This window comes from Pseudomonas sp. CCOS 191, from assembly GCF_001007005.1.
GTDB classification, from domain to species: domain Bacteria; phylum Pseudomonadota; class Gammaproteobacteria; order Pseudomonadales; family Pseudomonadaceae; genus Aquipseudomonas; species Aquipseudomonas soli.
In genome coordinates, this window is record NZ_LN847264.1 from 277,362 (window position 1) to 331,309 (window position 53,948).

Genomic DNA, 53,948 nt, shown 5'->3' on the forward strand with positions numbered 1-53,948 from the left:
CTGCTGGAGTTCGAAGCCAGTACCGAAGAGGTGGCCAACGAGGCGCTCGCCACCTTCGAGCACTGCGTCGAGCAGGGCTGGGTGCTGGACGGGGTGATGAGCCAGAGCGATACCCAGCTGAAGAACCTGTGGAAGCTGCGCGAGTACCTGTCCGAGACCATCTCCCACTGGACGCCGTACAAGAACGACATCTCTGTCACTGTCTCGAAAGTGCCGGCGTTCCTGCGCGACATCGACGCCATCGTCGGCGAGCATTATCCCGACTACGAGGTGGTCTGGTACGGCCATATCGGCGACGGCAACCTGCACCTGAACATCCTCAAGCCCGACCATATGAGCAAGGACGACTTCTTCGCCTCCTGCGCCAAGGTCAACAAGTGGGTGTTCGAGATCGTCGAGTGTTACAACGGCTCGATCTCCGCCGAGCACGGCGTGGGCATGACCAAGCGCGATTACCTGGGCTACAGCCGCTCAGCGGAAGAAATCGCCTGCATGAAGGCAATCAAGGCGGTGTTCGACCCGAACGGCATCATGAATCCGGGTAAGATCTTCGCTCCCGAATAAAAAGCAGTGTTCACAGGAGTCGGCCATGAGTTACCAGCACCAGTACGTAGACGGCACGCGCATCCACTTCCCGCTGGGCAAGGTGGTGTGCATCGGCCGCAACTACGCCGAGCATGCCAAGGAACTGGACAACCCCATCCCCAGCGAGCCGCTGCTGTTCATCAAGCCCGGCAGTTGCGTGGTGCCCCTGGAAGGTGGTTTCAAGATTCCGACCGAACGTGGCTCGGTACACTACGAGGCGGAAATCGCGGTGTTGCTGGGCAAGCCGTTGTCGACCAAGCCGACCGAGGAAGAAGTGCTCGACGCCATTTCCGGCTATGCCCCGGCTTTGGACCTCACCCTGCGCGACCTGCAGAGCAAGCTGAAGGAAAAGGGCCTGCCGTGGGAACTGTGCAAAAGCTTCGATGGTGCTTGCGTGCTGCCGCCTTTTGTCTCGGCAGGCGCCTTCGAGGACGTGAAGGACATTGGTATACGCCTGACCATCAACGGTGAGGTACGTCAGGACGGCAACAGCGCGATGATGCTCAACCCCATCGTGCCGATGATCCAGCATATGGCCGCGTGCTTCTCGTTGCAGGCGGGTGATGTGATTCTAACCGGCACCCCGGCGGGCGTGGGGCCGTTCGAGGTTGGCGACGAGCTGGTGCTGGAGCTTCCAGGCGTCAGCCGGTTCGAGAGCCGGGTGCTCTGACCCGAAGGTTCGCGCCTTTCCTACAAAAAGTGCAGAGACGTTTACCGTTTTTTCACACCCTTTGCGGATAATGCGCGAACCTACGCCTACTCTCAGGACCCTTGCATGCCCTCTCCCTCCCGCGCCTCCGTGTCCCCCAAGCGCCCTTTCTACCGGCGCTGGCCGTTCGGCCTGGCAGCAGCAGCGGTTATCGGCTATGGCGTCATCTCGGCCATGCACTGGGACGACCGCGGCCTGCTGTGGATAAAGGAAGGTTTCGAAAGCCAGGCTGAACGCCAGGAAAGCATCTGGCTGCCCAACTATGTGGTCGACATCGACGCCAAGCCGTTGCCCGGTATGGAGCGTGACGAGGCGTCGGACCTGGCGTTCAACCCGCACACCCGGTCGTTGTTCGCAGTCATGGGCAAGCACCCGTTCCTGGTCGAGCTCACCCTCGATGGCGATGTACTGCGCAAGATCCCCCTGGTGGGTTGGTCCAATCCGGAAGGCGTGGCAGTACTCGAGGATGGCCAGATCGCTATCGTCGACGAGCGCAACCATGACCTGACACTGGTCAAGGTGGATGCCGCCACAACCTCGCTGAACCGTGCCGACTACCAGTCCCATGACCTGGGTGAAGCAGATGAGGGCAACAAGGGCTTCGAAGCCATTGCCTGGGACCTGATGCGCCAGCGCCTGGTCATTGGCGCCGAGCGGCCGCCCAAAATGTTCACTTGGGGCACTGATGGCCGTAGCCCGCTCAAGGGCGAGAAACAGCCTCTGGCCAGCGACGAACTGGACCTGCGCAACTTGTCCGCGCTGGGTATCGACCCGCGCACAGGGCATCTGCTGGCATTGTCGGCAGACTCCAACATGCTGCTCGAGCTTGACGAAAAGGGTGAGCAGGTCAGCTTCATGACCCTGCTGGGCGGGTTCAATGGCCTGGCTGACACCATTCCCCGGGCCGAGGGAGTGGCAATGGACGACCAGGGCAACCTGTACATGGTCAGCGAGCCGAATCTGTTCTATCGCTTCAAAAAGAACTGACCGATCAGACATTTCTGATGGTGGCATTAAGCTTTGCTTCAGTTGATAGTGGTTAGCTACGCGCTCCTATTGCCGAGTCCGCCCGCATGCGCCGCCACGTTCGCCTGATCTTCGTCTTCTTCGTGTTTGTCTGCCTGCTCGTGCTGGGGGCTGCCGGGCATGAGTTCCGTTTGTTCGAGCGGGGCTGGTTCAACCTCAAGACCTGGTGGCAGCCGGCCGAGCAGAGCATCGGCCTGGACCGTTACCAGGTGGTGCTCGAGGCCAGGCCTATCGAGGGCCTGGACGACGACATCTCGGCGTTGACCTACGATCCTGACCGCAAGAGCCTGTTCACCGTCACCAATGCCCGGTCGGAGTTGATCGAGTTGTCGCTGGATGGCCGTATCCTGCGCCGTGTCCCGCTGACCGGCTTCGGCGACCCCGAGGCGGTGGAGTACGTCGGGCCCAACAGCTACGTGATCACCGATGAGCGCCAGCAGCGGCTGATCCGCGTGCGCCTGGACGATAGCACCCTGTTCCTCGATGCCGCCGACGCCGAGCAGCTGTCCCTGGGCATCGGCCTGAACGGCAACAAGGGGTTCGAAGGTCTGGCCTACGACTCGGCAGGCAAGCGCCTGTTTGTGGCCAAGGAGCGGGACCCGATGATGATCTATGAGGTGCACGGTTTTCCCCACGACAATCCCGACAAACCCTATGCCGTGCATGTGGTGCAGGATCGCAAGCGTGACCGGCGGTTGTTCGTGAGGGATCTGTCGAGCCTGCAGTTCGACGAACGCAGCGGGCACCTGCTGGCGCTGTCCGACGAATCACGGCTGGTGCTGGAGCTTGATGTGAAGGGGCGGCCGCTGAGTACCTTGTCATTGCGCAAGGGGTTCCAGGGGTTGAAGCAGACCGTGCCACAGGCTGAGGGGATTGCGATGGACGACGCCGGGACCATCTACCTGGTCAGTGAGCCGAACCTGTTCTATGTGTTCAAGCAGCCTTGATGGGATGAGGATGGCACCGGTTTCGCCGGTGTTCGCTGGAAAGCCAGCTCCCACAGGGTAGCGCGGACCCTGTGGGAGCTGGCTTGCCAGCGATTCGAGGGCGCGGCCCTCGCTGGCGATTACTCGGCCTTCAGGCTCTTCACGCCTTCAGCGGTACCCAACAACAGCACATCCGCCGGGCGCGCCGCGAACAGACCATTGGTAACCACGCCGACGATCGCGTTGATCTGGCTTTCCAGCTCCACTGGGTTGGTGATCTGCAGGTTGTGCACGTCGAGGATGACGTTGCCGTTGTCGGTCACCACGCCTTCGCGGTAGACCGGGTCGCCGCCCAGTTTGACCAGCTGGCGCGCCACGTGGCTGCGAGCCATCGGAATGACCTCGACCGGCAGCGGGAAGGCACCCAGCACCGGCACCAGCTTGCTGGCGTCGGCGATGCAGATGAAGGTCTTGGCCACTGCCGCGACGATCTTCTCGCGGGTCAGGGCCGCGCCGCCGCCCTTGATGAGGTTGAGGTGGGCATCGCTCTCGTCGGCGCCGTCCACGTAGAACTCCAGCTCGCTGACGCTGTTCAGCTCGTACACCGGGATGCCATGGCCCTTCAGGCGCTGGGCGGTGGCCTCGGAGCTGGCGACGGCGCCGTCGAAGGCGGTCTTGTGCTGGGCCAGGGCGTCGATGAAGAAGTTGGCGGTCGAGCCTGTGCCGACGCCGACGACGCTTTTTTCATCCAGCTTTGGCAGGATGAGGTCGACGGCGGCCTGGGCGACGGCCTGTTTGAGTTGGTCCTGGGTCATGCGGGCTCCGGGAGGGGCAGGGCGGATATCGAAAGTTGCCTAGTATAACGGCTCCGGCGGCTTTGCTGTGGTCGCCCGACGTGGCGCTGCGGTAGACTCCCAGCCCTTGTCCCGCGGCCCAGTGATGCTTTCCGATGCTCGAACAGTACGTCAAGAAGATCCTCACCTCGCGCGTCTACGACGTTGCTGTCGAAACCCCGCTGCACACTGCCGGGCAACTGAGCAAGCGCCTGGGCAACACGGTGCTGCTCAAGCGCGAGGACCTGCAGCCGGTGTTCTCGTTCAAGATCCGCGGGGCCTACAACAAGCTGGCGCAACTGAGCGCCGAGGAGCTGGCCCGTGGCGTGGTCACCGCCTCGGCCGGCAACCATGCCCAGGGCCTGGCACTGGCGGCGCGGGAGCTGGGTATCAAGGCGACCATCGTCATGCCCAAGACCACCCCGGAGATCAAGATCGAAGGCGTGCGCTCGCGTGGTGGCAAGGTGTTGTTGCATGGCGACAGCTTCCCCGAGGCGCTGGCCTACTCGCTGAAGCTGGTGGAGGAGAAAGGGTTCGTCTACATCCACCCCTACGACGACCCCCACACCATTGCCGGGCAAGGCACGGTGGCCATGGAGATCCTGCGCCAGCACCCGGGCCAGCTGGACGCGATCTTCGTGCCGGTCGGCGGCGGCGGTCTGATCGCCGGTATCGCCGCCTACGTGAAATACCTGCGCCCGGAAATCAAGGTCATCGGCGTCGAGCCGGACGATTCCAATTGCCTACAGGCCGCCATGGCCGCCGGTGAGCGCGTGGTGCTGCCGCAGGTCGGGCTGTTCGCCGACGGCGTGGCGGTGGCGCAGATCGGCCAGCACACCTTCGATATCTGTCGTCATCATGTGGATGAAGTGATCACCGTCAGCACCGACGAGATCTGCGCCGCAATCAAGGATATCTACGACGATACCCGCTCGATCACCGAACCTGCCGGGGCCCTCGGTGTTGCCGGGATCAAGAAGTACGTCGAGCTCAAGGGTGTGGCCGGGCAGACCCTGGTGGCCATCGACTCGGGCGCCAACGTCAACTTCGACCGCCTGCGGCATGTGGCCGAGCGCGCCGAGCTGGGCGAGAAGCGCGAGGCGATCATCGCCGTGACTATCCCCGAGCGTCCGGGCAGCTTCAAGGCCTTCTGCGAGGCCATCGGCAAGCGCCAGATCACCGAATTCAACTACCGCAAGCACACCTCGGACGAGGCGCACATCTTCGTCGGCGTGCAGACTCACCCGGAAACCGACCCGCGTGCGGCTTTGGTACAGCAGCTGACGGAGCAAGGTTTCCCAGTCACCGACCTGACCGACAACGAACTGGCCAAGCTGCATATCCGTCACATGGTGGGTGGCCACTCGGCCGGGGCCAGCGATGAGATGGTGCTGCGTTTCGAGTTCCCGGAGCGGCCTGGTGCCCTGTTCAACTTCCTCAACAAGCTGGGCGGGCGTTGGAACATCTCGATGTTCCACTACCGCAACCACGGCGCCGCCGACGGGCGCGTGGTCGCGGGCCTGCAGGTGCCGGAGGAGGAGCGTCACCTGGTGCCGGCGGCCCTGGCCAAGATCGGCTATCCATACTGGGACGAGACCGAGAACCCGGCTTACCGGCTATTCTTGGGCTGAACGCGCTTCACCTCGCGGGAGCGGGCCTGCCCCGCGATGAGGCCGATAGCGAAAAAGCCTGCTGAAGGATGATTTTCACATGGAACACCTGACCACCCTCAAGACCCTGCACATCCTCGCCACGGCCCTGTTGCTGCTTGGCGCCCTGGGCCTGGCGGTCTGGACCTGGCATGCCCGGCGCAAGGGCGACGCCGAGGCCTATGGCAAGTTGTTGCGCCGCCCGCTGGTGTTCGTCTGGCTGCTGATGGGACTGTGCCTGCTGAGCATGCCGTTCACCGGCTGGTGGCTGGTGCACCTGGTCGGCTGGCCGCTGGGGCAGACCTGGGTGCTGGCCTCCAGCGTCATCTATACCCTTGGCGCGTTCGCCGTGTGGTGGCTGGTGGCGCGCCTGAACCGGCTGCGCAAGGCCGAGGCCGTAGGCTTGAAGTTCACCCTGGCGTTGGCGGTGTTCAGCGGTGTGTGCTTCCTGTCCATCGCCGGCCTGATGGGCGCCAAGCCGGTCTGATGACACTCGTCAGCCCGCTCCCATTGGCAAACTCTGGGAGCGGGCTGCTCCCGCGAGAGGCTGACGCAGTCGCGTCACCTTGCCTTCATGCAAACCCGGTATACCAGTGCCACGCCCGGTGTGGCGACGCTCGCTCAATACGCAGTCTTCACCTCGCCGCAGATAAGCGTGGCGGGCGCGTTGCTGCGCGCTCAGGCTTTGTGGAACAATGCGGCGACATGCGTTTGCGAGGTTGCTGCCGTGATCGACCCGGATGGTTTTCGCCCCAATGTCGGGATCATTCTCACGAATGATGCCGGGCAGGTGCTATGGGCTCGGCGGATCAACCAGGATGCCTGGCAGTTTCCACAGGGTGGCATCAACCCTGATGAAACGCCGGAAGATGCCCTGTACCGCGAGCTGAACGAAGAAGTAGGCCTGGAACGCCAGGATGTGGAAATACTTGCCTGCACCCGTGGCTGGTTGCGTTATCGTTTACCCCAGCGCCTGGTGCGCACCCACAGCCAGCCGCTGTGCATAGGCCAGAAACAGAAGTGGTTCCTGCTGCGCCTGGTGAGCAATGAGCAACGGGTGCGCATGGACCTGACCGGCAAGCCGGAATTCGATGGCTGGCGCTGGGTCAGCTACTGGTATCCGCTGGGCCAGGTGGTGACATTCAAGCGCGAGGTGTACCGCCGCGCCCTGAAAGAGCTAGCCCCGCGCCTGCTGACGCGCGACTGACGACGGAGTCCGACCCCGAGCCATGCTCAATACGCTGCGCAAGATCGTCCAGGAAGTGAACTCCGCCAAAGATCTCAAGACGGCGTTGGGTATCATTGTCTTGCGCGTCAAGGAGGCGATGGGCAGCCAGGTCTGCTCTGTCTACCTGCTCGACCCGGACACCAACCGCTTCGTGCTGATGGCCACCGAGGGCTTGAACAAGCGCTCCATCGGCAAGGTCAGCATGGCCCCTAATGAAGGCCTGGTCGGCCTGGTCGGTACCCGCGAGGAGCCACTGAACCTCGAGAATGCCGCCGACCACCCCCGTTACCGCTACTTCGCCGAAACCGGCGAAGAGAAATTCGCCTCCTTCCTCGGTGCACCGATCATCCACCATCGTCGCGTGGTCGGCGTGCTGGTCATCCAGCAGAAGGAGCGCCGCCAGTTCGACGAAGGCGAAGAGGCCTTCCTGGTCACCATGAGCGCGCAGCTCGCCGGGGTTATCGCTCACGCCGAGGCGACGGGTTCGATCCGTGGCCTGGGCCGTCAGGGCAAGGGCATCCAGGAGGCCCGTTTCGTCGGGGTGCCGGGTTCGCCGGGCGCCGCAGTCGGTCGATCGGTGGTGATGCTGCCGCCCGCCGACCTGGAGGTTGTGCCTGACCGCACCGTCGAGGACATCGACAACGAACTCAAGCTGTTCAACAACGCCCTCGAGGGCGTGCGCGAGGACATGCGCAAGCTGTCGGCCAAGCTTGCCACCCAGTTGCGCCCCGAAGAGCGTGCGCTGTTCGACGTGTACCTGATGATGCTCGAGGACGCCGCCCTCGGTGGCGAGGTGGTCGAAGTCATCAAGACTGGCCAATGGGCCCAGGGCGCCTTGCGCCAGGTGGTCGGCGAACACGTCAATCGCTTCGAGCTGATGGATGACGACTACCTGCGCGAGCGGGCATCGGACGTCAAGGACCTGGGTCGGCGCCTGCTGGCGTACCTGCAGGAGGCCCGTTCGCAGTCGCTGGTCTACCAGGACAACACCATTCTGGTCAGTGAAGAACTGACCCCCGCCATGCTCGGCGAGGTGCCGGAGGGCAAGCTGGTGGGCCTGGTCTCGGTACTCGGCTCGGGTAACTCCCACGTGGCGATCCTGGCCCGGGCCATGGGTATCCCCACGGTCATGGGGGTTGTCGACCTGCCTTACTCGAAGGCCGACGGTATCGAAATGATCGTCGACGGCTACAAGGGTGAGGTCTTCACCAACCCCGGCGAAGTGCTGCGCAAGCAGTACAGCGACGTGGTCGAGGAAGAGCGCCAGCTGGCCAAGGGGCTCGATGCCCTGCGCGAGCTGCCGTGCATCACCCCGGACGGCCACCGCATGCCGCTGTGGGTCAACACCGGCCTGCTCGCCGATGTGGCCCGCGCCCAGCAGCGCGGCGCCGAGGGCGTGGGCCTGTACCGCACTGAAGTGCCGTTCATGATCAACCAGCGCTTCCCCAGCGAAAAGGAACAGCTGGCGATCTACCGCGAGCAGTTGCAGGCGTTCCATCCGCTGCCGGTGACCATGCGCAGCCTCGACATCGGCGGCGACAAGTCGCTGTCGTATTTCCCGATCAAGGAAGAGAACCCGTTCCTCGGCTGGCGCGGTATCCGCGTTACCCTCGACCATCCGGAAATCTTCCTGGTGCAGACTCGCGCCATGCTCAAGGCCAGCGAGGGCCTGAACAACCTGCGCATCCTGCTGCCGATGATTTCCGGCATCCATGAGCTCGAAGAAGCCCAGCACCTGATTCACCGTGCCTGGGGCGAAGTGCGCGACGAAGGCACCGATGTGCCGATGCCGCCGGTGGGGGTGATGGTGGAGATCCCGGCCGCGGTGTACCAGACCCGCGAACTGGCGCGCCAGGTCGATTTCCTTTCGGTCGGCTCCAACGACCTCACCCAGTACCTGCTGGCCGTGGACCGCAACAATCCACGGGTCGCCGATCTTTACGACTATCTGCACCCGGCGGTGTTGCAGGCCCTGCAGACCGTGGTCAGCGTGGCCCACGAGGAAGGCAAACCGGTCAGTATCTGCGGTGAGATGGCCGGTGACCCGGCTGCGGCGATCCTGCTGATGGCCATGGGCTTCGACAGCCTGTCGATGAACGCCACCAACTTGCCGAAGGTGAAGTGGATGCTGCGCCAGATCAACCTGAGCAAGGCCAGGGAGCTGCTGGCCGATGCCATGAGCCATGACAACCCGCAAGTTATCCACAGCTCGTTGCAGCTGGCGCTGAAGAATCTTGGGCTGGCGCGGATGATCGGGCCGAACAAGACCCTCTGATTTGTGGCGTCTGGGCTGCCGGGCACGGCGTCCTCTGTAGGAGCGGCTTGAGCCGCGATGGAGGCAGCGCGGTATGTGGCACCCGCTTTGCGGGTGATCGCGGCTAAAGCCGCTCCTACAGAGGCCAGGTCAAGTAAATTGGGTCGGTGAACAGGCCGTTACAACACCTCAAACCTCCAGGCTAACCTCGCCCAGATGTCCACCAAACGGCCCGAAACTGCGCTCGATCATGCGCCGCCGGCCTTGGTCATCGACAATCAGCACCGTGCTCGCCCGCGTCCCATAGTTCTGGCTGGCGATGAACACGCTCGACAGCAGCCGCTCGGTGGCCAGCCCCACGCCGGTCTCGGGCAGTTCGCCGTCCGGCGCGGGCTGTGCATCGCCCAGCAGTGTCAGTAGCTGCTGTGGGTCGGCGTTCTCGAGCAATCCTTCAAGCCCGCTGCGAGCCTTCAGCAGCTTCGGCCACGGCGTATCCAGTCCGGCATTCGACAGCCCGTACACCCCCGGTTCAAGCAGGCGTGGTGCCGGCTCGCGGGCATGCAGGTAGCCCAAACGCTTGTCATCGCCGACCAGCAGGTTGAACCCCGAATACTGGCCGCTGCGGCTGGCTACCCGGTCGAGATAGGCCTCGACCCCCAGTTCGCCTTGCAGATAGGCCGCCACCAGTTCACCGCGGGACCGTGGCCCCAACGGCTGGCGTGGATCGCGGATATTGGTCAGCGCCGCAAAGCGCCCGTTCGGCCCGACACCCAGCCAGGTGCCACCGGCTTCCAGGTCACGCCCGGCGTGCACGCCCGGGGCGTCCTCCCAATTTCCCAGGGCCTGGGTCGGCCGCGCATAGAACTCATCGCGGTTGGCCGCGACGATCAGTGGCCGGGTTGTCCCCGGCCGCCAGGCGAATACGATCAGGCACATAGGTTGTCCCCTGTGTTTTCGGCCACTCTACCCGCGCCGCCGGCCGCTATCCATCATCTGACACAGAGTTCACTAGAGCGCCGGGCGTGGCTTCCGTTACCATGCCGGATTGTTTTCCACTGGGGCCACGAATGGAATTCGCTCTCTATCTGCTGTTGGGCGCCTGCGCCGGCGTGCTGGCCGGGCTGTTCGGCGTCGGTGGCGGCATCATCATCGTGCCGGTGCTGGTGTTCAGCTTCACCTTGCAGGGCTTCGACCCATCGGTGCTGACCCACCTGGCGGTCGGTACTTCGCTGGCAACCATCGTCTTCACCTCGATCAATGCCGTGCGCGAGCACCAGCGCAAGGGCGCGGTGCAATGGCCGATCTTCGCCTGGATGACCGTGGGCATCCTGCTCGGCGCGTTGGTCGGGGCCAAGACCGCCTCGCTGATACAGGGCCCGATGCTGCAGAAGATCATCGGCGTGTTCGCCCTGGTGATCGCCGCGCAGATGGCCCTGGACTTCAAGCCCAAGGCCAGCCGCGGTATTCCCGGCAAGCCCGGATTGACCGCCGCCGGCGGGGTGATTGGCTGGGCCTCGGCCATTTTCGGGATCGGCGGCGGATCACTGACCGTACCGTTCCTCACCTGGCGCAGCCTGCCCATGCAGCAGGCCGTGGCGACTTCGTCGGCCTGCGGCCTGCCGATCGCCCTGGCCAGTGCCCTGGGCTTCATGTGGCTGGGTTGGCGCGAGGAACACCTGCCGGCCCACAGCCTGGGCTACGTCTATCTTCCGGCGCTGGTCGGCATCGCCGCCACCAGCATGTTCTTCGCCCGCTACGGCGCGCGTCTGGCGCACAAGCTGTCGCCGCGCGTGCTCAAGCGTCTGTTCGCCGCGCTGTTGTTCTGCGTCGGACTCAGCTTCCTTATCTGAATCTAGAGGAAAGACAATGCTGCCTTACCCGCAGATCGACCCGGTGGCCGTGGCCCTCGGTCCACTGAAAATCCACTGGTACGGCTTGATGTACCTGATCGGCATCGGCGGCGCCTGGCTGCTGGCCTCGCGCCGGTTGAACCGCTTCGACCCCACCTGGAGCCGCGAGAAGCTTTCCGACCTGGTGTTCTGGCTGTCGATGGGCGTGATCGTCGGCGGGCGCCTGGGTTACGTGCTGTTCTACGACCTGCACCAGTACCTGGCCAACCCGACGCTGATCTTCGAGGTGTGGAAGGGCGGTATGTCGTTCCATGGGGGTTTCATCGGTGTGATGCTCGCCGCCTTGTGGTTCGGCAAACGCAACAACAAGTCGTTCTTCGAACTGATGGACTTCGTCGCGCCGCTGGTGCCGATCGGCCTTGGCGCCGGGCGTATCGGCAACTTCATCAACGCCGAACTGTGGGGCAAGGCCACCGACGTGCCGTGGGCAATGATCTTCCCGCCGTTCAGCGACCCGGCGCAATTGCCGCGTCACCCGTCGCAGCTGTACCAGTTCGCCCTCGAAGGTGTGGCATTATTCGTCATCCTTTGGCTGTACTCGCGCAAGCCGCGCCCGACCATGGCCGTTTCCGGCATGTTCGCGCTGTTCTATGGCATCTTCCGCTTCATCGTGGAGTTCGTGCGCGTACCCGACGCCCAGCTCGGCTACATCGCCTTCGGCTGGTTGACCATGGGTCAGTTGCTCTGCGTGCCGATGATTCTCGGCGGCATCTTCCTGATCTGGTGGGCCTACAACCGCAAACCGTCGGCCAAGGCCACCGTCTGATTTCCACGGCAGGGGCGCTCCCCCTGCCGTTCTTGTTACAGGTAAGCCATGAAACAGTATCTAGATCTGGTCCGTGACGTCATCGACAACGGCACGCTGCAGGAAAACCGCACCGGTATCCGCACCATCAGCCTGCCGGGCGCCATGCTGCGTTTCGACCTGCAGAAGGGCTTCCCGGCCATCACCACGCGCAAGCTGGCATTCAAGTCGGCAATCGGCGAGATGGTCGGCTTCCTGCGCGGCGTGAAGAACGCCGGCGAGTTCCGCGAGCTGGGCTGCAAGGTCTGGGACCAGAACGCCAACGAAAACGCCCAGTGGCTGGCCAACCCGTTCCGCCAGGGGCATGACGACCTCGGCGAAATCTACGGCGTGCAATGGCGCCAGTGGCCCGGCTACAAGCGCATCCCGCTGAGCAACCCGGCCGCCATCGAGATGGCCGAGAAGGCCGGCTTCCGCCGTATCGCCCAGGACGAGGAGGACGGCCAGGCGTTCGTCATCCTCTACAAGGCCATCGACCAGGTGCGCCAGTGCCTGGACACCATCGCCAACGACCCGGGCAGCCGCCGCATCCTGTTCCACGGCTGGAACTGCGCCCAGCTCGACGAGATGGCTCTGCCACCGTGCCACTTGCTGTACCAGTTCCACCCGAATGTCGAGACCCGGGAAATTTCCCTGACCCTCTACATCCGCTCCAACGACCTGGGCCTGGGGACGCCGTTCAACCTCACCGAGGGCGCGGCGCTGCTGTCGCTGTTCGGCCGCCTGACCGGCTACACCCCGCGCTGGTTCACTTACTTCATCGGCGATGCCCATGTGTACGAGAACCACCTGGATATGCTGGGCGAGCAGATGAAGCGTGAACCGCTGGCGGCACCGAAGCTGGTGATCAGCGACCGCGTGCCGGCGTTCGCCGAGACCGGCAAGTACGAGCCGGAGTGGCTGGAGAAGATCGAGCCGAGCGACTTCTGGCTGGAAGGCTACGAGCACCATGCGCCGATGACGGCGCCGATGGCGGTCTAACTCAAGGAAGTCGGGGCTGCTTCGCAGCCCATCGCCGGCAAGCCGGCTCCCACAGGGGGACGCGTGACTCTGTGGGAGCCGGCTTGCCGGCGATGGGCCGCAAAGCGGCCCCAAGTCTCTAATGCCCGTGGCTACGCCCCACGTGGGAATGCTCCACCTCTGGCATGGTCACCGCCCCATTCGTCTCCAACTGCTGCAGGATTGCGCACTCCGCCCCCTGCGCATTGCACTGCTGCCGCAGTTCCACCAGCTGCGCCTGCAGTGCCACCAGCCCATCGATCCTCGCCTGCACATGCTCGATATGCTCGTCGATCAGCGCGTTGACGCTGCCGCATGAGCCGTCGGGGCTGTCGCGCAGATTCAACAGGCTACGGATCTCGTCCAGGGTCATGTCCAGGGTGCGGCAGTTGCGGATGAAGGTCAGGCGCTCGACGTGGGCCTGGGTGTAGAGCCGGTAGTTACCGTCGCTGCGGGCAGGTTCCGGCAGCAGCTGTTCGCGCTCGTAGTAGCGGATGGTCTCCACGGCGCAGTCGGTGGCCTTGGCCAGTTCTCCGATTTTCATGGCAAATCTCCTGCAAAGGGCTTGACCCTATAGTGGCTACAGGGTGTTCACTTGGCAACAACCCACTCTGTGGATCTCTACAGAGGCCAGCGCTCAGTTAAGGATGATTCCATGAACCAGCCTGTCAGCCCCGACCACAAGCATGATCACGCCCATGACCTCGATCACGGCCACGCGCCCCACGCCCACGGCTGCTGCGCCAGCAAGGCCGCCCCGGCCCTGGTGCAGCTGACCGAAAAGGCCAGCGGCCAGGCGCAGCTCAGCCGCTTCCGCATCGAGGCCATGGACTGCCCTACCGAGCAGACCCTGATCCAGGACAAGCTGGGCAAGCTGGCCGGTGTCGAGCAGTTGGAATTCAACCTGATCAATCGTGTGCTCGGCGTGCGCCATACCCTCGAGGGCACCGCCGAGATCGAGCGGGCCATCGATAGCCTGGGCATGAAGGCCGAACCCTTGGCCGCCGAGGATGATGGCGCCGCCAGCGCGCCCCAGGCCAGCAAGACCCGTTGGTGGCCGCTGGCGCTGTCCGGTGTTGCGGCAATTGCCGCCGAAATCGTGCACTTCTCCGGCAAGGCACCGGAGTGGGTGGTCGCCGCGCTGGCCCTGGCGGCCATCCTCGGCTGCGGCCTCGGTACCTACAAGAAGGGCTGGATTGCCCTGAAAAACCGCAACCTCAATATCAATGCGCTGATGAGTATTGCCGTGACCGGCGCGGTGCTGATCGGCCAGTGGCCGGAAGCGGCCATGGTCATGGTGCTGTTCACCGTTGCCGAACTGATCGAAGCCCGTTCACTGGACCGCGCGCGCAATGCCATCGGTGGGCTGATGCAGCTGGCTCCGGACATGGCCACCGTGCAACAGGCCGATGGCCAGTGGCGCGAGGTCGAGGTGCGCGAGGTGGCAATCGGCGCACGGGTGCGGGTGCGCCCAGGCGAGCGCATCGGCCTGGACGGCGAGGTGGTCAGTGGCCAGTCCAGTGTCGACCAGGCGCCGATCACCGGGGAAAGCCTGCCGGTCGAGAAGGCGGTCGGCGACAAGCTGTTCGCCGGTACCATCAACCAGGCCGGCGCGATGGAATACCGCGTCACGGCCGCCGCCGGTCAATCGACCCTGGCCCGCATCATCAAGGCCGTCGAAGAAGCCCAGGGCGCCCGTGCGCCGACCCAGCGCTTCGTCGACCAGTTCTCGCGCATCTACACCCCAGTAGTGTTCGCGGTAGCGCTCGCCGTGGCGCTCATCCCGCCGCTGTTCATGGCCGGTGCCTGGTTCGACTGGATCTACCGTGCCCTGGTGCTGCTGGTGGTGGCCTGCCCGTGCGCGCTGGTGATCTCTACCCCGGTGACCATCGTCAGCGGCCTGGCCGCGGCGGCGCGCAAAGGCATCCTGATCAAGGGCGGTGTGTACCTGGAGGGCGGGCGCAAGCTGGACTTCCTGGCCCTGGACAAGACCGGCACCATCACCCACGGCAAGCCGGTGCAGACCGACAGCAAGGTGCTCGACCCACTGTTCGAAGGCCGCGCCCAGGCCCTGGCCGCGAGCCTGGCTGCCCGTTCCGACCACCCGGTGTCGGGTGCCATCGCTCTGTTCGCCAAGGGCCAGGATCTGGTTCTGAGCGAAGTCACCGAATTCGCCGCCCTGGCCGGTCGCGGTGTGCGCGGTGATATCGACGGCCAGACCTACCACCTGGGCAACCATCGCCTGGTGGAGGAGCTCGGCCTGTGCTCCCCGGAGCTGGAAGCGCAACTGGATGTGCTGGAGCGCCAGGGCAAGACCGTGGTGCTGCTGCTCGACCGCTCCGGCCCGCTGGCGTTGTTCGCCGTGGCCGACACGGTCAAGGACAGCAGCCGCCAGGCGATTGCCGAGCTGCACGAGCTGGGTATCAAGACGGTCATGTTGACCGGCGACAATCCCCACACCGCCCAGGCCATTGCGGTCCAGGTGGGGATCGACCGCGCCGAGGGCAACCTGCTGCCCGCGGACAAGCTCGCCAGCATCGAGAACCTGTACGCCCAGGGGCACCGTGTCGGCATGGTCGGCGATGGCATCAACGACGCGCCGGCCCTGGCCCGCGCCGAGATCGGCTTTGCCATGGCCGCTGCCGGTACCGACACCGCCATCGAGACCGCCGATGTGGCGCTGATGGACGACGACTTGCGCAAGATCCCGGCCTTCGTCAGGCTGTCGCGCCAAAGCGCGGCGATCCTCACCCAGAACATCGTGTTGGCCCTGGGGATCAAGGCAATCTTCCTGGCAATCACCTTCGCCGGCATGGCCACCATGTGGATGGCGGTATTCGCCGACATGGGCGTGAGCCTGCTGGTGGTGTTCAACGGTCTGCGCCTGTTGCGCAAATAACGCCTGCGGCGTGAAAAAGAGGTTCTGCCAATGCTGAGCGCCGAGCTCAAAGCCTTCTACATGGTGGCCCGCCTGGGCAGCATCACCCTGGCGGCAAAGAAGCTCGGGCTCAGCCAGCCCACGGTGACCACGCAGATCCGCAACCTCGAGGGCCAGTACAACGTCGAGCTGTTCTATCGCGGCGGTCGGCGCCTGGTGTTGAGCGAGGAAGGCGTGCGCCTGCTGCCGATGGTCAAGGCGCTGCTGCAACAGGAAGCCGACATCGAGTTCGAGTTGCGCAACAGCGGCCAGGCTCAGGGCAGCCTGCGCATCGCCGCTACCGCGCCGTACTACATCCTCGACCTGGTGAAGATCTTCCGCGAGCGCCTGCCGCAGGTGGAGGTGGCGGTGGAGATCGGCAACTCGCAGCAGGTGCTGGAAATGCTCGAGGACTACCGGGTGGATATCGCCGCCTCGTCGCAATTGCTCGAAGATGCACGCCTGGTGCGCCGGGTGCTGGGCACCGACCCGTTGGTACTGGCGGTGCACCGCAATCATCCCTTGGCGCAACGCCAGGCGGTGTCGATCGAGGTGGTGGCCGGGCATTGCCTGCTGATGCGCGAAAAGGGCTCCACCACCCGCAAGCTCACCGAGCAGATGATGCAGGACGCCGGGGTGAAGGCCGGGGCGCTGCTGGAGATCGGCAGCCGCGAGTCGATCCGCGAGGCGGTGCTGCGCAACATTGGCATCAGCATCATTGCCCGCCATGAGGTGCCGCATAACCCCGAGCTGCGGGTGCTGGCGCTGGACGACGCGCCGGTGATGCACGAGTACCTGTACTGCCTGAAGGAGCGGCGCCAGGCGCGGTTGCCAGCGGCGTTCCTGGGGGTGGCGCAGGAGGTGGTGGGTTCGCAATTCTGACAGTTCTCTACTGGTTGCACCGGCCTCATCGCCGGCAAGCCGGCTCCCACAGGGTTGGCGCCGACTTGCTTTTGTGGGAGCTGGCTTGCCAGCGATAGGGCCCTCAAGGCCATTACAAAATCTGCCTATACCACTATCACCGGCTTTTGCCCCAACGCCACAGAACCTTCGCACAGCCTGCCTAGCATGGCCCCCATCGCTTCGATGAGGACCTGCCATGAACCACGTCACCCCGGGCGCACAGATGAAAGTGCGCGGCATCCACAAACGCTTCGGCGCTTTCACCGCGCTCAACGACGTGTCCCTCGACATCGCCGCCGGCGAGCTGGTGTGTCTGCTCGGTCCCTCGGGCTGCGGCAAGACCACCCTGCTGCGTTGCATCGCCGGCCTCGAGCGCCAGGACCGAGGCACGCTGTACATCGGCGACCGCGATATCTCCGAGCTGCCGCCCCAGGCCCGTGACTACGGCATCCTGTTCCAGTCCTACGCGCTGTTCCCCAACCTCACTGTCGAAGCCAACATCGCCTATGGCCTGACCGGCAGCAATCGCGAGGCCTCGCGCCAGCGGGTGAGCGAGATGCTCGAGCTGGTGGGCCTGGCCGGCAGCGAGAAGAAATACCCCGGCCAGCTCTCCGGCGGCCAGCAGCAGCGCGTGGCCCTGGCCCGCGCCTTGGCGCCGTCGCCCTCGCTGCTGCTGCTCGACGAACCCATGTCGGCCCTCGACGCCCGTGTTCGCGAGCACCTGTGCACCGAGCTGCGCCAGCTGCAACGCCAGTTGGGCATCACCACGCTGATGGTCACCCACAATCAGGACGAAGCCATGCTGATGGCCGACCGCATCGCCGTGATGAACAACGGCCAGGTCGAGCAGTACGCCACGCCCCAGGAAATCTACGACCAGCCGGCCACGCCGTTCGTCGCGGAGTTCGTCGGCCAGGGCAACTGGCTGCCGTTCCAGCGCAGCAGCAATAACCACGCCCAGGTCGGCGGCATGCACATGCGCCTGGCCGACAACGCCAGCGCCGTCAGCAGCGGCCGACTGTTCTGCCGGCCCGAGGCGATCACCGTCAACCCGGTGGTGCACGAGGAGAACCTGTTCCCGGCCAAGGTTCGGGAAGTCACCTTCCTCGGCAATCGCTGCCGCATGAGCTTCGAGCTCGAAGCCCTGCCGGGCCATGCGCTGCTTGCGGAGCTTGCGCCCGAAGCCATGCCGCGCCTGGGTTCGCAGGACATCTGGGTGGCCCTGCCGCCGCAGAGCCTGCAGGTGTTCGCCTGAGATGGCCGCGCCCATGACCCTGCCGCTCACCCACGGCAACGACAGGCCACGCAACGGCGTCGCCCTGGGGGATCGACTGTTCGTCGTCGGTGGCAAGAGCCTGTTGCTGGGCCTGCTGGTGCTGGCGGTGCTGCTGCCGTTGCTGGCGATCTTCTGGCGTGGCTTCAGCGCTGAAGCCGGGCAGGGCGGGGGGCTGCTGGCCGCCCGCGAACTGTTTGCCAGCGCGAACTTCCACTGGCTGCTCGGCAACAGCCTGTCGGTAGCCCTTACGGTTGCCGCCATCGTCGTGCCGCTGGCCTACCTGTTCGCCTATGCCCTGCAACGCACACTGATCCCGGCCAAGGGGTTGTGGCGCGGCATTTCGCTGCTGCCGTTGCTGGCGCCGTCGATGCTGCCGGCGATCGCGCTGGTCTATCTGTTCGGTAACCAGGGCCTGCTGCGCGGGCTGCTCAGCGACAACATCTACGGCTTCTGGGGCATCGTGCTTGGCGAGGCCATCTACACCTTCCCCCATGCGTTGATGATCCTGCTCTCGGCGCTGTCACTGGCCGACGCACGGCTGTTCGATGCCGCTTCGAGCATGGGCGCGGGGCCTGCCCGGGCATTCTTCAGCATCACCTGGCCGGCCACGCGCCAGGCGGTGTTCGCGGCGTTCTGCCTGGTGTTCACCCTTACCATCACCGACTTCGGCGTGCCGGTAGTGGTCGGTGGTGATTACCAGGTGCTGGCGCTGGAAGCCTACAAGGCGGTGGTCGGCCAGCAGCAGTTCGGCCGCGGTGCGCTGATCGGCATGGTGCTGCTGGTGCCGGCGCTGCTCAGTTTTGCCGTGGATGCCTGGCTGCGCCGCCGCCAGGGCGAGGCCATGAGCGGCCGCGCCCAGGTGTTCGAACCGAAGCCTTCGAAGCTGCGTGATGGCTGCTACCTGGCCATCGTGTTGCTGGTCTGCGCGGCGCTGCTGGCGGTGATCGGCATGGCGGTGTACTCGTCGCTGGTCAAGTTCTGGCCGTACAACCTGTCGCTGTCACTCAAGCACTACATGTTCGAAGACACCGCTGGTGGCGGCTGGCTGGCCTATCGCAACAGCGTGACCATGGCCATCGGCACCGCGCTGATCGGCAGCGTGGTGATCTTCACCGGTGCCTACCTGATGGAGAAGACCCAAGGCCAGCGCCTGCTCAATCAACTGCTGCGCCTGCTCAGCTTCATCCCCATGGCGGTGCCCGGCCTGGTTCTGGGCCTGGGCTACGTGTTCTTCTTCAACCTAAACGGCAACCCGTTGCACGTGTTCTACGGCAGCATGGCGCTGCTGGTGGTGTGCACCATCGCCCACTACCTGACCACCGCGCAGATGACCGCCACCACGGCCCTGCGCCAGCTCGACGGTGAGTTCGAAGCCGCCGCGCTGTCGCTCAAGGCGCCGCTGTACAAGCACTTCGTGCGGGTCACCGTGCCGATCTGCCTGCCAGCGCTGCTGGACATCATCCGCTACCTGTTCGTCTCGGCGATGACCACGGTGTCGGCGGCGATCTTCCTCTACAGCCCCGACACCATCCTCGCCGCCGTTGCCGTGCTGAACATGGATGACGCCGGCAACGTTGGCGGCGCCGCTGCCATGTCGACCCTGATCCTTTTGACCAGCGCCGCCGCCTCCCTTCTGCTGGCCGGCGCTTCGCGCGGCCTGCTGCGCCGCTCCCAGGCCTGGCGCCAACGCGCCCCCGGCCATTGACCGACTGCCCACACCGATAGGAACCGCATCATGTTCAAGCCCCTCGCACTTGCCGCTGCCGTATCCGCCGTGTTCAGCCTGCAGGCTTCGGCCGCGACCCAGCTGACTGTCTACACCGCCCTGGAGGCCGAGCAGCTCAAGAGCTACAAGCAGGCCTTCGAGAAGGCCAACCCGGACATCGAGATCAAATGGGTGCGCGACTCCACCGGCATCATCACCGCCAAGCTGCTGGCCGAAAAAGAGCGCCCACAGGCTGACGCCGTGTGGGGCCTGGCGGCCTCCAGCCTGGCCATCCTCGACCAGAACGGCATGCTCGAAGCCTATGCGCCGAAGGACCTGGGCAAGATCTCGCCCAACTACCGCGACGCCGCCAATCCGCCGGCCTGGGTGGGCATGGACGTGTGGGCCGCGACGATCTGCTTCAACACCGTCGAGGCCGAGAAGCAGGGCCTGAGCAAGCCGGTGAGCTGGCAGGACCTGACCAAGCCTGAGTACAAGGGCAAGATCGTCATGCCCAACCCGGCCTCGTCCGGTACGGGCTTCCTTGATGTGAGCGCCTGGCTGCAGACCTACGGCGAGCCTCAGGGCTGGGCCTACATGGACGCACTGCACCAGAACATCGGCCAGTACGTTCATTCCGGCTCCAAGCCATGCAAGCTGGCGGCGGCAGGTGAGTTCCCGATCGGCATCTCGTTCGAGTACCCGGCCGTGCAGCTCAAGCGCCAGGGCGCACCGCTGGATATCGTCCTGCCCAAGGAGGGCCTGGGCTGGGAGATCGAGGCCACGGCGGTGATCAAGGGCTCGCCGAAAGCCGATGCCGCCAAGCGCCTGGCCGACTTCTCCGCCAGCCCTGCCGCCATGGAGCTGTACAAGGAGAACTTCGCGGTGCTCGCCGCACCTGGCATCGCCAAGCCGCAGACCGAACTGCCGGCCGACTATGAGCAGCGCCTGATCAAGAACGACTTCGCCTGGGCCTCGAAGAACCGCGACCAGATTCTCGCTGAGTGGCGCAAGCGCTACGACGGCAAGTCGGAGAAAGTCGCCCAGCAGTAAGGCCCTCATCGCGGGGCAAGCCGGCTTCTATACTCAAGCTGCCCCGCGATGGCGTCAGACCAGGCAACGCAGGAGCCCACGCAATGCCAACTTCTTCCCGGATCATCGACGACACCTTCGCTCTGTATGAGCGTCATGGCAGCGCCGACTATATCGGCGAGGCCATCACCCAGATCGAGCACATGTCCCAGGCAGCCCAGCTCGCCATGGCCGAAGGCTACGACGACGAAGTGATCCTGGCCGCCTTCTTCCATGACATCGGCCACCTGTGCGAGGGCGAGGACATGGGCGGTTATGGCGTCGTCAGCCATGAGCGCATCGGTGCCGAATATTTGCGCCGGTGTGGTTTCAGCGAGCGGCTGGCCAGGCTGGTGCAGTACCACGTCGAGGCCAAGCGCTACCTGACCTTGCGCCAGCCCGGATACTACGACCGTTTGAGTGAAGCCAGCCGACGCACGTTGGCCTACCAGGGTGGAGTGATGAACGATGCCGAAGCCGATGCGTTCGAGGCCGACCCGTTGTTCGGGGTCAGCCTGCGCCTGCGCGAGTGGGACGAGATGGCCAAGCGGGTCGGGGTGCCGGTGATTGATCTGCAAGTGTTGAAGGCAAAGGCATTGGCCGTGCTCTGAACAATCTGGCGCCTGCTGCAAGCTCTTCCCGGCAGCCCGCTTGTCGAAAAGGTGGGTATGGTGTTGATAGCTACCTTTTGGTGGTTATACTAACCACTAATCGGTTAGCGTCGGCTACGGCAGCTCAGGAGGAGACTCATCACCATGTTGTTCCCTATCGCGATCCTCCCCGGTGACGACCAGCACGCCTGGGGCGTGGAAGTCCCGGATATCCCCGGCTGCTTTTCGGCGGGTGAAGACCTCGACAACGCCATCGCCATGGCGCGTGAAGCGATCGAAGGCCACCTCGAACTGCTGGCCCAGGACCAGCAGGAAATCCCCAGGGCCAGCAAGGTCGGCGTGCATGCGGCCAACCCCGCCTATGTCGGCTGCACCTGGGCATTGATCGATATCGACATCACCCGCTACCTGGGCAAGGCCGAAAAGCTCAACATCACCTTGCCGGCGTACCTGCTCACCCGCATCGACAGCTACGTACAGAACCACCCGGAGCACAAGAGCCGTTCGGGCTTCCTGGCCGAAGCGGCGCTGAGGATCCTGCAGGGTGACGGCAAATGATCAGGCGATTTTGCCCTTGGGCAATCGCACGCTGACCCGCAACCCGCCCCCTTGCCGATTCACCAGCTTCAGCTCACCGCCATGGCTGGCAACGATGCGCTGGGCGATGCTCAGCCCCAGCCCATAGCCGCCAGAGGCCTGGTTGCGTGAGCCCTCGCCGCGCACGAAAGGTTCGGTGACAGTCGCCAGCAAGCCCGGGTCGATGCCCGGGCCGCGATCGTCGATGTGGATGTAAGCATCGGATGGCGTGCTTTCCAGTGCCACCATGACTTCCCTGGCATAGCGCAGGGCATTGACCAACAGGTTTTGCAGGCACCGCTGCAGCAGCAGGGCGTCTACCTGGGCGTGGCCCACCTGGCCATGGATCGGCAAGGGCTCTTCGGCGCTGGCCAAATCCGCGCATTGGCGTGCCACCAGGCGGTCGAGGTCGACCGTTTGCAGGTTCTGCTGCTCGCCCGCCCGCAGGTAGTCGAGCACCTGGCCGATCATGCCGTCCATCTGCGCGATGTTCTGGCGTAGGCGCTCCTTGTGTTCGCTGTCCTCCAGCCGTTCCAGGCGCAGGCGCATGCGCGTCAGCGGCGTACGCAGGTCATGGGATACGGCGGCGAGGAAGTAGGCCTTGTCGTTGACCATGCGGATCAGCCGTTGCTGCATGGCGTTGAAGGCCTGGGCGGCGTGCCGCACTTCCTCGGGGCCGTCCAGCGGCAACGGCGCCTGTTCCAGATTGCCACCCAGGCCACGGGCTGCATCGGCCAGGCGGCGCAGCGGGCGCAGGCACAAGCGTACCGCCACCAGGCACACCACCAGCACGGCGGCGATGCGCAGGGCATAGACCCGCAGCAGGTAGTCGCTGATCAGCAGCCACGCCGACTCGCCGCTCCAGCCCTGCAACTCCTGGCTATCGATGACCAGCCAGTGGCCATCGGCGAGGGGCACGGCAAACTCGATATGCGCCTGGGCGGTGCGCAAGCCGAACAGGCTGCGCCAGACGATGGGCTGGCCCAGTTCGTCGGTGAGCCGGACCTTGAGCAACCTCGGCCGCACATCGCCCCCAAGTTCATAGGCCAGTGCCTGATGCAGCAACAGCTCGATGCGCCGCCAGCCGCGCCGTTGGTCATGCTCAACCTCGGGCGGCGCTTCGGCGCAACGCAGCTGGTAATGCTTTGGTACCTGGCGTGCCGTGCCATGGCACTCGGCCTGGGCGATCAGGGGCGCGCTGCGCGCCGCGATCAACCGCACCGGCGCTTCCAGCACCTGGGCGAAGCGCACGTCGAACCAGATGCTGCTGGACATCAACTGGATCACCAAGGTGCCGCTGATCATGATCAGCAGCAGTTGGCCGAACAGTGTGCGCGGCCACAGCCGGCGAAGCAGTCGCACTCAGGCGCCCAACGCTTCGCGGGCCAGGCTCAGCAGATAGCCTTCGTTGCGGATGGTGAGGATCTGCGCGCCTTGGCCTGGCGCACGGCGCAGTTGCTGGCGCAGGCGGCTGATGCACATGTCCACCGAGCGGTCGTCGGGCAGATGGTCGCGGCCGAACGCGCTGCGTGTCAGGTGGTCCCTCGAGACCACGCGGTTGTTGGCGTCCAGCAGTTCACGCAGCACACGGTAGTCGGAGCGTGGCAGGTTGAAGGCTTGGCCGTCCGGGTGAACGAGCAACCGTTTGACGTGATCGAGACGCAAGCCTGCAAACAGTTGTGCCTCGCTGGCCGACGTTTCGGGTTCTGCCTCCAGGCGCTGGGGGCGGCGCAGCACAGCCTTGATCCGGGCGACCAGTTCGCGCGGCTCGAAGGGTTTGGCCAGGTAATCGTCGGCGCCTACTTCCAGGCCGATGATGCGGTCCAGGGTGCTGCCCCTGGCCGACAGCATCACCACCGCCAAGCCCGACTGCGCCTGCAACTGCCGGCACAGGCTCAGGCCGTCCTCGCCGGGCAGCATCAAGTCGAGTACCACCAGGTCGACCTTGTGCCGGGCCAGTTGTTCGCGCATCTGCTCGCCGTTGGCGGCGGCACATACCTCGTAGCCGGCTTGCGCCAGGTAATCGTAGAGAAGTTCGCGGATCTCGTCGTCATCGTCGACGACCAGCAAGGTCGTGCTCATGGGTTTGGGGGTACCTGTGCAAAGGGGAGCTGTGCGGCTCATTACGTTCGATTACATCCCCGTACATGCCGTCCATGGAGCCGAAGGGGCAGATGCCTAGAATCGTAACAAAAAATCATCTGCGAATACGAAACCTTCCCAAATGGTATGCAAGAGCATCATGACTGACACAACCCCCTTGGTCCGAGGCGGCAGTCGCCTCTCCCCGCTTGCCTTCTTCGTGGCCCTCGGGCTTAGCGGCACCGCCTTCGCTGACGGCCCGGTGCTGGAACTGGGCGCCACCAACATCGACAGCAGTGCGCTGCCGCTGGCCGACGACAGCGGCCAGATCGGCTACACCGTGCAGAACACACGTAGCTCCACGGGCTTGCAGCTGACACCCCGGCAGACGCCACAGTCGGTCACCAGCATTACCCGCCAGCAAATGGAAGACCGTGATATCCACACCCTCGAGCAGGCCCTGGACACCACGCCGGGCGTGAGCATGAGCAAGATGGAAGTGGGCGGGCGCACCGACTTCCGCGCCCGTGGCTACTCGATCAGCAACTGGAAGATCGACGGCTTGCAGTTCCCCGGCGGTTCGGACTTCAGCGGTGGGGGCAACGCGCTGAACATGGACCTGTACGAACGCATCGACATCGTCCGTGGCGCCAACGGCCTGCTCGGTGGCACCGGCGACCCTTCGGCTACCGTCAACCTGATCCGCAAGGCGCCGACCCGGACCTTCGGCGGCAGCGCCTACGCCACCTACGGCAGCTGGGACAAGCGCCGCCTGGGTGCCGACCTGAACCTGCCGCTGTCCGAGGACGGCCGCCTGCGTTCGCGCCTGGTCATGACCCAGCAGGACGCAGGCTCGTTCCGCGACAACCAGTCCGAACGCTCCCGCGCGGCCCTGGCCAACTTCGAATTCGACCTGGACGATGCCACCACCCTGGGTGCCGGCTACCAGTACGAGTACAGCAAAGTGGTCGGCGGCGGCTGGGGCGCCAACATCCCGATCTGGTACGGCGACGGCAGCAAGACCGACCTGCCGCGCAGCACCAACGTGGTACCCAGCTGGAGCTTTGGCGAGTACATCACCCGCACCGCCTTCGGCTCGCTGGCGCACCGTTTCGACAACGACTGGAGCCTGGACCTGAAGGTTGCCCAGAGCAGCGGCGAGGCGCTCAACCACCGTGGCCTGGCCAAGGTCAACTCGTCCGGCCGCGGTGTCTACGGTGGCTACTGGAACCAGGACGGCAGCGGCGCGGTGCTCAACGGCCTGCACAGCTCCACCGACACCACCCAGCAATCGGCGCAGATCGACCTGTCCGGCCCATTCCAACTGTTCGGGCGCACCCATCAGGCGATGGTCGGCTACAACGACAGCCGCACCGTGGCCTGGTCACCGCAGTACACCTGCAGCATGGTAGGCGGCGGCAAGGCAGTGAACAGCGGCGTGGGTTGCCAGTTCCGGGCGAACAATGGCCTGGGGCTGGGCAACTGGCTCGACGGCGTGGACGACGACTACGCCATGCTGGCCTCGAAAACCGGCCTGCACAGCAAGACCACCACCCGTCTTCAGGGCATGTATGCCGCCACCCGCCTGAGCGTCACCGACCCTCTGTCGCTCATCCTCGGTGTGCGCAGCACCGACTATTCGGCCACTACCGTCAGCGTCAACGGTGCGCGCAGCAACCAGCAGAACAACGGCATCGTCACCCCGTACCTGGGCGCGGTGTACGACCTGAACGACAACTACTCGCTGTACGCCAGCTACACCGACATCTTCAACCCGCAGACCGAAGAAAGCGCCAGCGGCACCAAGGTCGAGCCGATTCGTGGCCAGAGCTACGAAACCGGGATCAAGGGTGAATGGTTCGATGGTCGCCTGAACGCGTCCGCGGCCTACTTCCGTACCAGGCAGGAGAACAAGGCGGTAATGGATGGCGACCTGCTGACGCCGACCGGCGCCACTGCCTACAAGGCCGGTTCCGGCCAGGAAACCGACGGTATCGACCTGGAAGTCGCCGGCGCCCTGACCCCGAACTGGAACGTCTATGCCGGCTACACCTACCTGCACTTCCGCCGCCTGGACAGCGACGGGCGCAGCGACCCCTCGCACCTGTTCAAGGCCTCGACCACCTATCGCCTGTCTGGCCCGCTGGACCGCCTGACCCTGGGCGCTGGCGTGACCGCGCAAAGCAACATCCGCGCGGTGTCCACCCCTGCCGGGCAGCCGAGCAACGGCGTCAGCCGCAGCGCAACCGACGTCAACTGGTCGGGCTATGCGATTTGGAACGCCATGGCCAAGTACCAGCTGACCGACGACACCAGCGTCAGCCTCAACGCCAACAACCTGTTCGACAAGCACTACTACACCCGTTACGGGTTCTATGCCGGGGCAATCTATGGCGACCCGCGCAACCTGGCGGTGACTGTGAGCACGGCGTTCTAGAACAGCTTTTGGCATCGTTGATGCTGGTTGATTTTTGATCATGTTCCTTATACGTTACATTTATCTAAATTTGTCACGTATAAAGAACATGGACCACTCATTGATCGTTGAGCGCCTGGGCGCGCAGGTTCGCACGCGAAGGCTTAACCGGGGATTGACCCAGCACGCGCTCGCAACCTTGGCCGGTATCACCCGGCAAAAGATCATTGCCATGGAGAAAGGGAGCCTGTCAGTGGCCATCGGTGCATATGCACGTGCATTGGCGGCGCTCGGCTGCGAACTGCAGGTCATAGCGGCGGTGATGCCGACGCTTGACGAAATCGAGGGGATGTTCGAATGACGCCGCTGATAGTCGCGACACCCGAGGGTGACAGTGGAGCATTGCTGACCAGTGCAGGCGACTACCTCTTCCGCTATGGCCCGCACACCGTTGCTGATGCGGCGATCAGCCTGTTGATGCCGGTCCGAACCGAGGAATACAGGCATCGCGAGCTGCATCCGGTGTTCCAGATGAACTTGCCCGAAGGGTATGTGCTCGAGCAATTGCGCAACCGCCTGGCGAAGATCGTTCAGGTCGACCCCATGCTTCTCCTGGCGTTGTCCGGCAGCAGTTCGCCGATCGGGCGTGTGCATGTCAGCTCGCAGGTAGTGGACACACTGCTGCGGCGGCAGACGTTTCCGGGAGAGAAGCTGGCGAACATCCTTTCATGGGATGGGGGAGAGGATATCTTCGCCGATCTGGTGGATCGCTACATTCTGCGCGCAGGCATTTCTGGTGTGCAGCCGAAGGTCCTGGTTCCGGAGCAACTGGACCCTTTGTCACAGCGCTTTACCTCGAAAACAGCCGAGCTGATCATCAAGAGCGGGCGCGACGAGTTCCCGGGCCTGGCGATCAACGAATTCCTGTGCATGTCGGTTGCGCAAACCTCTGGTCTGCCAGTGCCCCAATTCTTCCTGTCCGACAACGGCAAACTGTTCGTCATGCGCCGTTTCGATCGTGACGAACAGAACAATCCACTTGGTTTCGAAGACATGGCTGCCTTGATGGGGCTTGGCGCCGAACAGAAGTACAGCAAGAGCTACGCTGCCATTGCCAAGGCGATCCGCCTGTTCTGCGCGCCTGAGCATCTTCGGCAATCGCTGCGGCAACTGTTCGAGATGGTTGCGCTCAGCTGTATCGTCGGAAATGGTGACGCCCATCTGAAAAATTTCGGGTTGCTGTACACCGATCCTCTTCGAGGCGATGCGCGTCTGGCTCCGGCGTACGACATCGTCAATACCACGGCTTACATACCGGAAGACGTGCTGGCGCTTTCGCTATCCGGCAACAAATCCTTGTTTGCGTCGCGGCAAGGCCTGCTGGACTTCGCACCGCTTTGCGACGTGAGCAACCCGGCTGAGGTCATTCGCAATCAGCTTGAAGCATTGGAGCGAACACTGGCCAGGGAGTCCGCGCTTTGCGATCAGGCACCCAAGGTGGTTGCCGCCATCAAGGCGAGCGCGGCGCCGTTCATTCAGACTTTTGGTTGAGCGGCATTTCCTGTCCGGGCGCGGCATGCGAAGTGGCCATGGTCGCATCCAGATGATCATCGAGCTGTTCCCAATCCTCGCCGAACAACTCCACCGGGTGCATGGTCCGGTCCGCGCCATTACCGCAGGCCAGCGCCTTGGCCGGGCAGTACAGGTCGCAGCCCCAGCAGATCCGTTCGGGATGGCTGGGGTTCGTGGGAAATCGCTTGGCCATGGTCTCCCTCCATGAAGTGGATGCCTGCGCTCAGGCTATGCCGCGCATGGCCAAGGGGCTTGATCCGGATCAATTCCGCTAGCGGATCGGCCCGGGCGCCTGCACTTGTTTCATCAGGTCGTCATTCCACTGCCCCTCCACCTGCACATGCGCGGCGGCGCCGAGCATCACCGCCTCGATCAGGTTGTGGTTGAGGTAGGTGTACAGGCCGGGCTGGCGGAAGGTGTACAACGCCGCCCCCGCCGCACCTCCGGGGATGAACCAGGTCTCCAGGTTGCGCTGCGGCGGGTTGGCGAACTTGCCCGAGGCCCAGACGTAGTCGCCGTGGCCGCCGATCAGATGCGGGCGGGTATCACGGTTGGCCTGGGAATGAACGATCAGCACGGTCTCGCCCACCTTGGCGGTGAGCGCCTGCTTGCCGGTCAGGGCGCCGACGCTGCCGTTGAACACCACATGGCTGGGCACCAGCCCCTTCATGAGCTGGCTCATGTCGCCGAAGCTGGCCATGGGATTGGCGTAGCGCTTGTACTTGCCGTCCTTGTCGCGGGGGATGTAGTAGTCCTGCTCGCCGATATACCAGACCTTGTCGTACTGCAACGGGCGGCCTTCGGGGTCTTTCAGGCCGTCACGGGGCAGCACCATGATTGCGCCGTTCATGCCGCACACCACATGCCAGGGAATCATCGCCCCGCCCGGCGCGCAGTGATACACGAACACCCCGGCACGGTCGGCCTTGAAGCGCAGCACCACCTGCTCGCCCGGCTTCACATGGGTCAGCTCACCGCCGCCGAGGGCGCCGGTGGAGGCGTGGAAGTCGATGTTGTGCATCATGCTGTTGCTGGCCGGGTTGACCAGCGTGAGCTCCACGTAGTCACCTTCATGCACCACCATCAGCGGGCCAGGCACCGAGCCGTTGAAGGTCATGGCGTGGATATAGGCACCGGCGCTGTCGATGGCCAGTTCCTTCTCCTCAATGACCATGCGGAACTCGACAATGCGCGGTTTGCCGGGAGCGCGCTGGCTGTGAGAGTGGACCTGCGGCGGTGCCACCAGTTCGACGCTCACCCGCTCCAGTTTCGCCAGGTCAGGCACCGGGCCGGTGGCGGGCGAAGCGGTAGCGGCCTGGGCCAGGCCACTGCCAAGCGCCGAGGCACCGACGCCCAGCAACACAGTGCCGGCCAGCATGCCACGCCGGGTCAGGGACACGCCTTCTTGCTCGTTCATGGGACTTCTCCTTAAGTCGACGAAAGTCGTCGGGCACAGGAATAGCCGCTTTGAAAGTAGGGTTTATTGAGCGAAAACAAGAAGTGGAGAGGGTGGACAATGTGTCGCAGGAGCGGAAACGAAAAAGCCCCGACATTCGTCGAGGGTTTTGAGGCGACAGCTCTTGCGACTCCCGGCCTACGCTTGTGGACAATATTCGTCAAGCAGCGGGATATCAGGGATTTAGCTCCTGTGTACAAAAACTACCCTCCGGTGGACATCAATGGTTTTCCACATACGTAAGCTGTGCCAGCAGTTTTTTTCTTGGGTATGGTCACGGGGCGGCTTTGCCACCTCGTTTCAAAGGACCCGCGCGGAGGAGCTTCATGCGGAGCTGTGAGTAACTTCACAGCGAGTTGAGGTGGTGGTGCGGCGGGCTATTCGGTCCTCTTGGCACGGCGAAGGCGCGTGACGTTATCGCCCGTCTGCTTGGCAAACTCGTGCGGTATCACATGGTCGTCGCGGTTCGCCTCCAGAAACCGGCTCCACCAGATCATGATCATCCGGCGCTCTTCGAGGAACTCGTCCCTTTGGGTACAGGCGGCGCGCTCGTTGTTGCGCTTCTTGTGGCTCAACTGCCGTTCGATAGCCGTTTCTGACCGTAGCTCGGACGCCATGGCGACAGATGTCCGCCTTGGTGTTACAGCCCTTGCTCCGAGCAACGCGATTGCCGCACACCATCTCCTGCGACGCCTCAGGCCAGTTCAAGCCGTGCAGGTGAATGAAACACCCTATTTCAAGCTGATATCCCGAAACACTTCTACCCCCGCCCAGAGCAATCGACTGCGCTAAATTCCACGTTCTCCGGCATGCATGCCGTCCACGACTCCAGCATTTCGTTTGTAGGTAGACCGTTGAGAAAGTTTGCGTTTGTGAGTGCAGCTGCTGAGCGGGAGTACAAGGATCTTCCGCAGGATGTTCAGGACGATTTCGGCAAAGACCTGCGTCGTATTCAGTATGGCCAGGACCCTGAGCGGCCGATCAAGGCGCTGACGGAGTCGGTGGGGGCGGGCGCGATAGAGCTCATCATCAACGGCAGCCCTGCATTCCGCTGCGTGTATGTGGCCAAATTTGCGGACATGGTCGTTGTGTTGCATTCGTTCGTGAAAACGACCAACAGGTCCGACCGGCATGCGATGCAGGTCGCTGAAGACCGCATGAAGGAGTTCAAGCACGAACTGCGGAAGATGGGGTACAGGGTTTAGCTGCCGGGCGTTTGAGTGATCACGATCTGCGCAGGCGAATCGGCATCGTTCGAAGGGAGGGTCAAGCTCGTTCTAAAGCCGAGCTTGTCGAGCATGTCCATCATGGCGTCCAGTGTGAATTTCTCGATCTTGCCATTGGCCAGCTCGGATACCCGGGACTGTGTCACGTTCAGCCTGGCTGCGGCTTCGTGCTGCTTGAGGCCCATTTTTTTGATGCAATGCGTGATGAAGATAGACAGGTCCATCTTCAAGGCCATTTTGCTGGCCGTCTCTGCATCGTGGGTGGCGTGGAAAGGGCTTTCGTGGAATTGAAGCGCCATGGGGTTGTCTCAGTAGGAATATCTAAAATTTAAGATAAAATCGTAGCTGGGCTCGATTGGCAAGTCAAAGCGTTTGTGTTTGGAGGCGTGTCTTGCTGGGTGGAGAGGGGGGGCAGAGATTGCCGGGGCCGCTGTGCGGCCCATCGTAGGCAAGCCCGCTCATTGATCGGGTTGGCTTTGAGGGATTTTTTTCGGCTGAGGGACAGCGGAAACGAAAAAGCCCCGACATTCGTCGAGGCTTTTGAGGATGGTGCGGCACCAGGAGTCGAAACTCGAGTTAAGTATATGATTTTGAAATTAATTATTTATACAGACACAAGACGATATCCCTAAATCTATCCGGATTAGGTGCTTAATGATTAAGCTTTGCTAGGGATTCTAGAGTGGCCAAGTTTACACCGTTTTTGGAGTTTAGTAGTCTAGCATGGTCGTGGATGGACGATAAAAGGCAGCAGCTTTGGGCGTGAGGGTCAATCAATTAAGGGGCTTCGCTGCAGCGTTTATCAGGAGTACAGTAAATAAAGAAAACAGCAAAGAATGTGAATGTAATGGGTTTTGCTTAAGAGAATGTTCATGAGCTATCGGAATAAAACTTACGTTGCGTTTGCAAGTGAAGATATCCATTTGTATCGCCTCATGGAGGCTTGGCGCGATAATGATAAGATTGATTTTGACTTTTTCGACGCGCATGATATTTTTCAATCCAGAGATACAAGTAAAAGAGAAACTATTAAGCGAAACCTCTGTGAAAGAATGAAAAACGCAAAGCAAGTTGTGCTAATTGGCAGTCCGGATGCGAAAAGAAAGGGAGGGGACGGTTACTCATTCCTAGCTCATGAAGTTGAATTGATTATTGAGATGAATTTGCCTGTTGTGGTTGCAAACAAGGGAGGGAGCCGTCTGATCAAGAAAGAATTTATCCCTGTACCGTTTAGCGATGCCGACTACTACACTATCTCAGTATCGCTCCAGCCGGCAATAATAAAGTATGCGCTGGATAATTACACTAGGGTGTTTAGGGACTCAGATAAAAAAGGTCCTCACTACTATCTTGGTGAAACGTATAGCGGTCTTGGTATATAGATTGTTCTAATCTACGGATCTTGCTAAGTTGTAATGATGCGTCTCTGGAGTTTAGACACGCATCATCTGCTAAAGGAGTTTGATGAATGGCTGCCGATTGTTTATTTGTTGCACTATAAGCCGGTTTTGGCAGCTTTGATATCTAGAAGATTGATGCTGTCTATTTTGTCTTTATGAATAACGATGGTAAGCTTTGCCGGGTATTTGAACCGCATTTCGCTAATTCTAAAAGTCCACAACATTATTTTCAGAAGGTCTTCATCCGAGATGTTTTTGTGTTCCTTTATTCTCGTGATGCCTGATCCAAATATTGGGGTTGACACGCTTTGTTGAGCATATACTTTATTGATTCGATCCCAAAAATTTATTAAAAATTCAAGGTATTCGGGCATTGTCAAAACTGCACGATTGTTTTTGTCAAATTTAGAAAATGCGGCAAGAATAAAGTCGTCGTATACGCATAAAGTCCCAATCTTATAACGTTGTTTTTTTCCAGTATCTCGCGCGTCATTAACGTCAATAAGCTCATCGTTATCAAATTTGTAGTGTTCTATGTGCTCGTCAAGTTTGGCTAGCGTTGAGGGAAGATGATGGTTGATAAAAATTCCATTTAATGAGAGCTCTGAAATTATGCTGTTGTCGACAATTGTGTCAAAGTATTCATTGAAAGCTATTACTTTTAATCCGTGCTCCGAAAATATGTCTCCGCTTTTTATTGTTACTTTGCTGCCTTCAATGTTGAGCTCAACAAGCTTTAGTTTGTTTGCTGATCGCCATAGAATTACATAAAATACTATTAGCGCTAGAGCAAAAGCTAAGCCCGCGACAGCTTTTTTACTAGTTGGGATTTCTACGAAAATTAGAAATAGCGAAAAAACTGTACTTATCTCAGATATTTTTTCTTTGAAGTTTTTAATCAGCTGCCTGTCGAATAATTCTACCTTATTCATGGTTGTCTCCTGAGTTGCTGTATGGCTTTGGCATTTTAATTTCTATATATCAGCCAAAAACATCAGTGGTGCATCTGAAGAACTTCCACTGGACTGGCTGTTTATTTGTCGATTATATGAATATGCAGATACTGCTACGTAGCAGTATCTGCTCACTCCGTTATTAATTTTTAGGTAATTCTTTTCCTGGTAGATGTGAATTTAGAGAAGTGTGACTTTATGTCAGATAGGGATTCTTTGTGGTTTTCATCAACATAGATTTCTAGATGCTTATGATTTCCGACGTCAGCAATCATTGCGCCGATTACTCCATCTATAGACTTTGAGATGTCCAAAGCTTCTGAGATATCGCCTGACCGTTTTCCGAAGCATAAGCTGATATCTCCTCTTTCTCTTGAAGGGCGATGGTTTCTGTCATCTTTAACTGATATTCGCTCCATCCTATTCAAACTTTGGCGCATGCTCCTGAGTTCGTCAAGGATGTACTCTTGTCCTGAGACTTCTTTCTTATCGAGTTTAGCAATAGTGAATTCGCCGAAATGCTTTAGAAATGTGGTGTAATTTGGATCGTTGGACGACTTGGTGTAAGTTGCAGATATTTTTGCTGAAAGTTTTTCTTTGAATTCTGTTATTTTTGAGAATCTGAGGTCTCTTGGATATTCAAGATGCTCAATCGATGATGTGTCAAATGTAAACGGAGTGTGACTGTCTTTTATGATGATGGTAGGCTTGTCGAAAGCGAGACGCATACCAAGTTCGAACATCACGTTAGGGTTCTTGCCACTAACGTCTACTACAACTACGGGGTTGTCATGAAGATTTTGGATGATCCGTTTATGGATTATTCCTACCTCGTCCGCATGGCTTACTAGGTTGGCATCAAAACCCGCCTGTTCTACTGCATCGCTAATGATTTCTAGAACATCCGCCCAGTGTGATTCCGTGCATCCATCGATGGTGGAGATTGGCATAACTATGCCGCATACCATTTTTACTTTAGTCGCTTCGGCCATTGATATTCCCTTTATCAAAATCTAAAAATTCGTATGGGCAGATGGCCACTATGCTAGTTGTATTATTTAAAGTCAAGTCGTGTGCATGATCTTCTAAAAAGCTTGCGACAGAGTCTTATTCCGCAGCCTTGAGGTGCGTGTGTGTTGCAATCATGCATACATGAACTCGGCAGTTCCATATCGAATTGTCGAGCCAAACCATACTTTAATAGTCTCAGTAGAGTGTCGCTTCTAACACTGTTCCACTGTCGCTCTCGAGTTAATTGCTTCTTTCATGATCATAATATTTTCGTTCAGGGTCTGAATTTTCGTGAATGCTCAAATAATCATGTCGTTAAGTTGCGCTGAGTGATCCGTCAGAAGGTTACAATTAAGCTGAGGGCATCATTGATCCCCGATTGACTGCGGAACAGCAAGACTGTAGATGACCTGCCATGGGCGAAATTATGATCATCGTGTATACCACCGCATGTTATGTGGGTATCTCTAGTTCTCCTTTTGGTACTCTCCACGTCATCCCGCCAAGAATGCTGAGTGTTATCAGGGATCAAGGCCCCTGCGACCTGTGGGGAATGTCCTCTTCGCGGGACTGGCGGCTCCTTACGAACGGGAGCACGGGCATCACAGATCTGGCCTCCTGAACACCGTTACCGGTGGGCGGGTGGAGGCAGCACTGGCTGACTAGACCAGCGCCTGAAGATCCTGAGCCGGGTGAACGCAGCAATGCGATAACCGGGGCATGCCTGACTGTCAGTCAGGTGCAGTCCATTCCCTGGTCTGCGGCACCAGGCTGGTAGTTCCGCCATCGGGCAGAACAGCGCTGAGGTGGTGTGCAACGCTGTCGTACTCGATCACGGCGCCGTCGCGGTAGCTGCGGCGGTGCAGCCCAGGGCGGTCGCCGTTGGCGGGAATGGCGTCGCTAAAAAGGCCAGTGAAGACGACGCCGTTGGCCATCTGCCCGCTGGGAGAGAGCAGCAGCACCTGTTCGTTCACGGTGGGCGGGTCCCATTCCTGGTCGGCGCCGGCACGCCAGGCCATCCACGGCAGCCAGGTCGTCAGGTTGCCGCCGGTTTGCACCTTCACCCGGGGCGGCTTGTGCTGCACCTCGGCAATGGTGCCAAAGCGGATCAGGTTTTCCAGCAGGCGGTTGAGGTCGGCGATGTTCATGCCGGCGATGGTCGCGCCACGCGCGCGCGGGTGCATTCGCGTGGGCTTGTAGGGAAGGGCGTTACAGGGTCAGGTGAGCCAGCTGGGTGTCGCGGAGCTGGTCAATCTCGGCGTCGGTGAAGCCCAGCAGCTCGCGCTGTTCGTACTGTACGACCGCGCCACCACGGGCCACACGGTCTTTCAGGCCCTTCTGGTGGACATTGGCGATCCTGGCAACCCGGCCGGCGAAGCCCACCGACGCGCCGGCGGCGTCCCCCTGGGCCTTCAGGTAGGTGGCGGTGCGCATCTTCTGGAACATCTTCACCTTGCGCCGCACACGGCCTTTCTTGCCTCTTAGCTGCCGAGGTTTGCGCGGGGCGTAGGGCGATCCGTCCGGGTTGCGTTGGGCAATGACGCGCTGTTGCTGGCTGCGGCGCAGGTCCTTGGCGACAGTCCTGGCCAGCTTGGTTCGTGCGGCTGGCTCTAAGCGCTATAGGAGCGGGCTGACCCAGTGCTCCAGGGCCTCCAGATCAGCCATGGCGTGAAGACTTCAGCGGAGGCGTGACCAAGGCCATGCTGTCCGGGGCGGCGGGTGGCTGCCAGGCGGCCAGCGGCTCTCCGTTGGCATAGAGGGCAACCTCGCCCTGGTCCTCGTAGGGTTCGTACTGTGGCTCGCCGGGGTGGGTCACGTCGAAGCCGCCGCCGTCCAGGCGCTTTACCACTACCCGCTCTGTCAGCGGCAGGGTAAGGCTGAGGTCGACCTTGCTCCGGTCGAGGAGATCGGCTTCGAAGACCAGGCCATCAGCCGACTTGTCCAGGTTGGTCAGTAGCTCGGACTGGTTGACCCGCAGCCAGCCCAGGATCGGCAGCATCACGCTGTCCGGGTGGCCGGCGAAGTCGGTCAGGATGATCTGCAGGGTATAGGCGTACTCGAACGACAGGCTGATGGCCGCGGTGCAACGGACTTTGCCGCTGTCGATGAACATCAGTAGCCGTTCGGGATTGCGAGCGAGGCCAGGGACGGCGGCGAGCAGGTGCTCGCGCAGGCTATCGGGCTTGTTCATGGGTCACCTGGTGCTGGTAGACGCGGTCGACCTGGGCGGCGCACTCGGCCCAGGCCAGTTCGGTGCGCTCCAGGTCAGTGAGCAGCTGGCCGTTGCGGGCCGGTGCCGTCGACGGCAGCCGGCACGGGACGACTACCGGACAGCCACTGACGATAAGCGTCGGCGCCGGTGAGGGCGGGGCGCTCGCGCAGCCGGCGAGCAGCGTCAGGCAGAGGCTGGTCAGACCATTCGCGAAGTTGCTGGTTTTCATGCTTGAGGGCCTCGATCACGCGCTCGCGCTGGGCAAGGCCTTGGCGCAGCTCGCCTTGCAGGGCGAGCAGCTTGGCCTGGCTGTCCCGCTCGCTCGCCAGTTCGGATTTCAGTTGGTTGGCCGTCGCCAGGTTCTGGTCGCGGTCTTGCTGCGCGCGGCTTAGCTGATCCTCCAGCCGTTTGCCGGCCTCGTTGGCGGTGGTTACCTGGTGCTGCTGGTCTCAACCCCACAATGCGGCACCACCGGCCGCGAGCAGGGCGAGAGCAAGCAAGCCGCTACGCAGATCCATCAGGCTACCGCCAGCGCGCGGTCCTGGTGTCGCTCGAAGGCGCGCTCCAGCTTCACGTCGTACAGGTTCCGCTTGTAGTCAGCGCCGTTGTACAGCTCGGCGACCTTGGGGTATTTCTACGGCGCCGCGCTGGGGATTGAAGCGTTGTCTGGCTGGTCTAGGGGGTAGTCTCGAGAAAAGAGTAACAACCGTAACTGCTGGGTAGGACCGGTGCTGGAGGCCCCGTATTTGCTGGGCTTCGTCGGTTACAAAGAGAGGTAATGGAAAGGTAATTGATAAAGTAATATTTCGCTAAGTCCTTGATTTTAAAGGCTTTCAAGCTTTGCAAATATCACTCAAAGAAAGAGTAATCTGATTACTTATAGGTTACTTAAAAATTACTTTTTGGAAACGAGCCGAGGCCACGGAAATCAAGGGCTGTGGCCCATAAAATGGTCAGGATTACTGATGTTACTCTTTTTTCTAGCTGTGCCACTACCATGATTCGGAGGGCTTAGTCGCGGTTGCAGGCGTGCGCGCGCTTATTCACTTGGCTTCGCTTCCATCCTAGACAAGACGGTTTCAAACAAAGCGTGAGTAGAGCCGAACAAATAGGCCAAGGCGCCTCGAAGATCTGTGGGGGCCGTGTTGTTAGCCCGTCTACGCGCGTTCACTACGTCCACGATGACCTTTTGCTGCTTCGCAATTTTCGACGGGTCGGGCTCCAGCTCGTGCGCCATCGTATTGCGCAGATCGTTGAGGTGTTTGGCACACGTCCAAACCAAGTCATTCAGGGCCCCGAAGTCATGCGGGCAAAGGGCCTTGGCCAGGCTTAAAACCTGTGTGAAACGAAAACGGGCACCGTCCAAATGTTGTGGATGAGCTACCAAGTTCGAAGTGAAATCACGAAGCGCGGCCTCAAGAAGCAGATGTGCCTTCAAGACCATGGACTCGTCGTCTAGATCGGGAGGGAAGTGCTTATCAAACAGGCTGCTGTGTTTCGATAAGAATTCGCTAGCTGCTGGGTGAAGGTCGTCCATCTCCATGTCGCTTGGTCCCTGTTGGTACGTGCGTTGGTACGTGGAGCAGCTAAAAAAAAGGCCTGCATCGCTGCAAGCCTTTGATTTATATGGTGCCGGCACCAGGAATCGAACCCGGGACCTACTGATTACAAGTCAGTTGCTCTACCATCTGAGCTATACCGGCACAGGGGCGTCATTATAGCGATGGATTCGGCGCTGTAAACCACTTCGTTGCATCCAGCGCACAAAACCCTAAGTCACCGAACTGAAAGGAGAATTTTCCTACCAGCCGCGGTGGATGGAGTTGACGCTTGGCTCGGGTTGGCCGGGGTTGAAGAACAGCTTGCCGTTGTCGCAGCCGCGCTTGCGGCAGCTGCCGTCGGCGTTGTGCAGGGGCAGGCCGCGGTCACCGCCCAACTGCATGCCGGGCATGTTCCAGTTCAGCGGGGCCGGCTTGCTGCTTGGCAGGCTGTTGGCGCAGCCGGTCATGGCCAGGGCGAGGGTCAGCAGGGCGAAAGGCTTGGTGTGTTTCACGATGTTCGAGTCCGTTCCGGGATCAGTCTTTGTTCAGGATGCGCTGGATGGTGCCGCCGCAGGCCATGTAGCAGGAGTCGTAGTCATTGCCGCAACTGTAGCTGCTCCCCGTATTGAAGGGGTAGCTCGGGTAGTGGCAACTGTGACGCGCTTCCTTCTTGCTCTTGCCGTTCTGGCAGTACTGGTAGGCCCTCATCTCGGCCTGGTACAGCGCACGTTCGCTGTTGTCCTGCAGGCGGGCCATCTGCTGGCAGTGGTTGCGCTCCGTCGAACAGCTGTTGATGCAGTTCATGCCATGCGCGCTGGGCGGTGGCGAGTATCTATAGGTGTAGCTCGGGCCGCAGCCGGTCAGGGCCAAGGCCAGGCAGGCCAGCACGAGGGCGGCCAGACCATTGTGGAAAAGTGCCATGGGTGTTGCAGTCCTTGATCATTCGTCGCTGAACTCGAGCAAATCGCCGGGCTGGCAGTTCAGGGCGCGACACAGCTTCTCCAGGGTCTCGATCTTGAAACCCTTGATCTTGCCGTTCTTCAGCAGCGACAGGTTCGCTTCCGTGATACCGATGATTTCCGCCAGGTCCTTGGAACGCATCTTGTTCCGGGCCATGACGACGTCGAGGCGGATGATTATCGGCATAGGAAGCAGTCAGACATAACAGTTGTGTTCATCGCTGATGGTCTTGGCGTCACGCATGAGCAGCGAGAAGGCACACAGCAGGATGCCTTTCATGATCTCGTAGACAGCCTGCGATGATACACCGATCGAGAAGCTGAAGCTCCTTTCGCCGGCCGGCAGGTCGATGGCCAGGGCCAAGCCCTGCAAGGTGTAGGTCACCGGCCACAGCAGTGGGGTGAAGATGCACAGCAGGCCGACCCACCACAGCAATTTGATATTGGCCGAGGTCCAGGTCTGCCCACGCGAGAGGCGGTGGAAGAACAGGCCGGTCAGGCCGAGGGCCACAACGGAAATCAGCGTGGGAATCATGTCCACCGCCAGTACCAGGCCGACGGCCAGGGGGGATGCCTGGTAGCCGGGTTCGAGCAGCAGCGGCATCTGGTCGCCGTAGGCTTGCAGGTAGCCGTTGAAAATCTCGGGGAAGTCGAAGATGAAGAGCAAGGGCGTGATGGTCAGCTCGACGACCGCGGTTGTCCAGGCCAGGTAGGCGGCGAATGCGCCGATGGTGCGTAGGCGCGAACGCGCATAGGCCACGGATCTACTGTTCATGGGGTGCCTCCGTACAGTGATGAACGGAGCGGATTATTCTTGAATAATTATCGTAAAACAATAATTAATTTTGAGTATGTGCCGATGGCGACGGTTTGTCGCAGGGGGGGCCTTGCTGGTGATCGCGGGGCAAGCCGGCTCCTGCAAAGGCAGCGTGGGGATTATAATTTACGAAGCTTTCAGCAAGCTTTACGGGAGTTTCTCTTGAGAAGTCCATTTTTCCCGATAAATAATTAGTCTCAACCTATCATTTTGACTAAATCGATCAGCTAAGCTAATCTTGTGTTCATTATGTTGAACAGTAAAGCTTTCAAGCTCCTCTCCTCTTCCCGCCTGGTCTCCCGTGAACGTCACTGGACCGGCGACCTCTAGCGCCACCCTCCCTCTACAGCCGTAAACGTCTCTGTCTGGCGCCGATGCCTGTGCGCTCGGCCGCTGTCGCCCATGGGAGGGCACCATGCGTTCCTGGATCTACCTGATCGTCGCCATCACCTTCGAGGTGATCGGCACGGCGTCGATGAAACTCGCCGCCACTCATTTCCCCGTGATGGGGCATGCCGTCATGTACGTCATGATCTGTCTGTCGTATTTCTTCCTGGCCCTGGCGGTCAAGCGCGTGCCGGTGGGTGTGGCCTACGCGCTGTGGGAAGGTTTCGGTATTGTGCTGATCACCTTGATCAGCGTGCTCTGGCTTGGCGAAAGCCTGGGCTGGACCAAGGCCCTGGGCCTGGCGGTGATGATCGCCGGCATCCTGCTGGTCAAGGCCGGTACCCGCGCCAAGCCCGTCGAGCGTGAAGGGGAGGCCGTGCCATGCTGATTCCATTTGCCTGGCTGGGCCTGGCCATCGTGCTGGAGGTATTGGCCAACCTGCTGCTCAAGTACTCCGATGGTTTCCGCCGCAAAGGCCTGGGCCTGGCCTCGATCCTCTGCGTGCTGGCGGCGTTCACCGCGCTGGCGCAGGCGGTGAAGGACATCGACCTGTCGCTGGCCTACGCCATCTGGGGCGGCTTTGGCATCCTTGCCACCGTGGCCATGGGCTGGGCCTTGTTCGGTCAGCGTCTGGCCGGGCGTGGTTGGTTGGGTCTTGCGTTGCTGCTGGTAGGCATGGGCTTGCTCAAACTGGCTTGACAACTGCCCTTCCAAAGCGCTTGGCAAAATTGCTTATGCACAAGTGGCATTGGCCGCTTGCGCGAAAGGCATGCCGACAGGGGCTACCACCGGTCTTTGCGCAAAGGCCTGTTTTTACTGGCTTTGAGGCCCATGACGGAATAAGCAAAGCAGCGCAAATAGCCCAAGGATCCAAGATTTCGTGATTTTCATCACAAGCTTGTACACAGAGTTATCCACAGGCTGTCAACCGCGCTGCGGCGTTGCGTCGCGTTCACCCAGCAGCAACAGGTTGCGCGGGGTCAGCGGGTAATCGCAGAACACGCCTAGCCGTACCGAATAGCCTTGCTCCTGCAGGAACAGGGCGCGATCGAGCACCAGCCACATCTCCAGTGGGCGGCGGAACAGGTTGCGTACCTGTTCGAGGTTGCGTACCTCGGCCAGGCGTTGCTGGCCGGCGGCCTCAAGGGCAACCCAGTCGGGTTGGCCGTTGATCGTCAGCTGCTTGAGTTCGGCCAGGTCGCGACAGTAGTGCTCGAAAGGCTTTGCCAGCCAGCTGACCGGCAGCGAAGGGGTGGGCAGGTATTCGTCCACGTGCCGTTGCTGGCGCTGCAGCAGGTCGAACCCGAGGCGGCGGGCCATGGACTGGTCGCGCTGGCGGCGGGTGCGCTGGCTGGAGGTGACTGCTTCGCTCAGCGGCAGGCCCAGGTCGTCCTGAGTCAATGCCAGGGCCGAGGCCTGGGCGGCGCCGGAGAGCGGTTGATAGCGCTTGCCCTGGATGCGGTTGTAGCAGCAGGGCGCGACGGCGATCTGTCGGCATCCCTGCTGGCTTGCCAGTTGCAGTAGCCGCACATGCAGGTCGCCGCAGGCGTGCAGGGCGACCGCGCTCTTGCCGCCATCCAGATGCCGGGCGCTGTCCATGGCCATGACGTCCTGCTGGACATGGGTGGCAGCCAGGTGGTGATGTTCGCTCAGGGCCTTGCCGGCGCTGACCAGCTCGGCGTCGTACTCCAGGCAGGTCAGCTGCTGGCCGGGTTGCAGCAGACGCCTGCCCAGGTGGCCTTTGCCAGAGCACCAGTCGAGCCAGTGCCGCGCAGGCTGGCTGAACGCCAGGCGGCGGCTGAAGGCTTCGATCTGCTGCCACTTGCGGCCAGGGACGTTGACGTCGAGACGGTGCCCGGCGGGGTGCAAGCCGGCATCGGGCAGCTCGCCGACGACGGACAGTGCCTGCGCCTGTGCGGCCAGTTGTGCAAATGGTGCCGGGGCCGCAGGTTGCTCGGGGGCTTCGGCTTGTTCAAGGGTACGTTGGCGCAGCCATTGGGACAGCTCGGCGTGCTCGTCTTCCCAATCCAGGCGCAAGTGGTTGAACGGGCGCGGGCGCCACAGCTGCTGGTGCTGCAGCAGGAAATGGTCGAGGGCCTGGAAGCGCTCGAGCAGGTGTTGGTCGTGGAGGTAAGGCGTGGTCGGCATGCAGGCACCGCAGCGCTATCGACAGGGGCCGCCAAGCGGCCCCGATGGTGTTTACAGCCTCAACGCCCCTGGCAGGCATCCACGCGCAGCCAGCGCTCCAACAGCTTGAAGCCCTGCACCAGCACGAACGAGATCAGCAGGTAGAACACCCCGGCGGCAAAGAAGATTTCCACCGGCAGGTAGGTGCGGGCAATGATGGTCCGTGCCATGCCGGTCAATTCCAGCAAGGTCACGGTACTGGCCAGGGCGCTGGCCTTGAGCATCAGGATCACTTCGTTGCTGTAGGCCGGCAGGCCGATGCGCGCGGCGCGCGGCAGCATGATGTAGAGCAGCGTCTTGCCCCGCGACATGCCCAGTGCTCTGGCCGCTTCGATCTCGCCCTTGGGGATCGCCTGCAAAGCACCGCGCAGGATCTCTGCGATGTAGGCGGCGGTGTGCAGGGTCATGGTCAGCACCGTGCACCAGAACGGATCGCGCAGGTACGGCCACAGCGAGCTGTTGCGCACCACGTCGAACTGGGCCAGGCCGTAGTACACCAGGAACAGCTGCACCAGCAGCGGCGTGCCGCGGAAGAAGAAGATGTAACCGAAGGGCAGGGCGCGCACATACCAGTGTCGCGACGAGCGCGCCACGCCCAGTGGTATGGCCAGGATCAGGCCGGCGATGACGGCGATGGCCACCAGCTCCAGGGTCAGGGTGGCACCCTGGGCCAGGCGTGGTAGCCACTTGATGATGACTTCCCAGTTCATTTATTCGGCCCTCATGAAGCCGCGAGCGGCGCGCTTTTCCAGGAAGTGCATGCCGGTCATGGCAATCACGGTCAGGCCCAGGTAGATGCAGGCGGCCACGGCGTAGAAGGTGAACGGCTCCTTGGTGACGGTCACGCCGATCTGCGCGTGACGCATGATCTCTTCCAGGCCGATCACCGACACCAGCGCAGTGTCCTTCATCAGGATCATGAACAGGTTGCCCAGGCCCGGCAGGGCGATGCGCCACATCTGCGGGAGGATGATCCGCGACAGGATGCGGCCCTTGGACAGGCCCAGGGCCAGGCCCGCTTCACGATGCCCCTTGGGGATGGCCAGGATCGCGCCGCGGAATACTTCCGTGGCGTAGGCGCCGAAGCACAGGCCGAGGGCGATCACGCCAGCGGTGAAGGCACTGAGCTCCAGGCCAGGCATGTTCAGCAGTTCGCCAAGGCTGTTCATCAGCCCGACGGTGCCGAAGTAGATGAGCAGCACCCAGAGCAGTTCGGGTACGCCGCGCACCAACGTCGAATAGGTACCACCAAGCCATTGCAGCGGCTTGATCGGCGAGGTTTTGGCCAGGGCGCCGAGCAGGCCCAGGACCAGCCCCAGCAGCAAGGCGCAGAGCGCCAGTTTTACGGTCATCAGGGTACCGGCCATCATGGCCGGGCCGAATCCGTGCAGGTCGATATTCATGGGTAAGTTTGTTCAAGGGACAGGCACCGCCAAGGCGGCGATGCCTGTCGGGGCGAATCAATAGATGCTGAACGGGAAGTACTTGTCGTTGATCTTCTTGTAGGTACCGTCGGCGACGATTTCCTTCAGTGCGGCATTGAGCTTGTTACGCAGCTCGTTGTCGCCTTTGCGTACTGCGATGCCGACCTTGTCGCTTTCGTTGACCGGTTCGCCCTTGAACTCGTAGTTCTTGCCAGCGTCGGACTTCAACCAGTCGTAGTTGGCGTACTTGTCGGCAAGGATGGCGTCGACGCGGCCGGAGGTCAGGTCCAGGTAGGCGTTTTCCTGGTTGTCGTACAGGCTGACCTTGAACTCGCCGTCCATGCCGCCGTTGTCGTCCAGCCAGGTCGCGGCCTGGGTGGCACGCTGGGTGCCGATGGTCTTGCCCTTGAGCGAGGCGCGGTCAGTCTTGAAGTCGGCGCCTTTCTTGGCGATGAACTGCTGCTTGTTCGAGTAGTACGGGTCGGTGAAGTCCACCGCCTGCTTGCGCTCATCGGTGATCGACAGCGACGAAATGATGAAGTCGAACTTCTTCGCGTTCAGCGACGGGATGATGCCGTCCCAGTCGGAGGTGACCACTTCGCATTCGACCTTCATCTTGGCGCACAGGGCGTCGCCGATGTCCTTGTCGAAGCCGACGACCTGGCCGCTGGCATCCTTGTTGTTGAACGGTGGGTAGGCAGCTTCGATACCCATGCGCAGTTTTTCCGCGGCCATGGCGTTGGCCGACATCACCAGCGTGGCAGCAGCTGCCAGGAGGAACTTCTTGTAGGTCTGCATGTATTGCTCCGTTAGCGGTGGCTGGACATGAATTGCTTGCAACGCGCCGAGGTCGGGTTCTCGAAGACCTGCTGCGGCGATCCTTGCTCTTCGACCAGGCCCTGGTGCAGGAAGACCACTTCACTGGACACCTGGCGGGCAAAGTTCATCTCGTGCGTCACCAGCAGCATGGTACGGCCTTCTTCGGCCAGGGCGCGGATGACGTTAAGCACTTCCTGGACCATTTCCGGATCGAGCGCCGAGGTTGGCTCGTCGAACAGGATGACCTTGGGTTTCATGGCCAGGGTACGGGCGATGGCGGCACGCTGTTGCTGGCCACCGGAAAGCTGGGCGGGGTAGCTATGGCGCTTGTCGAAGATGCCGACCTTGTTCAGCAGCGCCTCGGCATGCTCGATGGCCTCGGCCTTGCTCTGGCCGAGCACGCGGCGCGGCGCCTCGATGATGTTGTCGAGGATCGACATGTGTGGCCACAGGTTGAAATTCTGGAAGACAAAGCCGATCTCGCTGCGCAGGCGGTTGATCTGGCGGTTGTCGGCGGCGATCAGGTCGCCGTTTTTCTGCGCCTTGAGCTTGAGGGCTTCACCGGCGACCAGGATCTCGCCCTGGTGCGGGTTCTCCAGCAGGTTGATGCAGCGCAGCAGGGTGGACTTGCCAGAGCCGGACGAGCCGAGGATGGAGATCACGTCACCGTCGCGCGCGGTCAGCGAAATGCCCTTGAGAATTTCCTGCTCGCCATAGCGTTTGTGCAGGTTGCGGATTTCCAGCGCGGGCGTGGCCTGAGCCATTTGCGGTCCTCATGTGTTCGGGTGCGTTCCCAGCTGTTGGCGGCCTTCCTGGCGAGCGCCACGCTAGCATAGCGGCGCAACGGCGGCCAACCGGGTCGCGGGGTGCTCGGGTCGCTGGTGGGACAGTTTGTCGCATCGCTGCAGTGGACTGTCGCCAGGATGTCCGCAATAGCGTTTTGCCCAGCACCGGAGCCTTGATGAAAAAAGGCGCGATGGTGCCAGCTTTGGCCCGGTCTGGGAAGCCGTTTTTAGCCGGGTGGCACTGTGTCGCGGACTTGACGGGGGCAAGGTTGCGCCTGTTGGTTGCGCTTTCTGATGCGCAGAATTCGTGCACAGGTGTTACCGAGGAGCACCTTTGGTGCGTTTGTAAGTGGGTATTTCCGTAATCCAGACTTGGCATGGGGTTTTGGTGGCCTTTCGGTCAAAGCTTGGCACAATGCCCTGCAAGCCGCGCCGTTATTGGTGGCAGAAACATTTCAGACGAAAGTCATTCTCAGGTGGCCCGCTTATTGCCCTCTGGAAACCACTGAATGCGGCGTCGCCTATCCACACCCCGGCGCGCTGGCCAGTCATTCGTGTAGTCCACCTCCTTACAAAGGTAGTTTTATGAGCGGTAACAATTCCAATGACCTCGCTCAGGGGCTCAAGCAACGGCATGTGACCATGCTGTCCATCGCCGGCGTGATCGGCGCAGGGCTGTTCGTCGGCTCCGGCCACGCCATCGCCGCCGCCGGCCCCGCCGTGCTGCTGGCCTACGCCGCGGCCGGTACCCTGGTCGTGCTGGTGATGCGCATGCTCGGCGAAATGGCTGTCGCCTCGCCTGACACCGGTTCCTTCTCCACCTACGCCGACCGCGCCATCGGGCGCTGGGCCGGTTTCACCATCGGCTGGCTGTACTGGTGGTTCTGGGTGCTGGTGATTCCGCTGGAGGCCAACGCCGCCGCCGCCATCCTGCATGCCTGGTTCCCCTCGGTGGACCTGTGGGCGTTCTCGTTGATCATTACCCTGGCGCTGACCATCACCAACCTGTTCAGCGTGAAGAACTACGGTGAGTTCGAATTCTGGTTCGCCCTGCTCAAGGTGCTGGCGATCATCGGCTTCATCGTCGTCGGTTGCGCGGCCATGTTCGGCATGGTGCCGAGCAGCCAGATCAGCGGCGTCAGCCACCTGTTCGACACCCAGGGCTTCATGCCCAATGGCCTGGGCGCGGTGCTGGCCGCCATGCTGACCACCATGTTCTCGTTCATGGGGACCGAGATCGTCACCATCGCCGCCGCCGAATCGAAGGATCCGGGCAAGCAGATCAGCCGCGCCACCAACTCGGTGATCTGGCGTATCTGCCTGTTCTACCTGGTGTCGATCTTCCTGGTCGTGGCCATGGTGCCGTGGAACGATCCGGCCCTGGCCGAGAAAGGCTCCTACCAGACTGTCCTCAGCCTGATCGGCGTGCCGAACGCCAAGCTGATCGTCGACATCGTCGTGCTGATCGCCGTGACCAGCTGCCTGAACTCGGCGCTGTACACCTCCTCGCGCATGCTCTTCTCCCTGAGCAAGCGTGGCGACGCCCCGGCGGTTGCCCAGCGCACCACCAAGGCCGGCACCCCGCACTGGGCCGTGCTGCTGTCCACCGCCGCGGCCTTCCTGTGCGTGTTCGCCAACTTCCTGGCCCCGGCCGCGGTGTTCGAGTTCCTGCTGGCCAGCTCCGGCGCCATCGCCCTGCTGGTTTACCTGGTAATTGCCGTGTCGCAACTGCGCATGCGCAGCCAGCGTGAAGCCAGTGGCGAGAAGATCTCGTTCAAGATGTGGCTGTTCCCGGGCCTGACCTGGGCGACCATCGCCTTCATCGTTGCCATTCTGGTGGTGATGGGGCTGCGCGAAGATCACCGTGCCGAGATCATCGCCACGGCAATCCTGAGCATTGGTGTGGTGGCAGCTGGTCTGCTGGTGCATCGCAAGCGTGGCGCTGCTGCGCGTGTGGCGTTGGATAGCTGATCCACAAGTGAAATGAAAAGGCCGCGTCCTGTGAAGGGCGCGGCCTTTTTTGTCTGCACGGGTTGTGGAAGCGGGTGCGGTTCGACTCAGCCGAACTGCTTCTGCTGTTGCTGCTGCTTGGCCACGACCTCCGAGGCGGTGACATAGGCGTCCTGGAACTCGTCGCTCTCCAGCCAGGCCATGGTCGCGTCCTCGTCGGCGCCGTCCAGCCATTTGCGGTAGGCGGTGAACACCATGACGATGTAATCGGTGGCGTGTTCTTCCTTGTGGCCCTTGAGCACCAGTGCCAGTAGCGGGTCGACCAGGAACACCGAGATCATCGGCACCAGGCCGTTTTCCTGGGCTTCCTTCATTTTTTCGAACAGGCTGTTGTAGCTGCCCGATTCCATGGCCTTGTTGAACACCTGCTCGACACTGGCGCTGTCGCCGGCGCTGGCCTTGACCGCCTGGCCGCTGCGCACCATGCGATTCTGCTTGGCCTTGGTGGCGGCGCGCTTGGCGCGTTTCTGTTGCTTGGTGTTGGTGGCCATGGGTGGATCCTTGGGCTGACTGGTAAAGGCGCGTATTGAAGCGTAGTTGCGCGAGAAACCCAAGAGGCCGCCTAGCGGCCCCAAAGTGTTCAGCTCACCAGCGCCGCTGGCTCATCTTCCTCGAACCCCCGCGACGCCCGCCCGACCAGCAACGGATCCGGCGCATGCGCCACGCTGTGGTCCTTGCCTGGATAATCCAGCGAGTGCAGGAAGTGCCGAATGCAGTTGATCCGCGCGCGCTTCTTGTCGTCCGACTTGATCACCGTCCATGGCGCATCGGCCGTGTCGGTATGGAAGAACATCGCTTCCTTGGCAGCGGTGTAGTCCTCCCACTTGTCCAGCGACTTGATGTCGATGGGCGAGAGTTTCCAGTGCTTGAGCGGGTCGTCGCGGCGGGAGATGAAGCGGCGCAACTGCTCCTCGCGGTTCACCGAGAACCAGAACTTGAACAGCAGGATGCCACTGTTGCACAGCATGCGTTCGAGGTCAGGTGCCTGGCGCATGAACTCCAGGTATTGCAGGGGCGAGCAGAAATCCATCACCTTCTCGACCCCGGCGCGGTTGTACCAGGAGCGGTCGAAGAAGACCATTTCACCGGCGGTGGGCAGGTGCTGCACATAACGCTGGAAGTACCACTGGCCCTTTTCCTGCTCGGAGGGCTTCTCCAGTGCCACGATCCGCGCACCGCGCGGGTTCAAGTGTTCCATGAAGCGCTTGATGGTGCCGCCCTTGCCCGCAGCATCACGGCCCTCGAACAGCACGACGATGCGCTGGCCGGTTTCCTTCACCCAGTTCTGTACCTTGAGCAGCTCGATCTGCAGGTCGTGCTTGGCCTTCTCGTAGTCTTGGCGGCGCATGCGCGTGCGGTACGGGTAGCTGGCCGGCAGGCGCGCCGAGGTGCTGTCCTCGCTGCTGCCCTTGCGCGCGTTGGCCACTTCCAGGGCGGCGGGCTGCTGGCTGACCTGGGTAATGGTCTCTGGCGCGGCGGCGCTGGCGGCAGGCTTGCGCTGGCGCGGACGACGGGTGCGAGGGGTGGGCTTGGCGCTGCTGCCGGCCTCGGCAGGCGATGGCAGGAGGAGGGTGGCGGATTCTTCGCTCATGGAGGTCCTTGCGGGGTCGTTCGAATGTCCACCTTCCATCCTATGAGCGCTGAACGGGTGGCTTTTTGATATTGGTCAAGTGGTAGAGCGATGCCGCAGGTCTGATGAACAGTTTGAAACAGATGCGGTTTGATGTAGTGTGAACTGCGGTTTACATTTTTCCCATGCACACGCTCATACAGACCGACAGATACAAGAAGTGGTTTGCTGCCTTGCGGGATGCTCGCGCTCAGGCCCGCATCAACGTGCGGCTGCGGCGGGTCGAGCTTGGCGTGCTGGGGGATTGCAAGCCAGTGGGCGAGGGTGTTCTGGAGCTGAGAGTCGACTACGGGCCTGGCTATCGAGTCTATCTGGCCCGGCGCGGCTATGAGGTGATACTTCTCCTTGCCGGGGGAGACAAAACCACTCAAGCCCGCGACATCAAATCTGCACTCAAGCTGGCGCGTGATATCTAGGAGGCCACCATGGCAGACCTCAAACTTACCAAGTGGGACGCGGCCGATCACTTGAAGACCGAGCAAGACGTTGTCCTCTACCTGGAGGCGTGTCTTGAGGAAAATGATCCAGTGCTGCTTGCTGCCGCATTGGGAGACATAGCGCGTGCCCGTGGAATGGCTCAGCTGGCTCGTGATACCGGCTTGACCCGGGAGGGGCTATACAAGGCGCTGTCTGCGGAGGGGAACCCTAGCCTTGCGACCATCATGAAGGTAATGGCAGCCCTTGGCGTGAGGTTGCATGCCGGGGCAGTGCCTCCTCAGGTAGCGGGGTAGTCCTAGGCAGTTCAACCTGCGTCGCAGTGAAAAATCGCAGGCAACAAAAAACCCGCACTAGGCGGGTTTCTTGTGTCGCTTCGGGTAACTTTGCAACCACCAGAAGCTGAAGGTGGTGCCCAGAGACGGAGTCGAACCGCCGACACGAGGATTTTCAATCCTCTGCTCTACCGACTGAGCTATCTGGGCGACGAGGTGCATTAAATAGATTTCCGAACCGATCGTCAACGACTTTTTCGAAAAAATTTAAATTAATTCCGTCGCTTACGTTTTCCGGGGTCAATTCGAGGGTGGCACGTAGCCTTCGGCCTGGGCGTAATCCTCGCCGGCGAAGAACTTGTCCATCTCGGCCTGGATGAATTTGCGGTCCTCGGCATTCATCATGTTCAGGCGCTTCTCGTTGATCAGCATGGTCTGGTGGTCCTGCCACTCCTTCCAGGCCTTCTGCGAGATGTGCTCGAAGATGTCCTGGCCCTTGGCGCCCGGGTAGGGTGGGCGGTCGAGGCCTGGGAGTTCTTCGTTGTACTTGCGGCACTTCACGGTGCGGGTCATCGCTTCTCTCCTGCAATCAGTTCGTCGGCCGCGCGTTGCAGCAGCTTCTTGACCGGGGCGGCGAGGCCCAGGCGCGGCGGGGTGGCGAGGTTATACCAGAGCCAGTCGGGCTCGGCCACGTGCGCGCCGACGGGGTCGACACGCACCAGCCATGGCTCGATGGCCAGCTGGAAATGGCTGAAGGTGTGGGTCAGGCCTGCCAGGGCCTGGCTGCCGGCCAGGCGCAGGCCGTGCTGGTAGGCGAGGTCTTCGAGCTGCTCGAGGCTGTCCAGCTCCGGCAGGCTCCACAGGCCGCCCCACAGGCCGGTGGAGGGCCGACGGTAGAGCAGGATCGCGCCTTCGTAATTGGTCAGCAGCGGCATCAGGGTCTTGCGCTGGGGCAGGGCCTTGCGCGGCTTGGGCTCGGGGTAGCGGGTCTCTTCGCCGTGCAGGTGCGCTTCGCAACCGCGCTGCAACGGGCAGATCAGGCAGCTGGGCTTGCTGCGCGTGCACAGCGTCGCGCCCATGTCCATCATCGCCTGGGTGTAGTGGTTGGCCCGGGTCATCGGCGTGAAGCGCTCGGCGCTGGCCCACAGCTGGTTGGCCACCTTCGGCTCGCCCGGGTAGCCGGCCTGGGCAGTGAAGCGGGCCAGTACGCGCTTGACGTTGCCGTCGAGGATCGGCGCGCGGATGCCCATGCTGATGCTGGCGATGGCCCCGGCGGTGGAGCGGCCGATACCGGGCAGCTCGGTGAGCTGCTCGACGCTGCGTGGAAACTCGCCGCCATGTTGTTCGACGACGATCTTCGCGGCCTTTTGCAGGTTACGGGCACGGGTGTAGTAGCCCAGGCCCGTCCACAGGTGCAGCACCTCGTCCTCCGGCGCCTCGGCCAGCGCCTGCACGGTGGGCAGGGCCTGCATGAAGCGGTCGAAGTAGTTGAGCACGGTGCTGACCTGGGTCTGCTGCAACATGATTTCCGACACCCACACCCGATACGGGGTGATGCCCTGTTGCCAGGGCAGGTCATGCCGACCGTGCTGGTCGTACCAGTCCAGCACGGCGCTGGAGAACTGCTGGGGTGTCATCGCTTGAACAGCCCCTTCAATGCATCTTTGAGTTCAGGGCTCACCTTGTCTCCGAGTTTCTCTTCGAGCTTTTCATCGATCTTGTCTTTCAGGCGGTTGCCGGCCAGCTTCGCGGCCACCTTGCCCAGGCCGTCCTGGTCCAGGCGGCAGGCCTTCGCGCCCAGCTCCAGCGGGCCGCGGCAGCGCAGCGGCACTTCGACGCCGACATAGCGCTCGTTGACCTGGCAGGCCGGGTCGGGCATGGCGCGCTGGTCGCCTTCGACGACAACGCCGACGTTGTAGTCCATGCCCAGCACACGCAGGTCGAGGTCGCCGTGGCCGTTGACGGTCAGGCCTGGGATACGCACCTTGAGGTCCGGGTTGCTGGCCACGCCGTTACGCATTACCAGGCTGCCGCGCAGCTCCTGGAACGGCGTGTCCTTGCCACGGGGTTCGCCGCTGAGTTGCTTGCGGTTGAGGGTGGCGATGGCCTGGCACAGTTGCTGTTCCAGGTTGGCGTTGACCAGCACGCCGTCGTTGATGGTGAAGCTGGCATTGCCATTGAGCGTATCGACCAGCGCCTTCTGGCTGTTGCCGGTGGCGGTGAGGTCGCTGTTCAGGGTCAGCAGGCCCTTGACCGGCGGCGCCTGCTCCGGGGATTCACGCTTGATGAAGTGTTCCACTGGCACGCGGTTGATCTTGGTGTTGACGCCGATCTGCGGCACGGCAGGGCGTACATCCACGGTGCCCTTGGCCTCGAAGGTGCCGTTGTACAGGCCGCCGCGCAGGGTTTGCAGGGTGACCAGGCCGCCTTGGCCGCTGGCGGTGAGCTGCGCATCGCTGATCTGCAGCTTGTCCAGCGTCAGGGCGCCGAACGACAGGTCGGCCTGCAGATCGAGGGCGCGCAGGCGATCGACCGGCAGCAGCTTGTCGCTGCTCCAGGCAACTTGCGTCGGTGCGTCGGGTAGCGGCGTGGAGCCGGCGCCGGCGACGGCAGTGGCTTCCTGCTGCTTGACCTCGGCCTGGCGCGCTGCGGTGGCACCCTTGGCTTCCTCGCTCTTGGCCGGCAGGTAGCGGTCGGCGTCGAACTTGTCGCCCTTGAGGCGCACGCGCAGGGCCTGCTTGGCGAAGTCTTCCACGGCGACCCGGCCGGTGAAGGTGCTGTCGTCCAGCTTCACCGCCAGGTCTTCGAGGGCGAGGCTGTTCGGCGTGCCTTGCAGGCGGGTGACCAGCTCCAGCTTCTTGAACGCTGCCGCGTCGGCGGTGGCGGGCAGCGGGTGGCCGATACCGTCGAGGAAGGTGCGCAGGTCGAACTGGGCGATGGACAGGCCGCCGCTGACCTGCGGCGTCTTGTCGAGGTCGCGCACGTTCAGCTCACCCAGGGCGCGCAACTGGTTGGCCGAGACCTTCAGGCCGCTCCAGGAGGCGACATTGGCCGCCAGGTCGACCAGCACCTGGCCTTGGGCGGCGAAGGTCATGGTCTTGCCGGCCAGTGGCTCGCCCGAGGTTTCGCCAGACAGGCGCATGTCCTCGAGGTTGTAGCGCTTGAGACGGCGGTCGAAGCGCAGTTCGCCGGTCAGCTCGGTGCGCGCCTTCAGGTTCGGCTGGCTGGCGCTGAGGAAGGCGCTCGCCTTGAGCGGGATGTTCACGCCTTCGTGCACGGGGCCGGTGCTCAACTGAATGCTTTCGGCGCCGTAGGTCTGGCCGGCTTTCTCGTCGGTATAAAGCACGCGGGCGTTGTTGACGGTCAGGCTGTCGATATCGAGCTTGACCGAGCGCTCGCCACTTTCCGGCTTGGCAGGTTCCGTCGCTGAGCTTGCATCGGGCGTGCTCGCCGGTGCGTTGGCGATCGCCGGGTCCGGCAATGGCTTGCCGATGTCTTCCCAGTTGCCATGGCCGTTGGCATCGCGGGTCAGCGTCAGGTTCAGGCCTTCGACCCGCACGTCACTCATCTGCACTTCACGGCGTAGCAGCGGCAGCACACGTACCGACAGGCCGAGCATCTGCAGGTCGGCGAAGGGCACCTTGGGGTTGTTCAGCGTGGCGATGCTGGCCTCGTGCAGCTCCAGGCCCAGCCACGGGAACAGGCTCCAGCCGATGTCGCCGTTGAGGGTCAGTTCCACGTGGGCCTTGTCGCGGGCCAGCTGGCGGATTTCTTCTTTGTAGTCGTTGGGATCGAAGAGGTGGGTCAGGGCGAAGCCCAGCGCCACGATGATCAGCAACAACCCGAGAAGCCCCAGCCCCAGGATTTTGCCGAACGCTTTCATGGGCGAGTCCTTGTAGTCCGATTATGAATTTCAGCGGCGAGTATAGCGCCGTGGCACTTGGCTCTGCGTATCCGACATTTCGACAGTGGCAATGGCAGCAGTTCATTTATTGCTTGTCCGGGTGTCATCGCCGGCAAGCCGGCTCCCACAGCGACCGCGCAGGCCTCAAGACTTGCATTGTCCCTGTGGGAGCCCGCTTGCCGGCGATGTAGGCGCCACCGATAGTGGATTGATCGTTTCAGTTGACGAAAAAAACACGATATCAGATTGCTTTCATGTCACCCGCTGCTGGTAATCTTGCGCCCGCCCGTGGAGCCCCGCGACCCATTGTCGCGGGTGATGCCTGAAGCGGCCGGGCTGCCTTGCGTGCAGCCATACAGAGCCGTCCACGCGCACAGCCCACCTACAAAAGGATCAATCCATGAACAGCAGTATCACGGCGGGGGCGGCGGCAAGCACGCCGGGCTTCCTGTCGAAGGAGCGCA

56 protein-coding genes, 2 tRNA genes and 5 pseudogenes (2 of these 63 cut by a window edge) are annotated in these 53,948 nt (G+C 61.9%); 29 read left to right on the forward strand and 34 right to left on the reverse strand.

The window, feature by feature from the left end; all coding sequences use genetic code 11:
* The 4 genes from CCOS191_RS01315 to CCOS191_RS01330 all read left to right on the forward strand — a co-directional run.
* Positions 1-564, forward strand: the final stretch of a protein-coding gene (locus CCOS191_RS01315) for an FAD-binding oxidoreductase (protein WP_046853764.1). The gene continues 834 nt to the left of window position 1, outside the view; 564 of the gene's 1,398 nt are visible here — the last part of the coding sequence; its start codon lies off the left edge, out of view; it ends in the stop codon at positions 562-564.
* 25 nt (positions 565-589) lie between these two features.
* A complete protein-coding gene (locus CCOS191_RS01320; RefSeq protein WP_046853765.1) occupies positions 590-1,255 on the forward strand; it encodes a fumarylacetoacetate hydrolase family protein in 666 nt (221 codons plus the stop codon).
* 105 nt (positions 1,256-1,360) lie between these two features.
* Entirely contained in the window at positions 1,361-2,281 is a 921-nt protein-coding gene (locus tag CCOS191_RS01325; RefSeq protein WP_046853766.1) for an SdiA-regulated domain-containing protein, read from the forward strand.
* Between the two features lie 86 nt (positions 2,282-2,367).
* On the forward strand, positions 2,368-3,267 hold the full coding sequence (locus CCOS191_RS01330; protein WP_046853767.1) for an SdiA-regulated domain-containing protein: 900 nt from the start codon (positions 2,368-2,370) through the stop codon (positions 3,265-3,267).
* Positions 3,268-3,386: 119 nt separating this feature from the next.
* On the opposite strand, the gene rpiA is transcribed toward CCOS191_RS01330, so the two are convergent.
* The gene (gene rpiA, locus CCOS191_RS01335) at positions 3,387-4,061 is read right to left on the reverse strand and encodes a ribose-5-phosphate isomerase RpiA (protein ID WP_038707000.1); all 675 of its coding nucleotides are present in this window, start codon (positions 4,059-4,061) and stop codon (positions 3,387-3,389) included.
* A gap of 134 nt (positions 4,062-4,195) precedes the next feature.
* Between rpiA and ilvA the strand changes: the two genes are divergently transcribed.
* The 4 genes from ilvA to ptsP all read left to right on the forward strand — a co-directional run bounded on the left by ilvA (position 4,196) and on the right by ptsP (position 9,231).
* Complete coding sequence (ilvA, locus tag CCOS191_RS01340; protein ID WP_038706999.1) at positions 4,196-5,710, forward strand: threonine ammonia-lyase, biosynthetic; 1,515 nt, start codon at positions 4,196-4,198, stop codon at positions 5,708-5,710.
* Between the two features lie 79 nt (positions 5,711-5,789).
* Positions 5,790-6,215, forward strand: coding sequence for a DUF2269 family protein (locus CCOS191_RS01345; protein ID WP_046853768.1), 426 nt, complete (start codon positions 5,790-5,792; stop codon positions 6,213-6,215).
* A gap of 240 nt (positions 6,216-6,455) precedes the next feature.
* Complete coding sequence (locus CCOS191_RS01350; RefSeq protein WP_028688498.1) at positions 6,456-6,935, forward strand: RNA pyrophosphohydrolase; 480 nt, start codon at positions 6,456-6,458, stop codon at positions 6,933-6,935.
* A gap of 22 nt (positions 6,936-6,957) precedes the next feature.
* Complete coding sequence (gene ptsP, locus CCOS191_RS01355) at positions 6,958-9,231, forward strand: phosphoenolpyruvate--protein phosphotransferase (protein ID WP_046853769.1); 2,274 nt, start codon at positions 6,958-6,960, stop codon at positions 9,229-9,231.
* Positions 9,232-9,399: 168 nt separating this feature from the next.
* On the opposite strand, the gene CCOS191_RS01360 is transcribed toward ptsP, so the two are convergent.
* A complete protein-coding gene (locus CCOS191_RS01360) occupies positions 9,400-10,146 on the reverse strand; it encodes an NRDE family protein (protein ID WP_046853770.1) in 747 nt (248 codons plus the stop codon).
* 131 nt (positions 10,147-10,277) lie between these two features.
* On the opposite strand from CCOS191_RS01360, the gene CCOS191_RS01365 reads away from it, so the two are divergent.
* Genes CCOS191_RS01365 through CCOS191_RS01375 form a run of 3 tightly spaced genes read left to right on the forward strand, consistent with a single transcriptional unit; the run spans position 10,278 to position 12,906 of the window.
* Entirely contained in the window at positions 10,278-11,060 is a 783-nt protein-coding gene (locus tag CCOS191_RS01365; protein WP_046853771.1) for a sulfite exporter TauE/SafE family protein, read from the forward strand.
* A gap of 16 nt (positions 11,061-11,076) precedes the next feature.
* Positions 11,077-11,886: a prolipoprotein diacylglyceryl transferase gene (gene lgt, locus CCOS191_RS01370; RefSeq protein ID WP_023630701.1), complete on the forward strand. Its 810-nt coding sequence runs from the start codon at positions 11,077-11,079 to the stop codon at positions 11,884-11,886.
* Between the two features lie 48 nt (positions 11,887-11,934).
* Positions 11,935-12,906 (forward strand): thymidylate synthase, encoded by a 972-nt coding sequence (locus CCOS191_RS01375; protein ID WP_046853772.1) that lies wholly within the window; start codon positions 11,935-11,937, stop codon positions 12,904-12,906.
* 118 nt (positions 12,907-13,024) lie between these two features.
* Here the strand turns inward: CCOS191_RS01375 and cadR are convergent, their stop codons facing one another.
* Positions 13,025-13,468 (reverse strand): cadmium resistance transcriptional regulator CadR, encoded by a 444-nt coding sequence (gene cadR / locus CCOS191_RS01380; RefSeq protein ID WP_046853773.1) that lies wholly within the window; start codon positions 13,466-13,468, stop codon positions 13,025-13,027.
* Positions 13,469-13,579: 111 nt separating this feature from the next.
* Between cadR and CCOS191_RS01385 the strand changes: the two genes are divergently transcribed.
* The 7 genes from CCOS191_RS01385 (at position 13,580) to CCOS191_RS01415 (ending at position 21,965) form a co-directional block, all read left to right on the forward strand.
* Positions 13,580-15,823 carry a heavy metal translocating P-type ATPase gene (locus CCOS191_RS01385; protein WP_046853774.1) on the forward strand — a complete coding sequence of 748 codons (2,244 nt, stop codon included), beginning with the start codon at positions 13,580-13,582 and terminating at the stop codon, positions 15,821-15,823.
* 30 nt (positions 15,824-15,853) lie between these two features.
* Positions 15,854-16,723, forward strand: a complete 870-nt coding sequence (locus CCOS191_RS01390) for a LysR family transcriptional regulator (protein WP_046853775.1) — start codon at positions 15,854-15,856, stop codon at positions 16,721-16,723.
* Positions 16,724-16,940: 217 nt separating this feature from the next.
* A complete protein-coding gene (locus tag CCOS191_RS01395) occupies positions 16,941-17,999 on the forward strand; it encodes a putative 2-aminoethylphosphonate ABC transporter ATP-binding protein (protein WP_046853776.1) in 1,059 nt (352 codons plus the stop codon).
* 1 nt (position 18,000) lies between these two features.
* Positions 18,001-19,725, forward strand: coding sequence for a putative 2-aminoethylphosphonate ABC transporter permease subunit (locus CCOS191_RS01400; RefSeq protein ID WP_046853777.1), 1,725 nt, complete (start codon positions 18,001-18,003; stop codon positions 19,723-19,725).
* Between the two features lie 30 nt (positions 19,726-19,755).
* A complete protein-coding gene (locus tag CCOS191_RS01405) occupies positions 19,756-20,778 on the forward strand; it encodes a putative 2-aminoethylphosphonate ABC transporter substrate-binding protein (protein ID WP_046853778.1) in 1,023 nt (340 codons plus the stop codon).
* 83 nt (positions 20,779-20,861) lie between these two features.
* A complete protein-coding gene (locus tag CCOS191_RS01410) occupies positions 20,862-21,407 on the forward strand; it encodes a phosphonate degradation HD-domain oxygenase (RefSeq protein ID WP_046853779.1) in 546 nt (181 codons plus the stop codon).
* A gap of 144 nt (positions 21,408-21,551) precedes the next feature.
* A complete protein-coding gene (locus CCOS191_RS01415) occupies positions 21,552-21,965 on the forward strand; it encodes a type II toxin-antitoxin system HicB family antitoxin (protein ID WP_046853780.1) in 414 nt (137 codons plus the stop codon).
* On the opposite strand, the gene CCOS191_RS01420 is transcribed toward CCOS191_RS01415, so the two are convergent.
* On the reverse strand, positions 21,966-23,345 hold the full coding sequence (locus CCOS191_RS01420; protein WP_046853781.1) for an ATP-binding protein: 1,380 nt from the start codon (positions 23,343-23,345) through the stop codon (positions 21,966-21,968). It lies immediately after the preceding gene.
* Positions 23,346-24,065: a response regulator gene (locus CCOS191_RS01425; RefSeq protein ID WP_046853782.1), complete on the reverse strand. Its 720-nt coding sequence runs from the start codon at positions 24,063-24,065 to the stop codon at positions 23,346-23,348.
* Positions 24,066-24,207: 142 nt separating this feature from the next.
* Between CCOS191_RS01425 and CCOS191_RS01430 the strand changes: the two genes are divergently transcribed.
* The 3 genes from CCOS191_RS01430 (at position 24,208) to CCOS191_RS01440 (ending at position 28,032) form a co-directional block, all read left to right on the forward strand.
* Positions 24,208-26,502 (forward strand): TonB-dependent siderophore receptor, encoded by a 2,295-nt coding sequence (locus CCOS191_RS01430; RefSeq protein ID WP_046853783.1) that lies wholly within the window; start codon positions 24,208-24,210, stop codon positions 26,500-26,502.
* Positions 26,503-26,590: 88 nt separating this feature from the next.
* Positions 26,591-26,842, forward strand: coding sequence for a helix-turn-helix domain-containing protein (locus CCOS191_RS01435; RefSeq protein WP_046857664.1), 252 nt, complete (start codon positions 26,591-26,593; stop codon positions 26,840-26,842).
* On the forward strand, positions 26,839-28,032 hold the full coding sequence (locus CCOS191_RS01440) for a type II toxin-antitoxin system HipA family toxin (RefSeq protein WP_046853784.1): 1,194 nt from the start codon (positions 26,839-26,841) through the stop codon (positions 28,030-28,032). The genes CCOS191_RS01435 and CCOS191_RS01440 overlap by 4 nt, the downstream gene beginning before the upstream one ends.
* On the opposite strand, the gene CCOS191_RS01445 is transcribed toward CCOS191_RS01440, so the two are convergent.
* From CCOS191_RS01445 to CCOS191_RS01455, 3 genes and pseudogenes are all read right to left on the reverse strand, one after another.
* Complete coding sequence (locus tag CCOS191_RS01445; protein ID WP_046853785.1) at positions 28,013-28,246, reverse strand: DUF3079 domain-containing protein; 234 nt, start codon at positions 28,244-28,246, stop codon at positions 28,013-28,015. The genes CCOS191_RS01440 and CCOS191_RS01445 overlap by 20 nt on opposite strands.
* A 78-nt stretch (positions 28,247-28,324) precedes the next feature.
* Complete coding sequence (gene nirK, locus CCOS191_RS01450; RefSeq protein ID WP_082120341.1) at positions 28,325-29,470, reverse strand: copper-containing nitrite reductase; 1,146 nt, start codon at positions 29,468-29,470, stop codon at positions 28,325-28,327.
* 416 nt (positions 29,471-29,886) lie between these two features.
* Positions 29,887-30,211 (reverse strand): annotated as a pseudogene (locus CCOS191_RS01455) (tyrosine-type recombinase/integrase); the annotation flags it as partial.
* A 152-nt stretch (positions 30,212-30,363) separates the two neighbouring features.
* On the opposite strand from CCOS191_RS01455, the gene CCOS191_RS01460 reads away from it, so the two are divergent.
* Positions 30,364-30,714 carry a type II toxin-antitoxin system RelE/ParE family toxin gene (locus CCOS191_RS01460; RefSeq protein WP_046857666.1) on the forward strand — a complete coding sequence of 117 codons (351 nt, stop codon included), beginning with the start codon at positions 30,364-30,366 and terminating at the stop codon, positions 30,712-30,714.
* Here the strand turns inward: CCOS191_RS01460 and CCOS191_RS01465 are convergent.
* Positions 30,711-31,034 (reverse strand): helix-turn-helix domain-containing protein, encoded by a 324-nt coding sequence (locus CCOS191_RS01465; RefSeq protein ID WP_046853787.1) that lies wholly within the window; start codon positions 31,032-31,034, stop codon positions 30,711-30,713. The genes CCOS191_RS01460 and CCOS191_RS01465 overlap by 4 nt on opposite strands.
* A 573-nt stretch (positions 31,035-31,607) precedes the next feature.
* On the opposite strand from CCOS191_RS01465, the gene CCOS191_RS01470 reads away from it, so the two are divergent.
* On the forward strand, positions 31,608-32,117 hold the full coding sequence (locus tag CCOS191_RS01470; RefSeq protein ID WP_046857667.1) for a TIR domain-containing protein: 510 nt from the start codon (positions 31,608-31,610) through the stop codon (positions 32,115-32,117).
* A gap of 113 nt (positions 32,118-32,230) precedes the next feature.
* Here the strand turns inward: CCOS191_RS01470 and CCOS191_RS01475 are convergent, their stop codons facing one another.
* From CCOS191_RS01475 to CCOS191_RS01525, 14 genes and pseudogenes are all read right to left on the reverse strand, one after another.
* The gene (locus tag CCOS191_RS01475; protein WP_046853788.1) at positions 32,231-33,067 is read right to left on the reverse strand and encodes a macro domain-containing protein; all 837 of its coding nucleotides are present in this window, start codon (positions 33,065-33,067) and stop codon (positions 32,231-32,233) included.
* A 170-nt stretch (positions 33,068-33,237) separates the two neighbouring features.
* The gene (locus CCOS191_RS27770) at positions 33,238-34,080 is read right to left on the reverse strand and encodes a hypothetical protein (RefSeq protein WP_156177495.1); all 843 of its coding nucleotides are present in this window, start codon (positions 34,078-34,080) and stop codon (positions 33,238-33,240) included.
* 783 nt (positions 34,081-34,863) lie between these two features.
* Positions 34,864-35,283 (reverse strand): annotated as a pseudogene (locus CCOS191_RS01480) (phage baseplate assembly protein V); the annotation flags it as partial.
* A gap of 25 nt (positions 35,284-35,308) precedes the next feature.
* Positions 35,309-35,764, reverse strand: a pseudogene (locus tag CCOS191_RS01485) (phage virion morphogenesis protein).
* The gene (locus CCOS191_RS01490) at positions 35,757-36,290 is read right to left on the reverse strand and encodes a phage tail protein (RefSeq protein ID WP_046853789.1); all 534 of its coding nucleotides are present in this window, start codon (positions 36,288-36,290) and stop codon (positions 35,757-35,759) included. Before CCOS191_RS01490 ends, CCOS191_RS01485 begins: the two are co-directional and overlap by 8 nt.
* Positions 36,274-36,540 (reverse strand): Rz1-like lysis system protein LysC, encoded by a 267-nt coding sequence (gene lysC, locus CCOS191_RS28310; RefSeq protein ID WP_052752570.1) that lies wholly within the window; start codon positions 36,538-36,540, stop codon positions 36,274-36,276. The genes CCOS191_RS01490 and lysC overlap by 17 nt, the downstream gene beginning before the upstream one ends.
* Positions 36,464-36,715: pseudogene (locus CCOS191_RS28565) on the reverse strand (Rz-like lysis system protein LysB); the annotation flags it as partial. The pseudogene CCOS191_RS28565 and the gene lysC, both read right to left, overlap by 77 nt.
* Before the next feature lie 113 nt (positions 36,716-36,828).
* Positions 36,829-36,930, reverse strand: a pseudogene (locus CCOS191_RS26940) (N-acetylmuramidase domain-containing protein); the annotation flags it as partial.
* Positions 36,931-37,350: 420 nt separating this feature from the next.
* Positions 37,351-37,854 carry a hypothetical protein gene (locus CCOS191_RS01500; RefSeq protein WP_046853790.1) on the reverse strand — a complete coding sequence of 168 codons (504 nt, stop codon included), beginning with the start codon at positions 37,852-37,854 and terminating at the stop codon, positions 37,351-37,353.
* Positions 37,855-37,938: 84 nt separating this feature from the next.
* Positions 37,939-38,014 (reverse strand) — tRNA-Thr (locus CCOS191_RS01505).
* Positions 38,015-38,112: 98 nt separating this feature from the next.
* The gene (locus tag CCOS191_RS01510) at positions 38,113-38,364 is read right to left on the reverse strand and encodes a hypothetical protein (protein ID WP_371918090.1); all 252 of its coding nucleotides are present in this window, start codon (positions 38,362-38,364) and stop codon (positions 38,113-38,115) included.
* Between the two features lie 22 nt (positions 38,365-38,386).
* Positions 38,387-38,773, reverse strand: coding sequence for a hypothetical protein (locus tag CCOS191_RS01515; RefSeq protein WP_046853791.1), 387 nt, complete (start codon positions 38,771-38,773; stop codon positions 38,387-38,389).
* An 18-nt stretch (positions 38,774-38,791) separates the two neighbouring features.
* Positions 38,792-38,998: a helix-turn-helix domain-containing protein gene (locus tag CCOS191_RS01520; protein WP_023629980.1), complete on the reverse strand. Its 207-nt coding sequence runs from the start codon at positions 38,996-38,998 to the stop codon at positions 38,792-38,794.
* A 9-nt stretch (positions 38,999-39,007) separates the two neighbouring features.
* Complete coding sequence (locus CCOS191_RS01525) at positions 39,008-39,586, reverse strand: hypothetical protein (protein WP_038706991.1); 579 nt, start codon at positions 39,584-39,586, stop codon at positions 39,008-39,010.
* A 457-nt stretch (positions 39,587-40,043) separates the two neighbouring features.
* Between CCOS191_RS01525 and CCOS191_RS01530 the strand changes: the two genes are divergently transcribed.
* Both CCOS191_RS01530 and mdtI read left to right on the forward strand, forming a co-directional pair.
* Complete coding sequence (locus tag CCOS191_RS01530) at positions 40,044-40,403, forward strand: multidrug/spermidine efflux SMR transporter subunit MdtJ (protein WP_023629979.1); 360 nt, start codon at positions 40,044-40,046, stop codon at positions 40,401-40,403.
* Positions 40,397-40,714 carry a multidrug/spermidine efflux SMR transporter subunit MdtI gene (mdtI, locus tag CCOS191_RS01535; protein ID WP_023629978.1) on the forward strand — a complete coding sequence of 106 codons (318 nt, stop codon included), beginning with the start codon at positions 40,397-40,399 and terminating at the stop codon, positions 40,712-40,714. Before CCOS191_RS01530 ends, mdtI begins: the two co-directional genes overlap by 7 nt.
* Before the next feature lie 225 nt (positions 40,715-40,939).
* Here the strand turns inward: mdtI and CCOS191_RS01540 are convergent, their stop codons facing one another.
* The 5 genes from CCOS191_RS01540 to CCOS191_RS01560 are packed head-to-tail and all read right to left on the reverse strand — an operon-like array spanning position 40,940 to position 45,209.
* Positions 40,940-42,163, reverse strand: coding sequence for a methyltransferase (locus tag CCOS191_RS01540; protein WP_046853792.1), 1,224 nt, complete (start codon positions 42,161-42,163; stop codon positions 40,940-40,942).
* Between the two features lie 59 nt (positions 42,164-42,222).
* The gene (locus CCOS191_RS01545; RefSeq protein ID WP_023630847.1) at positions 42,223-42,912 is read right to left on the reverse strand and encodes an ABC transporter permease; all 690 of its coding nucleotides are present in this window, start codon (positions 42,910-42,912) and stop codon (positions 42,223-42,225) included.
* Positions 42,913-43,605 (reverse strand): ABC transporter permease, encoded by a 693-nt coding sequence (locus CCOS191_RS01550; protein WP_023630848.1) that lies wholly within the window; start codon positions 43,603-43,605, stop codon positions 42,913-42,915. It abuts the gene before it with no gap.
* 57 nt (positions 43,606-43,662) lie between these two features.
* A complete protein-coding gene (locus tag CCOS191_RS01555; protein ID WP_023630849.1) occupies positions 43,663-44,424 on the reverse strand; it encodes an ABC transporter substrate-binding protein in 762 nt (253 codons plus the stop codon).
* An 11-nt stretch (positions 44,425-44,435) separates the two neighbouring features.
* On the reverse strand, positions 44,436-45,209 hold the full coding sequence (locus CCOS191_RS01560; RefSeq protein WP_046853793.1) for an ABC transporter ATP-binding protein: 774 nt from the start codon (positions 45,207-45,209) through the stop codon (positions 44,436-44,438).
* A 606-nt stretch (positions 45,210-45,815) separates the two neighbouring features.
* Here CCOS191_RS01560 and gabP point away from each other — a divergent pair.
* Positions 45,816-47,201, forward strand: coding sequence for a GABA permease (gene gabP, locus CCOS191_RS01565; protein ID WP_046853794.1), 1,386 nt, complete (start codon positions 45,816-45,818; stop codon positions 47,199-47,201).
* A gap of 86 nt (positions 47,202-47,287) precedes the next feature.
* On the opposite strand, the gene CCOS191_RS01570 is transcribed toward gabP, so the two are convergent.
* Positions 47,288-47,731 carry a hypothetical protein gene (locus CCOS191_RS01570; RefSeq protein ID WP_046853795.1) on the reverse strand — a complete coding sequence of 148 codons (444 nt, stop codon included), beginning with the start codon at positions 47,729-47,731 and terminating at the stop codon, positions 47,288-47,290.
* A gap of 89 nt (positions 47,732-47,820) precedes the next feature.
* Positions 47,821-48,831: a polyphosphate kinase 2 gene (ppk2, locus tag CCOS191_RS01575; protein ID WP_046853796.1), complete on the reverse strand. Its 1,011-nt coding sequence runs from the start codon at positions 48,829-48,831 to the stop codon at positions 47,821-47,823.
* Between the two features lie 164 nt (positions 48,832-48,995).
* Between ppk2 and CCOS191_RS01580 the strand changes: the two genes are divergently transcribed.
* Both CCOS191_RS01580 and CCOS191_RS01585 read left to right on the forward strand, forming a co-directional pair.
* Complete coding sequence (locus tag CCOS191_RS01580; RefSeq protein WP_046853797.1) at positions 48,996-49,286, forward strand: type II toxin-antitoxin system RelE/ParE family toxin; 291 nt, start codon at positions 48,996-48,998, stop codon at positions 49,284-49,286.
* A 9-nt stretch (positions 49,287-49,295) separates the two neighbouring features.
* Positions 49,296-49,601, forward strand: coding sequence for an addiction module antidote protein (locus tag CCOS191_RS01585; protein ID WP_046853798.1), 306 nt, complete (start codon positions 49,296-49,298; stop codon positions 49,599-49,601).
* Positions 49,602-49,714: 113 nt separating this feature from the next.
* On the opposite strand, the gene CCOS191_RS01590 is transcribed toward CCOS191_RS01585, so the two are convergent.
* From CCOS191_RS01590 to CCOS191_RS01605, 4 genes are all read right to left on the reverse strand, one after another.
* A tRNA-Phe gene (locus CCOS191_RS01590) sits at positions 49,715-49,790 on the reverse strand.
* 90 nt (positions 49,791-49,880) lie between these two features.
* The gene (locus tag CCOS191_RS01595) at positions 49,881-50,153 is read right to left on the reverse strand and encodes an oxidative damage protection protein (RefSeq protein WP_011536185.1); all 273 of its coding nucleotides are present in this window, start codon (positions 50,151-50,153) and stop codon (positions 49,881-49,883) included.
* Entirely contained in the window at positions 50,150-51,217 is a 1,068-nt protein-coding gene (gene mutY / locus CCOS191_RS01600; RefSeq protein WP_046853799.1) for an A/G-specific adenine glycosylase, read from the reverse strand. Before mutY ends, CCOS191_RS01595 begins: the two co-directional genes overlap by 4 nt.
* Positions 51,214-53,463 (reverse strand): AsmA family protein, encoded by a 2,250-nt coding sequence (locus CCOS191_RS01605; RefSeq protein WP_046853800.1) that lies wholly within the window; start codon positions 53,461-53,463, stop codon positions 51,214-51,216. Before CCOS191_RS01605 ends, mutY begins: the two co-directional genes overlap by 4 nt.
* A gap of 421 nt (positions 53,464-53,884) precedes the next feature.
* Here CCOS191_RS01605 and CCOS191_RS01610 point away from each other — a divergent pair, with 421 nt between their 5' ends.
* Positions 53,885-53,948, forward strand: partial view of an OFA family MFS transporter gene (locus CCOS191_RS01610; RefSeq protein WP_046853801.1) — the beginning only. The gene runs 1,595 nt beyond the window's last position; the window shows 64 of its 1,659 coding nt (coding positions 1-64); it begins with the start codon at positions 53,885-53,887; its stop codon lies off the right edge, out of view.

Bases quoted from the DNA above. Each gene is read 5' to 3' on its own strand.
- ppk2 (WP_046853796.1), bottom strand. From the start codon at position 48,831: ATGAGCGAAGAATCCGCCACCCTCCTCCTGCCATCGCCTGCCGAGGCC.
- CCOS191_RS01410 (WP_046853779.1), top strand. From the start codon at position 20,862: ATGCCAACTTCTTCCCGGATCATCGACGACACCTTCGCTCTGTATGAG.
- ptsP (WP_046853769.1), top strand. From the start codon at position 6,958: ATGCTCAATACGCTGCGCAAGATCGTCCAGGAAGTGAACTCCGCCAAA.
- CCOS191_RS01390 (WP_046853775.1), top strand. From the start codon at position 15,854: ATGCTGAGCGCCGAGCTCAAAGCCTTCTACATGGTGGCCCGCCTGGGC.
- nirK (WP_082120341.1), bottom strand. From the start codon at position 29,470: ATGAACGAGCAAGAAGGCGTGTCCCTGACCCGGCGTGGCATGCTGGCC.
- CCOS191_RS01520 (WP_023629980.1), bottom strand. From the start codon at position 38,998: ATGCCGATAATCATCCGCCTCGACGTCGTCATGGCCCGGAACAAGATG.
- CCOS191_RS01555 (WP_023630849.1), bottom strand. From the start codon at position 44,424: ATGCAGACCTACAAGAAGTTCCTCCTGGCAGCTGCTGCCACGCTGGTG.
- CCOS191_RS01515 (WP_046853791.1), bottom strand. From the start codon at position 38,773: ATGGCACTTTTCCACAATGGTCTGGCCGCCCTCGTGCTGGCCTGCCTG.
- CCOS191_RS01385 (WP_046853774.1), top strand. From the start codon at position 13,580: ATGAACCAGCCTGTCAGCCCCGACCACAAGCATGATCACGCCCATGAC.
- CCOS191_RS01595 (WP_011536185.1), bottom strand. From the start codon at position 50,153: ATGACCCGCACCGTGAAGTGCCGCAAGTACAACGAAGAACTCCCAGGC.
- CCOS191_RS01320 (WP_046853765.1), top strand. From the start codon at position 590: ATGAGTTACCAGCACCAGTACGTAGACGGCACGCGCATCCACTTCCCG.
- CCOS191_RS01585 (WP_046853798.1), top strand. From the start codon at position 49,296: ATGGCAGACCTCAAACTTACCAAGTGGGACGCGGCCGATCACTTGAAG.
- ilvA (WP_038706999.1), top strand. From the start codon at position 4,196: ATGCTCGAACAGTACGTCAAGAAGATCCTCACCTCGCGCGTCTACGAC.
- CCOS191_RS01490 (WP_046853789.1), bottom strand. From the start codon at position 36,290: ATGAACAAGCCCGATAGCCTGCGCGAGCACCTGCTCGCCGCCGTCCCT.
- CCOS191_RS01325 (WP_046853766.1), top strand. From the start codon at position 1,361: ATGCCCTCTCCCTCCCGCGCCTCCGTGTCCCCCAAGCGCCCTTTCTAC.
- CCOS191_RS01525 (WP_038706991.1), bottom strand. From the start codon at position 39,586: ATGAACAGTAGATCCGTGGCCTATGCGCGTTCGCGCCTACGCACCATC.
- CCOS191_RS01580 (WP_046853797.1), top strand. From the start codon at position 48,996: ATGCACACGCTCATACAGACCGACAGATACAAGAAGTGGTTTGCTGCC.
- CCOS191_RS01360 (WP_046853770.1), bottom strand. From the start codon at position 10,146: ATGTGCCTGATCGTATTCGCCTGGCGGCCGGGGACAACCCGGCCACTG.
- CCOS191_RS01425 (WP_046853782.1), bottom strand. From the start codon at position 24,065: ATGAGCACGACCTTGCTGGTCGTCGACGATGACGACGAGATCCGCGAA.
- CCOS191_RS01560 (WP_046853793.1), bottom strand. From the start codon at position 45,209: ATGGCTCAGGCCACGCCCGCGCTGGAAATCCGCAACCTGCACAAACGC.
- CCOS191_RS01345 (WP_046853768.1), top strand. From the start codon at position 5,790: ATGGAACACCTGACCACCCTCAAGACCCTGCACATCCTCGCCACGGCC.
- mutY (WP_046853799.1), bottom strand. From the start codon at position 51,217: ATGACACCCCAGCAGTTCTCCAGCGCCGTGCTGGACTGGTACGACCAG.
- CCOS191_RS01470 (WP_046857667.1), top strand. From the start codon at position 31,608: ATGAGCTATCGGAATAAAACTTACGTTGCGTTTGCAAGTGAAGATATC.
- CCOS191_RS01430 (WP_046853783.1), top strand. From the start codon at position 24,208: ATGGTATGCAAGAGCATCATGACTGACACAACCCCCTTGGTCCGAGGC.
- rpiA (WP_038707000.1), bottom strand. From the start codon at position 4,061: ATGACCCAGGACCAACTCAAACAGGCCGTCGCCCAGGCCGCCGTCGAC.
- CCOS191_RS01365 (WP_046853771.1), top strand. From the start codon at position 10,278: ATGGAATTCGCTCTCTATCTGCTGTTGGGCGCCTGCGCCGGCGTGCTG.
- CCOS191_RS01550 (WP_023630848.1), bottom strand. From the start codon at position 43,605: ATGAATATCGACCTGCACGGATTCGGCCCGGCCATGATGGCCGGTACC.
- CCOS191_RS27770 (WP_156177495.1), bottom strand. From the start codon at position 34,080: ATGGCCGAAGCGACTAAAGTAAAAATGGTATGCGGCATAGTTATGCCA.
- CCOS191_RS01570 (WP_046853795.1), bottom strand. From the start codon at position 47,731: ATGGCCACCAACACCAAGCAACAGAAACGCGCCAAGCGCGCCGCCACC.
- CCOS191_RS01375 (WP_046853772.1), top strand. From the start codon at position 11,935: ATGAAACAGTATCTAGATCTGGTCCGTGACGTCATCGACAACGGCACG.
- CCOS191_RS01605 (WP_046853800.1), bottom strand. From the start codon at position 53,463: ATGAAAGCGTTCGGCAAAATCCTGGGGCTGGGGCTTCTCGGGTTGTTG.
- CCOS191_RS01400 (WP_046853777.1), top strand. From the start codon at position 18,001: ATGGCCGCGCCCATGACCCTGCCGCTCACCCACGGCAACGACAGGCCA.
- CCOS191_RS01405 (WP_046853778.1), top strand. From the start codon at position 19,756: ATGTTCAAGCCCCTCGCACTTGCCGCTGCCGTATCCGCCGTGTTCAGC.
- mdtI (WP_023629978.1), top strand. From the start codon at position 40,397: ATGCTGATTCCATTTGCCTGGCTGGGCCTGGCCATCGTGCTGGAGGTA.
- CCOS191_RS01500 (WP_046853790.1), bottom strand. From the start codon at position 37,854: ATGGAGATGGACGACCTTCACCCAGCAGCTAGCGAATTCTTATCGAAA.
- CCOS191_RS01475 (WP_046853788.1), bottom strand. From the start codon at position 33,067: ATGAATAAGGTAGAATTATTCGACAGGCAGCTGATTAAAAACTTCAAA.
- CCOS191_RS01530 (WP_023629979.1), top strand. From the start codon at position 40,044: ATGCGTTCCTGGATCTACCTGATCGTCGCCATCACCTTCGAGGTGATC.
- CCOS191_RS01330 (WP_046853767.1), top strand. From the start codon at position 2,368: ATGCGCCGCCACGTTCGCCTGATCTTCGTCTTCTTCGTGTTTGTCTGC.
- CCOS191_RS01440 (WP_046853784.1), top strand. From the start codon at position 26,839: ATGACGCCGCTGATAGTCGCGACACCCGAGGGTGACAGTGGAGCATTG.
- CCOS191_RS01445 (WP_046853785.1), bottom strand. From the start codon at position 28,246: ATGGCCAAGCGATTTCCCACGAACCCCAGCCATCCCGAACGGATCTGC.
- CCOS191_RS01545 (WP_023630847.1), bottom strand. From the start codon at position 42,912: ATGAACTGGGAAGTCATCATCAAGTGGCTACCACGCCTGGCCCAGGGT.
- CCOS191_RS01540 (WP_046853792.1), bottom strand. From the start codon at position 42,163: ATGCCGACCACGCCTTACCTCCACGACCAACACCTGCTCGAGCGCTTC.
- CCOS191_RS01435 (WP_046857664.1), top strand. From the start codon at position 26,591: ATGGACCACTCATTGATCGTTGAGCGCCTGGGCGCGCAGGTTCGCACG.
- cadR (WP_046853773.1), bottom strand. From the start codon at position 13,468: ATGAAAATCGGAGAACTGGCCAAGGCCACCGACTGCGCCGTGGAGACC.
- CCOS191_RS01395 (WP_046853776.1), top strand. From the start codon at position 16,941: ATGAACCACGTCACCCCGGGCGCACAGATGAAAGTGCGCGGCATCCAC.
- lysC (WP_052752570.1), bottom strand. From the start codon at position 36,540: ATGAAAACCAGCAACTTCGCGAATGGTCTGACCAGCCTCTGCCTGACG.
- gabP (WP_046853794.1), top strand. From the start codon at position 45,816: ATGAGCGGTAACAATTCCAATGACCTCGCTCAGGGGCTCAAGCAACGG.
- CCOS191_RS01465 (WP_046853787.1), bottom strand. From the start codon at position 31,034: ATGGCGCTTCAATTCCACGAAAGCCCTTTCCACGCCACCCACGATGCA.
- lgt (WP_023630701.1), top strand. From the start codon at position 11,077: ATGCTGCCTTACCCGCAGATCGACCCGGTGGCCGTGGCCCTCGGTCCA.
- CCOS191_RS01415 (WP_046853780.1), top strand. From the start codon at position 21,552: ATGTTGTTCCCTATCGCGATCCTCCCCGGTGACGACCAGCACGCCTGG.